Here is a 57,671-nt window from a genome sequence, read left to right as displayed (position 1 = left end):
CCGTGACCAGCGTTGCGACGGCATGATTCATGGGTTCATCAGCATGGCGCCGGTGGTCGAGCGCGCCGCGCAAGTGCTGTCCGAGGCCGCCGCCGATTTGCGTCGGGCGCTCATCTGACACGCTCGATTCAGGTTGCAGTCGACCCGGCCATTTCCGCCGAAATCGCGCCGGGTTACAACATCAGCGAGGCCGGCGGCCCCCGTCCCACCGCGCACTGCTCGGCGACCCGCGCCACGCCCCCCGGCGCGTGTCATTTGCCGCACTCAAACTGGCAAAAAGAAACCCGTGCAGGAGCAAAGCTCGCTCGCTAAAGCGTTCGTTCCGCCAGAAAACATTCCTTTTTCTGTACGACGTGGTTGATCCGAAGCGTTAAAGAACACGTGTCGTTGATCGGTCCTGCGGACACAAAAAACCGCGATCCCCTCACCAGAGAATCGCGGCCTACCAACACCCAACCCCTACTGCTGCAAAACCGTCGCCTGGTTGGCCGAGCCGAACTGCTGAATATTTGCCGTTTGCGTCACGCCACTCTGATCGACGTTGGCAATGTTCCCGGTACCGCCCTGGGTCACGTACGCCACGTTCATGGTGTCGGTCTGTTTGACCGTGATCATGTTGTCGCTGCCATACAACTGTGCGGTATATGCCTGGTTGCCCGAACCGGACTGATCGAACTCTGCGCTGTTGCCCGTGCCGTTCGATGAGCCCTGCACCAGGTTGGTGGTCCCGCGCTGATCGGAGATCAGAATGTTGTCGCTACCATTCTGATCAAAGTACAGCTCGTTATACGACTCAGCCTGGCTGACCGTGGTCTTGTTGCCCGTGCCAGTCTGATGCGTGGTCATCACTTGGCCGACGCCATCCTGAGTGAAGCTGGCGATGTTGCCATTGCCCGCCTGAGTAACCGTCGCACGCTGGCCGCTGCCGAACTGCCCACCCGACTGCGGGCCTTTCCAGTTGCTGGCGTAAACCTTGTTGTCATTGCCTACCGAAGTGGCGTTGAGCACATGGCTGTCGCCGTTCTGGTAGGTGAAGTGCACGTTGCCGTTACCCACCTGGTACAGCGCCAGCGTCGAGTTGACCGACTCGAACTGGTCGGCGTAGATCGCGTTGCTGTTGCCGACCTGGGTGACGGCGGCGCTGTTGTTTTCGCCAAAGCTCTGGTCGACCACGGTTTCGTTGCTGTCACCGTACTGGTTGACGGTGGCCTGGCTTGCCAGTTGCGAGTCTTGCCAGATTTCAGTGCCGTTGAGGTTGCCGAACTGGTTGATGGTGATGTTGCCGCCGGTGCCGTTGCGTTGGTCGCCGTAGGCGTAGTTGCCATCGCCGGCCTGGTTGATGCCGATCTGGCCGCCGTTGTGCAGCACTTGTTCGGCGGTGCCGTAGTTGGCGGTGCCGTACTGGGTGATCACCGCGCTGTTGCCGGTGCCTTCATAGAGTTGCTCGATGTTGGCTTCGTTGCTGTCGCCGAACTGCAAGGTTTTGCCTTCGCTGCCGTTCTGCGAATCCTGATAGATGAACGAGAAGTTGCCGGTGCCTTGCTGCTGTTGCAGCGCGTTGTTCGGTGAGCCGAAGCCCAGTGACTGGCTGGCATGGGCGGTGTTGAAGGCGCCGACTTGTTGCTGGGTGATGGTGGCGTTGTCTTCGTAAAGCTGTTCGGCGTAACCGGCGTTGTAGTCGCCGACGGCGTCCTGGGTGATCACGCTGGTGGCGTGGTCTTGCACGGCGGCGGCGTCGTTGCCCTGGCCCAGTTGGGTCTGGGTGGCGCTGCTGAACGGTGCCTGGGTCTGTTTCACATCCGCGATGTTGGCGGTACCGGCCTGGCTCTGGGTGGACAGGCTGTCGTCGGCCATGGCCTGGGCACTGATCATGACCAGCAGGGCGGCGGTGAGGGGCGTCAGTTTGAACATGATTGAACTCTCCGATGATTTGCAGTGCTTAGCGATATTGCTTGACCGAAACGCTCATGCCGTTGCCCGACTGAGTCACGGCGCTTTGCAGCCCCGCGCCGGCCTGCTCGATGCTGGCGTCGTTGTTGTTGCCGTTTTGCGAAATCTGCGCGCGGTTATGGCTGCCGTTTTGCGTGATCGCGGCGGAGTTGCCGGAACCGTTCTGGTTGATCAGGGCCATCAGGTCGCTGCCCTGTTGCAGGATGTACGCCTCCTGATTGCTGCCCGACTGCACGATCTGCCCGAGCAGCGACTGACCGTTCTGTTGCAGAAGGGCGACGTTGGCCTGGCCAAGCTGGTCGATCAGGGCTTGCTGACCCACCGGTGGGGGCAGTTCGCCGAGGTCGCTGCTGGTCGGGGCCAGATCGTCGTTGTCCATCAGGTCTTCGCCGCGCACACCCGCACTGCCGCACAGCAGAAGCAGGCAAAGCAGGGCGGCGGTCGGCGTGTTCATGGCTCACATCCTGTCAGGCGTTAACCGGTTTCAAATTAGCCCCAGCCACCCGAGAGCGGCTGGGGATCAGGCCTACAGCGTGGTCACCGAGACTGTGCGCACGGTGCCTTGGGACGAACGGATCGTCGCGGTCGGGTTGGCCGATGGCACTACCAGCGTGTTGTTCAGCGTCAGCCGCCAGCGTCCGGTCAACGGCACCGTGGTGGTGCCAAGGGTGACCAGCCCGGTCGGGGTGGTGACCTGCACGGTGATGGTGTTGCCGGTGGTCACCGACGAAGTACCGGTGAAGTCCCAGTTGAAGCGCCCGCCGGAGCGTGCCTGCACCGTGGAAGCGGTGACGGCGAACGTTTCCGCCGCTGGTCTTGGCGACACTTGCACCGTGACCGTGGCCGGCGTCGACAGGGCACCGAAGTTGTCCCGGGCGATGTAGGTGAAGGTCGTGGTGAACGCCGTGGTCACGGTGGCCGGTGGGGTGTAGGTGATCACCGTTCCGTTGCTGCTGACCGTGCCGCGACCAGCGGCGGGTTGGGTCAGGCTGGCGACGGCCAGAGGCACGTTGCCTTCCGGGTCGGTGTCGTTGGCCAACACGTTGATCGGGATCGCCACACCGAGCGTGGCGACGGCGTCAGCGACGGCGGTCGGTGGCTGGTTCGGTGCGACGGTAATCGTCACGGTGGCCGGGTTGGCCGAAGCCAGGCCTTTGGCGTCCTGCGCCTTGTAGGTAAAGGTCGTGGTCAGTGGCGCGTTCACCACCGCTGGCGGGGTGTAGACCACGGCAGCGGTGCCGCTGAGGGCGACGGTGCCTTGGCCGGCTGCCGGTTGGGTCAACGCGGTGATGCCCAGCGGATTATCGCCATCGGGATCGCTGTCGTTGGTCAACAGGCTGAGGGTGATCGGCACGCCGAAGCTGGTGCTGCCGGTGTCCGCGTTGCTGATTGGCGCCTGGTTTTCACCAGTGTCCGGCGCAGTGCCGACCACGACGACAGCCTCGGTGTCACTGCCGCCGGCGGCGGATTTCACCGTCACGGTGGCCGGTGGCTGAGTCAGGTCGGCAACGGTAATGCGCTGCAGGGTGCCGGTCTTCGACAGACGTCCGTAGCCTTGGGCAACCATGTCCGGAATCGCCACTTCATCGCTCGATGTCGCTTCGATCAACAGGCTTTTGTTGGCCCAGCTGTAGCGCGCGGTTTGTACTTTCACCACGTCGGTGAGCTTGGCCGAGACGGCGGTCGGACGCGTGGTACCGGTGGGGTTGGTCGCGGTCACGACGACTACCGGAGGTACCGCGCCAGTGCCCAATCGGTGGCCGAAGAACAGGCCGTTGTTGTCACCCAACAGGCTGGTCTGGCACGGCGTCGGCGGTGGGCCAGGCAGCAGCGCCACGCTTTCGCGAAAGCACAGACTTGAGCTGTTAGCCGCTTTGGCGAACACTTCTGCACGCACGCCGGCAGCGGTGCGGCGATAGGTGGCGCGGTCGATTTCCACTTGGGTTTGCTGGCGGTTGTCGAGCACTTTGCCGGACAGGCTGAACACGTTTGACTGGATGGTTCCGGCAGGCCCGGTGATCCGCAGGAAGTTGGTGTTGAACGGGCTGCCCGTCACCGCTTCGTTGAGGTTCGGGTCGCCGACAAACGTTTCCGTGGCACCGGTGTCCGGGTTCACTTCGGTGTAGGGGCCGTTGACGCTGCGCAGGAACGGGCCGATGGCACCACCGACAGCGCCGGAGAAATTACCCGGCGCGCCAATGCCGATGTCGCGAGTGATGTTGATCGCTCGCCGACCGGGGGCGGTGACGTTGACCGTTTCCACGCCATAGGGGTGAGTGATGGTGTAGGTGCCGGCAACGGGCACGTTCACCCGGATGCGAATCCGCGCGAAGCTTTGCTGATCACCATCCACAGGATTTTCCGAGGCGAACGCTGCTTCTATCCCGGCGACATAAGCATCCACGCCATAGCCGGCAGGATTGTCGGCAATTGCGGTTTCGGCCAGGAACCAGAAGGCTTCCGGCGGCCAGTTGTCAGGGAAAATCATCGGCTGGGCGTCGTCGTAGATCCCCGGCTCGGCGAGCAGGATGCACATGTAGGCCGGCGGCGTGGTAGCCGCCACGCGCGAGCTGGCCGCGCGCGACTGACAGAGCTCCATCGACAGCTGATTTTCGTCCTGATACCACATCGGGAATTTCCCGGTGGCGAAGGTGTAGGGGCCGGGGTCGACGGCGGCGAGTTGCGCATAGGCACTGCCGGTCAGCGAGAGAGCGAGCCCGAGCGCGTTGAGCGCAAAGCGTGGCCACTTGTTCATGATGCCTCCTGATGCGGATCTGGGCATGTGAGCGTTCATTGCACGATGACCACTTCTTCGGTGTCGCTGCCGCCGTTGGACGACGTCACGCGAACCCGGGACGGCGGAATCGGCGAGATCCCGGTGGCCAGCGTTTTCACCGCGCCGTCGCCACCGAGTGCACCGATGGCGGCGCCGCTGCCGGAGGTGGCGGTGAGTAGTGGCGGTGAGGTTTCGTCGCTGGTCGAGGCTACGACGGTGAGTTGTCCGGAGCTCAGGCTGTATTGAGCGCTCTGGATCACCACCAGGTCGGTCAGGGCCATGGGCAGGGTGGTCGGCGTGCTGCTGGCGATGGCCAGGTGGTTGTCGGCGGTCACCTGCAGCGTGGTCGGCAAGGTCGGGTTGGCCGACGATTGCGCGTACCAGCTACCGGTGCTGTTGGCCTCGGTCATGTTCAGCACGGGCGTGCTGCTGGTGATGGCCGCTGTGCCCGGTGCCGGCGGCGCGAGGACAAACACGTCTTGCTGCGCCACCGGTGCGCTGTCGCCGGCCTTGCGTGAGTAGGTGCTGCGCTGCGCGATCATCGGCGTGGGTCGAACCACGGTCGACAACTTGCCGGAGACGGCAAAGGTGGTGGCGCGCAGATCCAGACCGTTCGGGCCTTCGATGCGCACGTAGTTGGTGTTGAACGGGCTGCCAGTGACCGCCTCGCTGAGGTTCGGGTCGCCAACGAATTGTTCGGCGGCACCGGTCAGCGGGTTGGTCTCGGTGTAGGGGCCGTTGACGCTGCGCAGGAACGGGCCGATGTCACCCTTGAGCGCGCCGTCGTAGGTTTTCGGCGTGCCGATGCCGATGTCGCGGGTCATGTTGATTGCACGGCGGCCGGGGGTGTCGATGTTGAACACGTCGACGCCGTACGGGTGGGTGATCACGTAGGTACCGGCGGTCGGCACATCGACGCGAATACGGATCCGCGCGAAGCTGACTTGATCGCCCTCGACCGGTTCCTCGGCAGCGAATGCGGCTTCGATGGCGCTGACGTAGGTCAGGTCGATGCCGCGTGCGGCGTCGACAAGGGTGGTCTCGCCGGTGAACCAGAACGCTTCATCGGGGAAGTTGCTCGGGAACACGATCGGCTGGGCGTCATCGAACACCCCGGGAGTTGGCAGCAGCGAGCACATGTACGACGGCGCGCCGGGAGCGCTGGGCACCCGCGAGCTGAGTGCTTTGGACAGGCACAGATCCAGCGTGCGACCGTGGGTGTCCTGATACCAACTGGCGAAACCACCGGTGGCCGGCGCGTACGGGCCCGGATCAACAGCAAACAAAGCGGCCTGGGCAATGCCCTGGGCCAAGGCGCTCACGACCAGGACGGTCGCGGTTTTGGACAGTAAAGGGTGCATGAGTTAATCCCTCTATCAAAGTACCTGCCCCTTGGGGATGGGTCAGTTGAAGGGGCCTGTACACCTTCCATGCCAAGGTGCGGTGAATGGGCGGGAGAAGGCCGGATTAGAAGGGTTCGCAGGAATGAAGCCGGGGTTTTTGGCCAGCGGGGAAAGGGCGTCATTCCCCAGAATCGGGGACGGTGGGGATGACCATCATTGTCCGCCTTACACAAACCCCCTGTAGGAGTGAGCCTGCTCGCGATAGCGGTCTCCCTGTACCAAAAATCTCAGCTGACCCACCGCGATCGCGAGCAGGCTCACTCCTACAAGGGATTAGCGGTGTCTGTGGGATCAGCGCAACCGGGGCGATATCCCCGCAACCGGGCAAACCCCCACCCGTGGGCTATAACCCTATAGGGACGTATAGAGAAGTCGCCGCCATGAATATGCAGTCGAAATCGCTACCGGTCGAGGAGGGCAATCTGCGCTTGAGCTCGCGCAAGCAGTCGTTCAACCTGCTGCGCTGGTTTTCGCTGATCAGCATGGCGGTGATTGGTACCGTGGCCATCGCGCTTGGCGCGGTGTCGACGCGTTTTGTCATTGATGAAAGCGTGCAGCGTGATGCCTTGCTCACCGCACAGTTCATTCAGGCGATCGCCTCGGCCGAGGTGCGCCATGTGTCGATTCCCAACGTGCGGACCATGGGTGAATTGCTTGACCCACGTCAGGACACGAACTTTCCCGAGGTCAGTCCGCAAGCCCGGGCCGATGCTCGGGGCGAGTTTCTCGATCACATCGAACACTTGCCGGACGTGATTCTCGCCAATATTTATGCGCCCGACCGCCAGGTGATCTGGTCAACCAACCCCGCGCTCATTGGCACCAACATTCATGCCGATGAAGACCTCGATCGCGCCTTTAACGAAAAAATCCCCGTTTCTGCCAGTTACCACGATGTCGACAAGGCCCGCGAAGAACAGAAATTCATCACGCCGCCGGACTACATCTTCATCGAGAACTACATCCCGCTGTTCGACGCCGAGGGCAAGAACGTCACGGCGATGGTCGAGATTTACAAGGAACCCAAGGATCTGATCGCGCGCATGGAGCGCGGGATGGTGCTGATCTGGCTGGCCACCGCGCTCGGCGGCGGGCTGATTTATCTGGGCCTGTACTGGATCGTGCGGCGTGCGGCGATTCTGCTCGCGGCCCAGCAAAAACAACTGATCGCCAATGAAACCTTTGTCGCCCTGGGCGAGATGTCTTCCGCCGTGGCACACAGTTTGCGCAATCCGTTGGCGACCATTCGTTCCAGCGCTGAACTGGCGCTGGAGTTCGATGCCGGCCCGGCCGAGAAGAACATCAACGACATCATCGGTCAGGTCGACCGCATGTCGAAGTGGGTACGCGAACTGCTGCAATCGCTGCGACCACTCAACGATGACCCGGAACCGGTGAACCTGGTGGCGGCGTTGCACGAAAGCCTGGTGGCGTTCGAACAACAGATCGCCAGGGCCGGGGTGAGGGTGGTGTTTCATCCGCAACACACGCCGATGGTGCTCAGCCAACCGGTGCAACTGACGCAGATCCTCAACAGCCTTTTGGCCAATGCACTCGAAGCGATGGACAAGGGCGGCACATTGACCGTCAGCCTTGAACCAAGCGATGACCGGGGTGTGTGCGTGGTGCTCAGCGATACCGGTAAAGGCATGAACGAAGAGCAACGGACCATGGCCTTCCGGCCGTTTTTCACCACCAAAACCGGTGGTCTGGGCGTCGGCCTGGTGCTGGTCAAACGCATCATGGAACGCTTCGGTGGCGGCGTGACCCTCGACAGCCGCGAAGGCGAGGGCACCACCGTGCGCCTGGCCTTCCAACTCGTCCCCTGATTCACATATTCCCTGTAGGAGCCGCCGAAGGCTGCGATCTTTTGATCTTGATCGTTCCCACGCTCTGCGTGGGAATGCCTCAAGGGACGCAGAGCGTTCCAATGGGACGCAGAGCGTCCCGGGCTGCATTCCCACGCAGAGCGGGGGAACGATCACTCTTAAGGATCGCAGCCTGCGTCAGTTGGTACACAAGTTTATAAACGCCGCAAAAACTTATGAACTTCCCCCACCAGTGGGTGTCAAGCCCCGGTCACCGGGAAGTGGGGAAACCCACAGCATCCCCAAGCCCCTGTTACAACTGGAAATAATTTCTTGGCGCACTAGTTGCAAAACACCATCACCCCTTCCTTGATGAGGCGGCTGGTGATGGATAGAACAACGCGTGACCCAAGCAACACCTTCCTGCTGACGCCGTTGAGCGTCTTTCTGATGTTGACCCTTGGCACCATGGCCGGCGTCCGCGCCAGTCCCATTGATGACGAGCGACAGCCAGAAGTCTCCGACCCCTCGGCTTACTACGACGAACCGGCCGACCGCGCTGGCGCGCTAAACGCCATTCTGACCATGCCGGAGGCCAACGAAGACTCCTTCGATCTACCTGACGGGGTCAAAGGCGATCGCGCTGAAACGCGTATCGAAAACGTCCTGCCACCCTCCGTGCAGACCAGTTTCAACTACCCCACCAACGGCAAGCCGAGCCCGCTCTATGGCGCGCAGCCGTTCACCCAGCAGTTGACCCTGTTCGAAGAGTTCGGTCCGGAAAAACTCGACCCGACCACCCCGGCCGCGCCGCTGCCGTTTCCACCAGCGGCGATCGGCCCGGCACCGGCTCAGGACCCGAACAACATCGCCCGCAGCGCGCCACCCGGCACTGCGCTTGATGCGTTCCTGCGGCAACCCGGTCTGACGCCATTCCCCAGCCAGTTCGCCAACGTCGTCGACCGCAATCCGTGGCAGGCGCAGATCGAGGTGTACCTCAACCGCCATATCGGCTCATCCGCCGAAGGCCGGCCACCAGGAAAAGGCTGGGCGCATCAGCGCTGGAACGAGTTCTACCCGCAAGTCGCCTACAAAACCGTGCAGACCGGCGCGCGCCTCAATGGTGGCCTGCGTGACAGCGTGCAAATGCACCATTACGCCGTCGGCGAATTCGGCCCCGGCGGCCTGTATCACAACGTCGCTGGCGTACCGCTGACCGATGGCACCGCCAAAGGTGTCGACCCACGTTTCCACCCGGCCATGCCGGCGCAAAACCACAACTCGGTGTGGACCTTCGACGGCACGTTGCCGCCAAAACTGTTGATGGTGCGCTACGGCCAACCGGTGATGATGCGTCACTACAACGGCTTGCCGATCGACCCGTCGGCCAACCGAGGCTTCGGTCTGCATACGATCAGTACCCACGAGCACAACGGTCACGCGCCGGCGGAAAGCGATGGCTATGCCAACGCGTTCTTCTTCCCGGGGCAGTTCTATGACTATCGCTGGCCGATCCAGCTCGCCGGTTACGACAGCATCAACACCAAGGCTGAAGACCCACGTGCGGCGTTCCCTTGCGCACCGGGTGAAACCTTGTGGGTCAACGACCTGGCCCCCGCGAAGAAAACCTGCGACCACGGCACGATCAAAATCCGTGGCGACTGGCGCGAGACCATGAGCACTCACTGGTTCCACGATCACATGCTCGATTTCACCGCGCAGAACGTCTACAAGGGCAACGCGGCGATGATGAACTATTACAGCGCGCTGGATCGCGGCAATGAATCGGTGGACGACGGCGTCAACCTGCGTCTGCCCAGCGGCAGCGCCTTGCCATGGGGCAACCGTGACTACGACGTCAACCTGGTGTTTGCCGACAAGGCGTGGGATCAGGAAGGGCAGTTGTGGTTCAACCCGTTCAACACCGACGGCTTCCTCGGTGATCAGTTGCTGGTCAACTGGCAGTGGAAACCGACCCTTGATGTGCGTGCGCGCAGTTATCGCTTCCGCATCCTCAACGGCTCGGTGTCGCGCTACTTCAAACTGGCGCTGGTGCGGGAAATCAAAGGCACCAGCGGCGAGTTCCAGGGGCCGAAAAACTCCGGCGTGTCGTACAGTCGCGTGCCGTTTCACATGATTGCCAACGACGGCAACATCATGGAACACAGCGTACCGTTTGACGGCAGCATGGATCTCGATGCCGATGGCGACAAACAGAACCACAACGCGATCCTGCCGACTCAGGGTATCGCCGAGCGCTTCGACATCATCGTCAACTTCTCGAAAAACGGCATCAAACCGGGGGACAAGCTGTTCTTCGTCAACCTGCAGGCTCACGACGACGGTAAGGGACCCAAAGATGTCATCCCGCTGGGCGACATCCTGTCGGAGAGATACCTGGCGGTGATCAAGCAGACCAGCAAGGGCCCGCAGTGGGACAGAGGCGATCCGGTGGTTGGCAAGGTCTTGCAGCTCAACGTCAAGGCCTACACCGGCCAGGATCTGGCGATGAACCCGGCAGCCTACGAACCGGCGAAACCGGGCAAGGCTGAAGGGCTGGTGATGATCCCGCTGAAGCTTCACCGCGACAATGCTGCCGACAAAGCCGTGCTAGCCAAGGCTCGCCACCGCACCTTCACCTTCGGCCGCTCCGACGGCACCGATGAAGCGCCATGGACGGTCAAGACCGATGGCGGCTTCGGCTTCCACATGGACCCGCGTCGCTTGAATGCTTCGACTCAGCTGTCCAGCGGCCCGACCGATGCCGGTATCACCGGGTTCGGCACCCTCGAAGTGTGGAACATCAAGGCCGGCGGCACGGGCTGGAGCCATCCGGTGCATGTGCACTTCGAAGAGGGGATCATCCTCAGTCGCGGCGGCAAGGCCCCGCCAGAGTGGGAAAAATGGGCGCGCAAGGACGTCTATCGCATCGGCTCGGAAAAGGACGGTCTGGACAGCGTCGAAATGGCGATCAACTTCCGCGAGTTTGCCGGGACGTACATGGAGCACTGTCACAACACCCAGCATGAAGACAACTCGATGCTGCTGCGTTGGGACCTTGAGAAGCCCGGGCAACTGCAACTGATGCCAACCCCACTGCCAAGCTGGGACGGTGTGCGCTACGTCAACTCTGCCGCGCTGCCTACCTTCCGCAACGGTGACGGTGTTGGCCCACAAGTGGTGGTCAAACCATGAACCGCCGGCACGCTGACCGCCTACCGCAGCATACCCCGCGCTCCCGAGCGCTGGGCATGCACCTGGTGCTGATGCTGGTGGCCTGTGTGCTCGGCAGCCGTGTGCTGCTGGCACACCAGGCCAGCGTCGGCGAATCGTCAGCGGCCAGTGAATCCGCCACCCCGTGGGGTGGCGACTATTTCCCCAATACCTTGCTGACCGATCAGGACGGTCGGCAGGTGAATTTCTTCGATGACCTGATCAAAGACAAAGTGGTGGTGATCAACTTCATCTTCACCTCGTGCAGCGACTCTTGCCCACTGGAAACTGCACGCTTGCGCCAGGTGCAGAAACTGCTCGGCGATCGGGTCGGCCAGGACATCTTTTTCTACTCGATCAGCATCGATCCGCTCAGTGACACCCCCGAAGTGCTCAAGGCCTATTCGCAACGCTTCAAGGTCGGCCCCGGCTGGAAGTTTCTCACCGGCGAGATCGAAGACGTCACCGACTTGCGCAAGAAACTCGGGCTGTTCATCGAAGGTGTCGACAACGGTCGCAGCAAGGATCACAACCTCAGCCTGATCGTCGGTAACCAGAGCACCGGGCGCTGGATGAAGGCGTCGCCGTTCGAAAATCCGTGGATCCTCGCCGATCAACTGGCCAACACCCTGCAGAACTGGAAGCAGCCGAGCATCGAGGAAAGCTACGCCAATGCCCCGGACATTCGCCCGCCCAGCAACGGCGAAGAACTGTTCCGCACCCGCTGCGCCTCCTGCCACAGCCTTGGCCCTATGGATGGGCAGGGCCTCGGCATGCGCAGCATCGGCCCGGACCTGATCGGCGTGACCCGCAAACGCGACCCGAAATGGCTCAATCGCTGGATTCGCGAGCCGGATCGCCTGCTCGCGGAAAAAGACCCGATCGCGTTGCAACTGTATGAACAATTCGAGCGAATTCCGATGCCCAACCTGCGCCTCGACGAGCCGTCCGCGCAGTCGATCATCGACTTTCTCAGTGAAGAAACCGAGCGCCAGCATCCGCCCACCGCTGCCGTGGCCGACGGGGCGTTGACGCCAGTAAAACCGGGCGATCCAGCCGCAGCGGTGAGTCGTATGCAGTAGCGGCGAAATAGCATCATTGAACCGTGTGTCGCGGTCAGAGCCACCTACACTGATCTCTGTACGCGACTCGATAGAAAAACTCCAGGGCACTCCCATGCAGCGACTGGAAGCACAAAAAACCTCTGCACCGAACCCATCGGTCGCAGGCAAGGGCTGGCGCGAGCAGTTCAATCTGCTGCGCTGGTTCTCGCTCGCGAGTTTTTTCATCATCGCCGCCGTGGCGCTGGGGTTGGGTTATATCTCCACGCGCTTCGTGGTCACCGAAAGCGTCGAGCGCGACGCGCTGCTGACTGCGCAATTCGTCCAGGCCATCGGCGCGGCGGAAATGCGTCACGCGAAAATCAATCCGAACCGGACGATGGGCGAAATGCTCGACCCGCGCCAGGACAACCACTATCCCGATGTTGACCCGGCGTTACAGGCTTCGGCACGCACCGAGTTTCTCGATCACGTCGAACACTTGCCGGACATTTTGCTCGCGACCGTTTATGCGCTGGATCGCACGGTGATCTGGTCGACCAACGCTGAGCTTATCGGCGTGCACATCAAGGATGACGATGAGCTCGACGAATCATTCGAGATGAAAGTGCCGGTGTCTTCCAGCTACCACAAGATCGACGATGAGAAACCCGAGCAGCAAATGCTGCGCGAACCGAAATACCTGTTCATCGAGAACTACATCCCGATGTTCAACGCCGACAAAAGCAAAGTCGTCGCCATGGTTGAGGTCTACAAGGAGCCGGCGGATCTGGTCGATCGCATCGACCGTGGATTTGCCTCGATCTGGGCGGCGACTTGCTTCGGCGGTGCGGCGATTTTTCTAGCCTTGTTCTGGATCGTCCGGCGCGCGGCGAAATTGCTGCAGAGCCAGCAGCAACAACTGATCAGCAACGAAACCTTCGTCGCCCTCGGCGAGATGTCCTCGGCGGTGGCGCACAGCCTGCGCAATCCGCTGGCGACGATTCGTTCCAGCGCCGAACTGGCCCAGGAAATCGCCAGCCCCGGTGCGCAGCGCAACATCGGCGACATCATCAGTCAGGTCGATCGCATGTCACGCTGGGTGCGCGAGTTGCTGGTGTCATTGCGACCGATGAACGACGACGGCGAGGCCGTCGATCTGGTGTTGGCAGTTGAAGACACCTTTGGCGCATTTGATGCATTGATCAAACGCAGTGGCGTCGAAGTGCGATTCAGTCCGCAAAACTGCGCGCCGGTCGTCAGTCAAAAGGTGTTGCTCACGCAAATACTCAATAGCCTGTTCGCCAACGCCCTGGAAGCCATGCCCAAGGGCGGTGTGCTCAGCGTCGAATTCGAATCACCGCAGCCGGACCGCGTGCGCATGACCCTGAGCGACACCGGCAAGGGCATGAGCGCGCAGCAGCAACTGTTGGTGTTCAAACCGTTTTTCACCACTAAACAGGGCGGCCTCGGGGTTGGTCTGGCGTTGGTCAAAAGAATCATGGAGCGTTTTGAAGGTTCGGTCGTGCTGACCAGCCGCGAGCAGGAAGGAACCCGCGTCAGTCTCAACTTCAAAGTGGCATCGGGAGGGGAATATGGAACACAGCATTCTGCTGGTCGAGGATGACGAACTGTTGGCCGAAAATATTCAGACCTACCTGGAGCGCAAAGACTTCGAGGTGACCGTCTGCCATTCGGCCGAGGACGCGCTGGCGCAACTGGAAACCTTCATGCCCGACATTGTGCTGACCGATAACTCGCTGCCGGGCATGAGCGGCCACGACCTGATCCAGAAGCTGCGCATCAGCGCGCCGGATCTGAAAGTGATCATGATGACCGGTTACGGCAACGTCGAAGATGCCGTGGTGGCGATGAAGGAGGGCGCCTTTCATTACGTCACCAAACCGGTGGCGCTGACGGAACTCAAACTGCTGCTCGACAAGGCGCTGGCTACCGAACGGATGGAACGCACGCTGTCGTTCTATCAGGAACGCGAGGCGCAGAAATCCGGGGTGCAGGCGCTGATTGGCGACTCGGCGCCGATGCAGTATCTGAAGAACACTATCGGCCAGTTGCTCGACGCCGAGCGGCGCATGGCCAACACCGATCTTCCTCCGGTTTTAGTCGAAGGCGAGACGGGCACCGGCAAGGAATTGGTGGCCCGCGCGCTGCATTTCGACGGCCCGCGCAGCAAAGGTCCGTTCATTGAATTCAACTGTGCGTCGATCCCGTCGAATCTGGTGGAATCGGAGCTGTTCGGGCACGAGAAGGGGGCGTTCACCGACGCCAAGGATCGCCGCGTCGGGTTAGTGGAAGCGGCGGATGGCGGCACGCTGTTTCTTGATGAAATTGGCGAGATGGACCTGCTGTTGCAGGCGAAAATTTTGAAGTTGCTGGAGGATCGCACCATTCGCCGCGTCGGTTCGGTGAAGGAGCGCAAGGTCAATCTGCGGGTGATCAGTGCGACCAACTGCAACCTGGAGCAAATGGTTCAGCAGGGCAAATTCCGTCGTGATCTGTTTTTCCGCTTGCGGATCATTTCGATCAAGGTGCCGCGTCTGTATGCGCGGGGTGAAGATATTCTGCTGCTGGCGCGGCATTTCCTCGCCAGCCATGGCAAGCGTTACGGCAAACCGAATCTGCATTTCAGCGATCAAGCCGAGGAGTTGCTGCTCAGTTACACCTGGCCGGGCAATGTGCGCGAGCTGCGCAACATGCTTGAGCAAACGGTGTTGCTGGCGCCGAGCGACACGATTGCTGCGCATCAGTTGAACGTGTGCATGAGCCTGTGTGACGAGCCGCCGCTGCATATTCATGAAGCCCCGATGCACTACGAACCGCGCCCGGCGAGCAACACCGAATCGATGAACCTGCCGGAAGTCGAACGCGACATGGTGCGCAAGATGCTCGACAAGACCGACTGGAACGTCACCAAATCCGCGCGCCTGCTGGGCCTGAGCCGCGACATGCTGCGCTACCGCATCGAAAAACTCGGCCTCGCCCGGCCCGATAAACGGCAGTGGTAGCCCCACCGCAAATCCCCTGTAGGAGTGAGCCTGCTCGCGATAGCGGTGTGTCAGTCGACCTTTTTTTTGCTGACACACCGCTATCGCGAGCAGGCTCACTCCTACAAGGGATCGGTGGTGCCGCAGATGTTGTGAGCAACCCGGATCAATGCTGCTGCCGGCTCAAACACTCCAGCAAACACCCCGGATCCAGCACCTCGTCATTCACATAAATCCCGCGCTCGGCATCGTACGTGCGAATAAACACCCGCACCGTCGCATCCGCCACCGTCGGCAGCTGTGAATCGTAGAACTCATGGTCACCCGGAATCACCACAAAATCCTGCGGCGCCGTATCGTCGTAAGGCTCGGGCGGCGTGGAACCCAGTGAATACGGAGCAGGGTGGGCGAAGGGCTGGTTGGGCCCGTAATAATTGAAATTGCTGTCCAGCGCTTGCGCCTGAGTGGCAGCGAGCAGACAGCCGGTCAACAACAGCCGATCGAGCATTAGCATGGCGGCACCTGCGAGTGCGGTTTTCCCCAAGGCTATTAACTATAGCTGCCCGACATTCAAACAACCGGGTGATTGATCGCATGCCCCGGCTGTGCGCAGGCCTTGAGGACATAGCCGATTGCGCGAAGAAACTCTTCGTTATCCCCGTCTGCAAGAACCTGGGACAGGTATTCGCTGATGGCTTCGTCACTGTCCAGCAATGCTGCCACGTCGAAAATCGTTAACGTCTGGCTCATGGTTAAACCTCCTTAGCCATTTTTTGTGCGCGTCGGATGTCTGCGCTTTGTGAGGATATCCATGTGAGCAGAGTTGAATAGTCAGCCGTGTCCTCTATCTGTTTTGATAATTCGCCGACACTTGTAGGCATGAACACTCAGATATGTAGGAGCTGCCGCAGGCTGCGATCTTTTTTGATCTTGACCTTTAAAAAACAAGATCAAAAGATCGCAGCCTGCGGCAGCTCCTACACGAATTGGCTTACAAGTTTGCAACAACCGCAATTGCCGGGCTGATCTAGACTCGGATCCGCTCAATCACGAGCATCGTCCGGAGTGCGCCATGGAAGTGCCCAATAATAAAACCGCCATCGACAGCAATCGACAGGCGTGGAACGATTCCGCTCGCCATCACCAGGATTCGCCTGATTGGCAGGCCTTGCTCGGCGAAGTCGCGCAGGCGGATTTCTCTTGCCTTGATGAGACGTTGAGCGGGTTGCTGGAGGTCGATGGCAAGGATGTGATTCAACTGGGCTGCAACAACGGCCGCGAGAGTCTCTCCCTGTTTGCGCTCGGTGCCAGAAGCGTGGTCGGTGTCGATCAGTCGTCGGCGTTTCTCGAACAGGCGCGTGAGCTGAACAAGCGTTCACCGCATAACGCCGAGTTCATCGAAACCGATATTCATCACCTGCCAGCGTCTTTGCAGAACCGGTTTGACGTGGCACTGATCACCATTGGTGTTTTGAACTGGATGCCGGACATCGGTGAGTTTTTCGGCCATGTTGCTTCAACGCTGAAACCGGGTGGGAAACTGGTTATCTATGAAACCCATCCATTTCTGGAGATGGTCGATCCCGACGCAGAGGATCCGTATCGCCTCGCCAGTTCGTACTTCCGCGCCGAGCCGTTTGTGCAGGAAGAACCGATTGTCTACGTCGGCAAGGTTGAACAGCAGGCGGCGAAGTCGTATTGGTTTGTGCATACGCTGGGGGCGATTTTCAGCGGTGCCATTGCGGCAGGGCTGAACATTGCGCACTTCCGGGAGTACGCGCATTCGAATCGGGAAGAGGTGTATGACCAGTATCTGAATCGGGATGCGCAGATGCCGATGTGCTTTACCCTCGTCGCCACCAAGGCCTGATTGATCGGTGCGGCTGCCGGCCTCTTCGCGAGCAGGCTCGCTCCTACATTTGAAATGCGATCCCGTGTAGGAGTGAGCCTGCTCGCGATGGCGGCATCAAAACCGCCACAAATATCCCGACTGAATCAAGCCTGCGCCGCCACCGTCACTGCCGGTCTTTCCGGCTTGCGCAGCGCCTCCAGCCTTGAATCGCTGTAGTTCGATTCGCGGAAGAAACGCCAGTGCCCGAACAGGTCGTAAACATGCGTGATATGCCCTTGTTCCTGATAGCCCAGGCGAATATGCATCTTCAGGGCCTGTACATTCGCGTTGTCGCAGATATCCACGACTTTTTTAAAGCCTCGGGCAGACATGACTTGCCAAAGTGCGGTCTGTGCATCGACGGTCAAGCTACTGCCGAAATAGTGCCGGGTAATTTCGGCACCGAACTGGAAGTATTCACCGGGCTTGACCGGGAACGTGCAGCGGTAGAAGTGGCGGTCGTAATAGTCGCGAGTGCTGGCCCAGACGAACCCGACGGTGTGATCGTCCTCGTCCAGGTACATGTGCCCCGTATGCCCTTCAGCGGCCAGCTCGGCCATGGTCTCCACGCGGTCACCAAAGTACTTGCCGAATGCCTTGGCGTTGTCCTCGGTGATGTCGACTCTGCGCAAACCTTCACAGGGGCGCAGTTTGTTCGCGGCAATCGGCGTGACCAGGTCGCGCTCCATCCACAGCAATTCACGGTGAGCGAACACGTAACGTTTCCACAGCGCGCCAAGGGTGCGGCGCAGACCTTTTTGTTTGATGCGCAGAAGCAGATTTTCGATGACGCTCATGATGCCCTCCGAGGCGCTAGCCCAGGTGTGTTGGATGGTGTTGCCGGTTGAATTTCGGATGTGTTCGCCGCCGTCGAGTTGTCGGCACGCGGTGCGATCCATTTTTGCAGGGCCGGTTTGACGTGGTGCCAAAGGCGTAGTCCCAGGCCCAACAGCAGACCGCTCGGGCGCCATGAGTAGAAACTCCAGCGCCAGTGTTCCAGTTGCCCGGTCATGCGTTCGTGCAGTTGATGGCTGGAGTTTTCCAGGCTGACCCGCGACGCGTCGATCCAGCGCCAGTGCTCATCCAGCCCCCAACGAATCCATTCCTCCAGCAGCACCCGGCCGCTACCGAGGTCGGCGTACTGCGGCAAAAACGCCAGGTTGTAATCGTAGAGCCGGCCCTGTTCGAGCAGGCCGAGGCGATAGCTGATGCAGCGGCCGTTCAGCTCCAGCGTCACGACCCGAACCAGGCCTTGGGCGGCGAGGGCGGTGAAGGCGCTTTGCATCCACTGACGACTGCGTTCGGTGGCGAAAATCCCGACGCCCTCGTCACCTTTCCAGCTGACCGACTCGACTTCCTGCAGCGCTTCTAAAATCGTAGGCATCGACAGCGCATCGGGGGTGATTCGCCGTACTTGCGCACCGCATGCGGCAATCCGTTTGCGCGCCCGACGCAGCTTGTAGCGCGGGTCGCCGGAGATCTCCTGATGATCGGCATCGCTGATCAGATGCACCGGCACCCGGCAACTCAGGCGCCGTTCAGCCGTGGAACTGCGCGCCATCCATTCGGTGAGCGCACTTTCTTCACCGGCAGGTTCCGACAGTTCATTGAGTTGCAGCAGCGCATGGGGCAGATGCTTACGGATCAGCACCAGCGCCTTGTGCATGTCTTCGCTGCCGAGCAACGACAGCAGGGCCAGGCGATCGGCCATTGGATAACCCAAGTGATGCAAAACGCGAAACGGTACGCCAGCGAAGCGTTCGCGGCTGGCCACCAGTGGCAGGCACAGCAGCAATTGCTCGGCTTGCCAGCCGAGCAGAATGTGCAGGCGCTGATCCTCGCCCATGGCCTGCTCTGCCGCGCACAACCAGCCAAGGTTGTTGAACGGCGTGTGGTCAGCTACGCGCAGGCGTAGTGCTTCGTAGGCTGTTGCCGGGAAGTCGGTAGCGCACAGGGAGGTGCGCCATTCGAATCGCATCACCATGGGTTCAGGCCGCCGTTGCTGTGACAGGTGGACGGGAAGTTTTACCCAGCGCCGCCAGACGCGAGCCGCTGTAGCGGGTTTCGCGATAGAAGCGCCAGCGGCCGAACAGCGTGTAGATATTCATGATCCGCTGTTGTTCGGTATAGCCCATGCGCAGGTGCAGCTTGAGCGCCGGGACGTTGCTCGAGTCACAGACATCGACCACTTTGCGGCAGCCTTTCAAGGCCATGGCTTCCCACAGGCGCAGTTGCAGATCTACCGACAATTCGGTGCCCCAGTAGGCACGGGTCAGTTCGCCGCCGAACTCGAAAAATTCGCCGGGTTTAACCGGGAACCGGCAACGGTAGTAATGCCGATCGAAATAGTCGCGTGGCGTGCCCCAGATAAACGCCACGGCATCGCCGTTGTCGTCGATATGCATATGCCCGGTGTGACCGTCACTGGCCAGCTCGGCCATGACGCCGACGCGGTTGCCGAAGTAGCGAGTAAAGGCGCTGGCGTTGCTTTCGGTGATCTTCAGCATGCGCAGTGGCGGGTAGGGTTTGAGGCTGTGTGGCGGCACGGGGCTGACCAGATCGCGCTCCATCCACAGCAGTTCCTGATGGGCAAAAATGTACATTCTGCGGATCTTCGCCAAGGTCGCTCGCAGGCCTTTACGACGGATATGTCCGCAGAGTCTTCGCAATACATCCATGGTCTCTTCTCCTGTTAAGGGTCCCACGCACAGCAAAAGGCTCGCGGGGCAGAACATCGAAGGGCGGTTCATGAAGCGCTCCAGGTCAGGGCAAACAGGGTTTGCCCTGGTAATTCGAAACGTACCCGCCCGTTTTCGCAGGCAAACGGTATGTCGCGGCTGCGATTGTCAGCGCCGAAGAAACGCAAGGCGCTTTGGTTCAGCGGGCACTTGGCACCGCTCAGATCAATGCGTTGCAGGCGCGTGCCTTTGTTCACCCCGAGCAGTGCGCGCTGCTCGTCGCCGGCCATCGCCAGAACATCCACCTCAAAAGCGTCGTTATCCAGTTGCAGCACTTGCGGCAGCCAATGCCGGGCGATGAATTGCTGGGCAAGGCCCACCGGTTTGAGCTCGAAGCGACCATCGTCGTGTATGCGCACCATGCCCTTGCCGTAGGGCGGTTCGTCGGCCGCCTGAAACCAGTTGAGCATGCTCAGCAGGCCATCCTGAGAAGCATTGATGACCACCGACGCCCACCACAGCGCGGTGTAATGGGTTTCCTGATCGTAGGGGCTCAGGGCCGAGCCACTGGACAGATTGGTCTGATCCAGCAGCAATGCTTTGCGTGGCTGACCTTTAGCGTCCAGCCCCACCAGGTCTGCTGCGCGGCGCACGCTGTCGCGGTAGACCCGGGTGGCCAGCAAGTCGCGAATCATCCATTCATGCCAGGCCAATGCATCGACTTGATCGGCGGATTCACTGAGTAGACGCCGCGCCCAATCGATGCCGCGCTTGTCCGCTGCGTTTTCGGTGAACGGCCCATTGACCAGCCGCGAGCTGGCCGGCATTGCGATGCGCACGCCAGCCTTGGCGTTGGCCGGGTCGCTGCGCACCTGCCGCGCCATGCTGTTGAAGATCGCCCGGTATTGTTCGTAACTTGAATAGTTGAGATTAGGCTCGTCGGCGAAACCGATGTAATGCGTGCCTTTGCCACCGAGGGCGCGGGTGCCGGCGAGCCAGGCGTCGAGGCCGCTGTTGCTTTGTGCATCGGCGCGCAGATCGGCCTGACGTCCGGTGCCGGCGAGCAGGGTGATGTCCTGGCGAATGCCGAAGCGATTTTGATAAAGCTGACGGAACGCGTCTTCGAAATGTGGATTCTTCGCGGTGACGTCAACGAAGCTGTAGTAACTCGCTGCCCCCGGCCTCAGTGCATCAAGTAAGGCATGGCTGGCGGGTGGTGGCACGAGGTACGGCAGAGCAATGCCCAGATCCGGCGTGCGGCCGAGAATTTTATCGTGCAGGGTCAAATGCGTTTGCCCCGGATCTTCGCGCAAGGGCTGCAACTGCTGCGGATTTTGCGCAAACAGATTGGCTGTGCCGTCGAGCCAGAATGCCGCTTTGCCAGTGCCTCGCAGACGCAGGCGCCAGACTTGTTCCTGTTGGCTGACCGGCAGCGCGACTTGATCGAACTGCCAATAGGCACGATAGGGTTTCAGTGCCAGCGTCAGCGTTTGCTCATCGCCCACCCGCTGTGCCTGCAAACCGCTGACGCCGCCATGGAACTTGCCGGCCAGCACCGCGTGTTCACCGGGTGCGACTCTGAAATACAGCTCAGTGGCGTTACGTACTTCCGCGCTGAAATGCACCTTGGCCGGGGCGAACAGCGCCACGGTTTTTTCGTCATGTTCAATCCGGTAACTACGAAAGCTGTAGCCGGGAATTTCCAGTCGACTGCTGGCAGCCCCGGGCAGCAAAGTCCAGCTCTGCGAACCGCGAGTTTCGCTGGCTTTGATCAGCCGTTCGCCCTGCAGCTTGCCCTGACCATCGAGCAGATAAATATGCTCTTCATTAGCCTCGGCCTGCCATGCCGGCACCCATCGCACTGTCACGGTGTCCGGGCGATCCGCTTGCAGATACAAACTGCCGTCACGGATATCGCCCCACTGCATCGGCGCCGCGAAACCGTTCAGCGTCAGGCCGAGTCCGAACAGCAGGGCCAGGCGTTTCATGCTGTCTTCCGACGTTGCAGCATCAACCACATCGGGGTGATGTCGCTGGGCAGGATGATCAAGGTTTGCCAGAACGGCACGTTGCTCAAGCGGCAATAAAGCACCAGCATCGCCACCGTCACCGCCAGATAGGCGATTGATGAAGCCGCCGCTGCTCCGACAATGCCGTAGGCAGGAATCAACAGCAGATTCAGCGCCAGGTTGAACAGCGCGCCGATGCCCATCAGCAACGACACCGTGCCGGGGCGATCCTTGCCAATCAGATCCAGGCGCAGAATGCTCGCATAGCACAGGCCCAGCAGACCGGGCAGCAACGCGAGCAGCGCCGGATACGCCGGTTGGTAAGCGACGCCGAACAGGGTGACGATCAACCATTCGCCGATCACAGCCATGGTCAGGCAGGCGCCGAGCATCACCGTGGCGGTCAGGCGTAGGGCCAGCGGCGTGACCTTGTCCATGCCTTTGTCCTGTTGCAGCAGTCGCTTCATCAGTGGTGTGGTGACCGCCTCCGGAACGATCAGCAACAGTTCGGCGGCGGCACTGGCCATGGAGTAGTGGCCGAGCGCGGTACTGCCCAGCAGGGCGCCGATAAACAAGTAGTCGGAGCGCAGAATGATCTGTTGAAACAGCAGGTCCGGATGGCTGCGCGCACTGAAGCGCAGCAGCTCGTTCTGGCTCGCACGGTCCCATTGCAGTTGCAGCGGCTGTGCGCGTTTGAGCCACATCCAGCCGACCAGCACCACCAGGCTGATGCCGGCCAGCCAACTGATCAGCGCGGCTTCGAGTGCTGCCTCTTTCCACATCCAGAACAGCGCGACAAACAACAGCAGCGGCGCGAGGGATTCGATCAGACGCAGAACATTGAAGGCGACCACGCCGCCCGACGCGTTGTGCAAGGTCAGCAAGCCGCTTTTAAGCACGGTCAACGGCACCGCCAGCAGCAACAGCCACGCCAGCAGACCGAGCTGCATTGTCACATCGAGCTCGCTGCCGAACTCACGGGCCAGCGCGACCACCAGCAAGGTCAGCAGCCCGGCCAGAAGACAGCCGAACACCAACACCTGAGCGAGCAACACGCCCATCGGCCGCTGATTGGCCGCTTGATAACCGACTGCCGAATTCAAACCGCCGCTGGTAGCCGCGCTGATCAGATCCGGCAGAGTGCTGAGCAGGGCGAACAAACCGCGTTCACTCGGGCCGAGAATCCGCGCCAGCAACACATTGCGCAGCAGGCGCAAGGCAATCATTGCCAGTTTGGTGCCCATGCTCAGGGCCAGATGCTTGAGGTAGCTACCGCGACTCATGGCCGTGCCCCGCGATAAATGCGCCACGACAACAACGCCGGATTGCACGCGATGCGCTGACTGACGCCGAAGCGCGGCAGGTTCAGCGGGTCGCCTTCGCCGCGATAAATGCCGGTGCCGGTGCCGAGGGCGAACGGATAATCGTGATTGGCGATCTGCTCGCGCACGCGTTCATCGTTGTCGCCGTTGGGGTAGCAATACACCGGCAGTGGGCGGTTGCAGCCGTTGTACAAGGCATCGCGGCTGCGGCTGATTTCTTCGTTCAGGCGCTGATCATCCAGCCCGGTGAGGATGGCGTGGCTGGCACCGTGCGGGCCAAAGCGCACCAGACCGGAAGCCTCCAGCGCGCGCACTTGATGCCAGTCCAGCGCTTGCGGCTGTGATTCGGCTGGGCACTCATCGGTGAGTTTTTCCAGTTCCTGCGGGTCAAGCGTCTTCAATCCTTGGAGGAAATGCAGCAGCGCCAGGCTGCGGCGGTCGACATCGATGTCATCGAGCAATACCGGCAATGGGTGATGCATGAACTGCAGGCACTCGATCAAGTGCATCCGCGCTTTTTCACCGTGGCTGCCCCACAGGGTTTCGCCAAGGCTTTCCCACCAGAAACGCTGACGGCTGCCGATGAAATCGGTGGAGAGGAAAATGCTCGCCGGTACCTGATGCTTCTGCAACAGCGGGAAGGCGTTGACGGCGTTGTCGCGCCAGCCGTCATCAAAGGTCAGCGCCACCCGTGGGCGCTCGCTGCGCAGCGAATTGGGCTGGAGGATTTCCATCAGCGGCACGCAATCGAAATGCCGCCGCAGCCACAGCAGTAAATGCTCGAAGGCCTTGGGCCCGACGCACAGTTCATTGCGGTGCGGGAGGTTGGCGGCACGGTCGTTGGCCAGTACCCGGTGCAGCATCAGAATGACCCCCGCACCGTGCAACTGGTTGCGCCCCACAGACGAGTTGAGATAGAGCCAGCCGCTGGTGCGTTTTAGCAGTTGTTTGATCGCCATGGCATGAGTCCTCTCAACGATTCTGGTCAGGATTCCATTGTGCGTAGCGTTGCCCGCGCAGGAACTGCCACAGGCCGACGCTCATGCCGGCCAGCGTCACCAGCAGGAACGCCGCGAGGCGGAACGGTTTCGGTAAACGGTGTTGCGAATCCAGCAGGCCGGCGATGGCCACCGCGTAGCCGAGCAATTGCGCAACCAGGCTCAGGCGATAGAAACCGTGCTCGTTCCACAGCCAGAAATTGCTCAGCAGCAGCGGCAGCAAGAGAATCGGCGCGAGGCGGCGGATCAGTTTGTGACTGATCAACGCGATGGAATAAAGGCCGTACTTGAACGGATTCAGCAGTGCGCTGCGTTGTGCCAGGCTTTGCAGGCCACCGACGGTGACCCGCTGGCGGCGGCGCCATTGTTTGCCCGCTTCGTCGACGCCCTGGTCGATCACTTGCGCCTGGGGTACGTAAACGATGCGTTTGCGCGCGACCGGCGCGCAGGTACTGATGAAGAAGTCGTCGTTGACCTCGGCCGGTACGTTCTGGAACAGTTCGCGGCGCAAGGCGAGCAGGGCGCCGTCGGCGGAGACCATGCAGCCGGTGCGATTCTCGACCCGGCGCAACCAGCCTTCATAATGCCGATACAGGCTGTCACCAATACTCAGGCCGCCACCGGTGACCGGGATCACCATGTGCCCGGCGCAGGCACCGACCTGCGGATCGCTCAACGGCGCGAGCAAATGGCCGAGGGTGTCGCGCGACCATTGGTTATCGGCGTCGGTGAACACCAGAATATCGCCGCTGCTCACGGCGACGCCGGCATTCAGTGTGGCGGCTTTGCCCTGGCGCGGCAGGTCGAGGACGGTGATGCGCGGATCGATCACTTGGTGCGCGCAGGCCACGGTGTCATCGCTCGAACCGTCGCTGGCGAGAATGATCTGCAGCGTGGCGGGCTGATAATCCTGGGCCAGCAGGGTGCGCAACTTGTGCTCTATGTGCCGCGCCTCATTGTGCGCGGCGATGACGATGCTGACGTTAAGCGGCGGTGCTGGCACGTGCCGCCAGGCCGGGAACAGCGGCGCCAGCAAGGTCAGCAGCAGCGGATAGCCGATGTAGGCGTACGCCGGCAGCAGCAGGCACAGGCAAAAAATGAATTCAGCCACGGGCGGGCCTCCTGGCGTTCCAATGACACAGACTGAGAACAAGTGCCGCGCTGGGCAGGTGCAGACGTAACCAGTGCAGACCCCACAATTGCAAGGTGAGGCGAGCGTTGTGGTGCTTGATACTCTGCCGCACGCTGAGCATCAGACTCGGCAGCAGGGTCAGCACCAGCAGGATCACCGCGAGCTGCGCGAAGCCGGCGAGCAAGGCAACGATCAGTAGAAAATCCGTCATCCAGACCAGCAACGACAGCAGCGGAAAACGCAGCAGGCGCAGGCTCATGCCATGGGTGCGCAGCAACTGCAGGTGGCTGCCCTGGCGCCACAGCTCCTTGCCCATCCACTCGCGCCAGTTCATTTCGTAGCCCCAATGCAGGGCGATGCTGTTACGGGTCGACAGCAGCCGTGCGCCTTGTGTGTTCAGACGCAAGGTGTATTCCTTGTCTTCGCCGGTGCGCAGGGTTTCGTTGAATCCGCCGACGACGTCAAACCAGCGTTTGCGCATCAACAGGTTGGCGCTGGGCAGCCAGTCCACGGTGCGACTGGCGTGCGCTGATGGACGCAACATGCGCCGTTGCCAGGCGGTCGCGTACCACGGCGCGGCGGCGGGGGTATGCAGGTCCAAGCCAAAAATGTCGCCCTGATTCTGCGCTTCGAGAGCGAACAATTCGTTCAGCCAGTCTTCGGGCATTTCGATATCGGCATCAATGAACGCCAGCCATTCACCGCTGGCAACCGTTGCGCCACGATTGCGCAAAGCGCCGATCAGCAGGCCGGGCAGCACCAGCACCTGTGCGCCGAATGCGCGGGCGATCTGTGGTCCGTCATCAGTGGAACCGTTGTCGACGACGATCAGTTCACAGTCGATGTCGGCGGCGTTCGCGGCTTTGCGAGCGGCCAGGAGGGTGCGGCCGATGTGCCGTGCCTCGTTGTACATCGGAATGACGATGCTGATCCGGCTCATGCCTTGGTCCCCGTCAGCGGTGCTTGCTCGGCTTTCAGGCGCAGCACCCAGGTCAGCGCAAGCATGATCCACAGGTATTTCAGGTTCGGCGCGCTGAGAAACATCAGAAACAACGTCAACGACAGAAAACTCATTCCCAGATGGGTCATCAGGTCTGCTTGCTGCCATTCGCGGCGTTGCAGCCATTCGCGTCGTGCGCGGATCAGGTTGTAGAAACCCTGCACGAGCATGCCGACAAACAGCAGGCCGGCGGGAATCCCCAATTCGCTGAAAATCTCCAGATAAGTGTTATGCGCCCGACGATACAGATCGCCGATCTTGCGGTTGGCCGAGAACGCCTTGGCATAACCGGTGGTTGCATAGTGCAGCGGGAAGGTCCCGGGGCCCGAGCCGAGCAGCGGATGCTCGCGGATGATCTGGCTGCCGACGACAATGTACGAGGCGCGACGGCCGAGGGATTCATCCTGAGCCTTGGCCCCGGCGCTCAAGATACTCAGCGACTGGATGCGCGCCAGGTAACCGGCAGGCATCGCATAAATCGCCAATGGCAGCACGATGGCGGCACCGAGCATGGCGAATCCGAAATGCCGGGGACGGATGCGGGTAAGGTGCTGGCGGTAATGCCAGACACCGATCGCCAGACTCAATGCCAATACCACCAGCCCTGAGCGCGACTCCGTTTTGGTCATGCCGCCGAGCAGCAAAAGGCAGCAGCCGGCCCAGAACAAACGGTGCAGCAGGTTCGGGCTGCGAATCACCAGCAACAGGCCCAGCGGCACGGCGAAGGCGATCAGCAGAGCAAAGGCATTCGGGTCTTCGAGCAGGCCGGCAGCGCGGCCCTTGTCCTGGAATCGGCTGGAAAACATCGCCATCGCGCAGGTCGCGCTGACGCTGAGCGTGACCAGCCGGGCGAACATATCGAGGTTCAGCTCGCGGCCGATCAACAAAGTGATCACGAACAGAATCAGGCCCACGCTCAGCTCACGCAGATGACTCTGTGACATGCCCATATTGTCGGTGGCGAGCAGGCTCAGCAGGTACAGCGCCATGAAACCGATCAGGTAGCGCCACAGATTGCTGCGCAGGCGCTGCGATGGAATCTGATGCAATGCCAGTTGCAACGCCAGGATCAGCGCCAGCGAAGCACCGATCAGTTTGCTCCCGGATAACACGCTGTCCTTGAAGAATCCTTCAAACGGCACCAGCGCGGCAATGCCCAGCAGGCCCCAGGCCGGTTTGCGGTACAGCACCGTGAAACCCAACAGCCCCAACACCGCCCCCGGCGCCAGATACGGATAAGGACTGACCAGCAAAGCCATGCAGGCCAGTGCCAGCAGGCTGACGATCGAGAGCGGGAAAATCATGCGCGTGCCTCCCGTGCCGTGTGGATGTACAGCTGCGACCAGCGTTCAGCCAAAGCCTTGAGGTCGTAGCGTTCCTGTTGTGTGCGTCTGGCGTTGTCGCGTAGTTGTGCGGCCAGCTTCGGTTCGGCCAGCAACGTGTCGAGCTGACGGGCGAGGGCGGCGGTATCGATCGGGGCGGCGAGCAGGCCGTTGTGGCGGTCCTGCAAGACATCGGGAATACCGCCGACCGCGAATGCCACCACCGGCACACCGGCCTGCATCGCTTCAAGCAGAATCATCGGCGTACCCTCGGTGCGCGAGCTGATTACCAGCGCATCGAGTTGCTGCCACCAGCCTTGCATCGCCGTCTGATAGCCCGGCAAGCGAATCCGCTGTTGTAAACCGACCGCGTCGACACGCGCCTGCAAGGCCTCACGTTCCGGACCGTCGCCGAGCATCACGGCGTCCAGTTGCGGATGCTGGTGACACAACGCAATCAGCGCATCGAGAAACAGATCCGGGCCTTTCTCACTGCTCAATCGACCAACGTAACCGACCAGCCAGCGTTGTCGTTCCAGCGCCGGCGGCAGCACTGGCGCCGCTGGCAAACCGTTGGGAATCACCTGCAACTTCTCCGCACGGACGCCAGCCTGACGGTGCAGCACAGCGATGCTTTGCGCGACGCAGACCACCCGCTTCACCGAGGCCGTGCGGCACAGTTGCAGGCTTAGCCAGGTGTAGAACTTCTGCTTGCGACTGCGCGGGGTGAAACCGTGTTGAGTGATCACCAGCGGCAGGCGCAACACAGTGGCGCCGACCCAGCCGAACAGCAGCCCTTTGAAGTTGTGCGTGTTGAGCAACGGCTTGTCACCACGGCGTTGACGCAAGTGCCACAGCAGTCCACCGAGCCCGGCACAGCCGCGAGCGTCCACCCCGGCCTGGCGAAAGCGCTCGATCAGCTCTGGTGGCGCGTCGAGGAACAGCACCTGATGCTGCCCCGGCGTCGCCAGGCAATGATCCAGCAACATCCGTTCGGCGCCGTAGAAGCCGCCGCTGCTGAGCAAATGAATGATCGGCAGGGCGACGCACGGGGTGGACGCCGCGTTCAATTGCGCACCCAGTGAACCAGGCTCGGCACGGTCCAGTTCTTGTGCGGATTGCCCGGCTGCGACGTTTCTTCGTTGAGCACCAACAGCACCGGCAGGCCCAGTTCATGGCTGATTTGCGCCGGATGCTTGAAGCGGTGATCGAAGAACTCACGTACATAGACGAAGGCAATGGCCAGCAGCAGTCCGGTGAGCAGGCCGAACGGAATGATCAACATCGGCTTGGGAAACGCCGCCTCGGTCGGTTCATACGGCGGACTCAGGACACGAGCGTTGGACAAATCGTTATCCAGCGCGCGTGTCGTGCTGCTTTCGGCAAAGCGTTGCGCATAAGTTGAAAACGCTGCGTGCAATGCGCCGATCTCGGTGTCCATCTGGCGCAGCTTGCTTTGGGTTTGCTGCAATTGATGGATGCGATTCTTGAACTCGGCAATGCGCGCGGTTTTCTGCTCGATGACCTGGCTGACCACCGACAGGTCGATCGTGCGTTCCTGGATGCGGTTGTTGACCACTTTGAGGAACTGCTGGCGTGTGCGGGCAATTTGCTCGCGGGCCAGCAACATCGGTTCGCTGCTGGGCTGAAATATCGCCAGGTCGTTCATATAGCGGCTGACCTGAGTGGTCAGCGCCTCGCCCATCTGCCGGATCTCACGGTCTTCGAACGCGATGTTGTCTACCGTCGTGGTGAAGGTGAACGGAAAGGTGTAGTCGTTAAGCTTGTTGGTGTTGGCAGCGGCCAGGCTGGTTTTCAGGTAATCGAGCCAGCGCTGGCTTTGCAGCAAGCGATCGCGATACAGGTTGAGTGCCTGCTCTTCGGTGTTGATCGCGTTGAGGCGAAAGGTGATTTCCTCTTTCGGATCGGACGAACCGACGCTTTCCAGCAGGCTCAGCCGCGCGCCTTCCAGGCCATCGAGGCGGACCTGATATTGATGCTTCTTGGTCTCGTAGAACGAGTGCGGCAGTTCGATCGATTGCAACGCCTGACGATCGACCAGATAGTTGCGCAGCAGCGTGGCAACGAACGTCGTGCCTTGGGCGGGATCCGGGAAGCTGTAGACGATCGAGATGACATTGGAACCCGGCAGGGTTTCGATCTTCAGATTGTCGATGGCCTCCTGGGTCAAGCCATCCAGTGCCGTGTCGCGCACCGGATCGGTTTCCATGCCCAGTGCATCACGCAGCGGATTGATCACGTATTCGCGCAGCGGCGTGCTGACATAACGCTTGAACGGTTCAGCCAGTTTGCTGAGCATCCCCGGCGGCGGGTTGTACTGACCCTGATCGCGCAGTTCGCTGATGGTCTGACGAATCAGCGCCGGCGAACGGAGGATATTGCTTTCGGTCTCCATGTCCGCCAGCGATGGCGGAATGAAGGTGGCGTTGTCCTGGGTCAGCGAGGTCGTCGCATCGCCCTGGGAGAGTTTTTTCGACTGCACGATCACCTGCGCGGTGATATCGAAGCTCTGTTTGAGCAACAGCGGCAGCAACAGCGCGATCACTGCAAAGATCAGGAAGATGCGCTTCACCAGTTGCTTGTTGGCGAAGAAAATCCTGAAGAACTCGTGCAGGTAATTTTCTTTTGGGTTCATGTCGTTCACCTGAGAGTCAGTTGTCACTGCCTTTGTTGTCGACGCGGTAGCCGAAGCTGAACCCCACGCCCTGGAACAGCACCACATCGGCCAGTTGGCGGGCGAGTTCGCCGGCGCTGGCCAGTTTGGTTTTCGGTACGTAGAGCATGTCGTCCGGTTGCAGGTAGGCGATCTGTGGCGCATCGCCCGACAGTGCTTTCTCGACGTCGTAGTTCATGGCCTGCACCTGATTGCCGTTGCGCCGCATGATCACTACCGAATCGAGACGTGCCTTGACGTTGGTGCCGCGCGCCAGGGTCAGAGCCTCAAGCACCGACACCGGCCGGCGGATCGGGTACGAACCCGGTTGAGCGACTTCGCCGAGCACGTAGATCTCGTTGCCGGCGGTGGATTTCAGCAGCACATCCACAGTCATCCGTCCCGGCAGTTGTGCGTACTTGCTGTTGAGGAAGGTTTCCAGTTGATTGACGGTCATGCCTTGCAGCGGCACAGCGCCGATTTCCGGAAAACTCGCATAGCCATCGGTGCCGACGGTGATTTCGCGGCTCATGCCGGTGGCCGGGTGGTTCAGCGCACTTTTGAGGTTTTGCTCGTTACTCAGCGGGCTGAGAATCTGCACCGAGAGCTGATTGCGGTTGGGCTGGAACAGTTGCTTGCGTTGATAGGCGCGCTGGATTTCCTGCCGCGCCTCGTCGCTGGTCAGCCCGGCAATTTTCACCGAGGTGTTGGCGCCCGGCAGTTCGATGGTGCCGTCAGGCAGCACCAGTTGCGTGCCGTTGAGCTGACTGGCAGCGGTGAAGTTCAGGCCGATCTGGTCACCCGACTGCACGCGGTAAGCGTCCGAGCCGCTGGTGCTGATGTGGAAAATCACATCCAGCACATCTTTCGGGCGCAGGGTCTGCTCGACCCTCGGCATGTCGGTGGCTTGCGCATTGGCCGGGGCGGCGGTGAGGATATTCACCGGCATGTTGCGGGTGTCGGTATTGCTGGAGCAGCCTGCAAGCGGCAGCAACAGCAGGACAAGCATTTTGGCGTTCATGGCGTCATCCTTTGCGTTCGCTTACAGGTTTTTGTAAAGCCATTTGGGCATGTAGTACTTGCGCCGGTTGAACACGCTGCCGACCACTTTTGCCCCGGCCTGAGTCAGGCGTTGCACGGCGGCCTGGGCGACTTCCCAGCGGGTGTCTTCGGCGCGTACGACAAGCACCACGCCATCGACTTGCGTGCTGATGACCAGCGTGTCGGCGTCGGAGTACACCGCGTCGCCATCGATCACCACAAAGCGGTACTGGCTGCCCAATTGATCAAGCAACGGGCTCAGCCGCTCGGCGGTCAGGTGCTCCAGGGTGCGGATCGGCCGGCCGTTGGGCAGCACGTGGAACGGCAGGCTCGAGACCTGCACCACGCAGTCCTGCAACAGCGGCGGTTTGTCGGGGTTGAACAGCAAGTCGCGCAGGCCGCGTTCCTTGCTCAGGTTCAACTGCTGGGTGAGATTGCTCGCCGACTGACTGGCATCGACCAGCAGCACTTGGCCGCTGCTCATTTGTGCCAGTTGGCCGGCCAGCGCCAGCGCACTGGTGGTGGTGCCTGAGCCGGGGTTGGCGGCGGTCAGGAACAGGATCCGCAGATCAAGATCCAGCACGGTCGAGGTCAGGTTCGATTCGCTGGGGTTGGCAATGCTCAGGCTTTTGTTGGTTGAACCGTCCATTAGCTTGCTCCGTGGCCGCTGAATACTTTGAAGGGGGTTTTCAACAGAATCTTCAGATCAAGCAAAAGGCTCTGCTCGGCGATGTAGCTGAGGTCCAACTCAACGCGCTGGTCGAAGTCGATGTTGCTGCGCCCGGAGATCTGCCACAGGCCGGTCATGCCGGGGTAGATCGCCAGACGCGCGAGGTGATTGTCCTTGTAGCGGTAGGCGTTGAACGAGGTCGGACGCGGGCCGACCAGGCGCATGTCGCCGGTCACTACATTGATCAGGTTGGGCAGTTCATCGAGGCTGGTGCGCCGCAGAAAACCGCCGATGCGGGTGATGCGCGGGTCGTGGTCGATCTTGAAATCGATCGCGTCGGCACCGTGCTTGTTGAGGTGACGCAGTGACTCTTTCAACTCTTCGGCGTTGGCCACCATGGTGCGGAATTTGTACATGCCGAATTTGCGCCCGCGATAACCGGTGCGTTTCTGCACGAACATCACCGGGCCTTCGCTGGTGAATTTGATGGTCAGCGCCAGACCGATCAACAACGGCGAAATCAGCAGCAGAATCAGCAAGGCGCCGAGGCAGGCGACCACGCGATTGGTGCGTGACAGTTGCCATGGCCGACCGCCGTCGCGGCCCGTGAACCAGCCGCGACCCTGGCGGTGAATCGCCGCGTCGAGACGCATTCGGTGCTCGGGATCCACGCGCTTGTCGCGGCGCATTTCTAGGATCGGTACACCTTTCTCATGTCCAGTCATGGAGTCCTCCACATGAATTCAGCCGCGAACGGCGCGTGGGCGATAGGCAGTGGGGTAGTAGTCGCGGAACCAGGCGATAAAGCGCCCGAGTCCCTCATCCAGCTCTATCCGGGGCTGAAATCCGGTGGCCTGGGCCAGATCGCTGGCCTCGGCGCAAGTGTTGAGCACGTCGCCCGGTTGCAGCGGCAGCAACTCGACAATGGCGGTCTGACCGAGGTGTTTTTCCAGCAGCGCCAGATAGGTTTTCAGCTCGACCGGGTGCTGCCCACCGATATTGAACAGGCGCCACGGCGCCATGCTGCTGGCCGGGTCGGGCTGCTCGCGATCCCACTGCGGATTGACCTGCGGTGGCTGCTCGATGAGGCGGGCGATGCTTTCGATGATGTCGTCGATGTAGGTGAAGTCGCGCTGGTGCTCGCCATAATTGAACAGCTTCAGCGGCGTGCCTTCGCTGATCGCCCGGGCGAACTGGATCGGCGACATGTCTGGCCGGCCCCACGGCCCGTACACGGTGAAAAAGCGCAGGCCGGTGCAGGGAATGCCGAACAGATGGCTGTAACTGTGCGCCATCAGCTCGTTGGCTTTTTTAGTGGCGGCGTACAGCGACAGCGGATGATTGACGCCGTCCTTCACCGAATACGGCGTGTGCTGGTTGGCGCCGTAGACCGAACTCGACGAGGCGTAGATCAGGTGTTCGACCGGGTAATGCCGGCAGCTCTCGAGAATGTTGAGGAAACCGTTGAGGTTGCTGTCCAGATAGGCCCGTGGGTTGTCCAGCGAGTAACGCACCCCGGCTTGCGCGGCGAGGTGGATCACCACTTGTGGGCGTTCGCGGACAAACAGCGCTTCGATGGCCGGGGCATCGGCCAGGTCAACCGTCGCGAGCTGGAAATCGCCGGCCTGCTCACGCACCCACTGCACGCGGTCGTGCTTGAGTTGCGGGTCGTAGTAGCCGTTGAAGTTGTCCAGACCGACTACCGAGTGGCCGTCGCGCAGCAACCGCAACACGCAATGGGCACCAATGAAACCGGCCGCACCGGTGACCAGCACCTTCATGGCCGCAGCCCTTCTGGGGCAATGTGGCGCAGACCGATGCCGCTGTAATGCAGGCCGGCGGCCGCCACTTGTTCCGGGTTGTAGAGGTTGCGACCGTCGATGATGACCTTCGAGCGCAGCTTTTCGGCGAGCAACTCGAAATCGACCACGCGGAAGTTTTTCCACTCGGTGCAGATCACCAGCGCATCGGCGTCTTCCAGGGTGTCGTCGCGGGTGGCGCACAGGTGCAGGTCGTTGCGATAACCATAGATGCGCCGGCATTCGGACATGGCTTCCGGGTCGTAGGCCTGCACGCTGGCGCCTTCGGCCCACAGCGCATCCATCAGATAACGGCTAGGCGCTTCGCGCATGTCATCGGTATTCGGTTTGAACGCCAGGCCCCAAATCGCGATGGACTTGCCAGCCAGGCCTTGCGGGAACTGTGCTTTGAGTTTGCTGAACAGGATGTGCCGCTGCAGGTCGTTGACGTCGGTGACACTGCGCAGCAGTTTCAGCGGCATACCGTTGTGTTCGGCGGTGTGCAGCAGGGCACGCAGGTCCTTGGGAAAGCACGATCCACCAAAGCCGCAGCCCGGATAGATAAAGTGGTAACCGATGCGCGGATCAGAACCGATGCCTTTGCGCACCGCTTCGATGTCGGCACCCAGCAGTTCGGTGAGATTGGCCAACTCGTTCATGAAACTGATGCGGGTGGCGAGCATCGCGTTGGCGGCGTACTTGGTCAGCTCGGCGCTGCGGTTGTCCATGAACATGATTTTTTCGTGGTTGCGGCAGAACGGCGCGTACAACTCGCTCATCTGTTCGCGGGCTGCGTCATCGTGAGTGCCGACGATGATCCGGTCAGGGCGCATGCAGTCGGCGAGGGCGCTGCCTTCCTTGAGGAATTCCGGGTTGGACACTACCCGCACTTGCAGATCAGTCTTGCCGCGACGCAGCAATTCGCTGTTGGCGGTGGCCAACACCTGATCGGCCGTGCCCACTGGCACCGTGGATTTGATGATCAGGGTGCGGTCAGCTTCCATGTACGAAGCAATTTGCCGGGCGACGTTGAGCACGTGGCTGAGGTCGGCGGAGCCATCCTCATCGGCCGGGGTGCCGACGGCGATGAAAATCAGCTCGGCATGCTCGACGGCGTCGCTGGCCTGGGTGCTGAACAGCAGACGGCCGGCCTTGATGTTTTCCTCAAGCGTGCTGGATAAACCTGGCTCGCTAATTGGCGGCACTGCTTGTTGCAGTTGTTTAATTTTGTTGGGGTCAATGTCCACGCATAAAACGCGATGACCGACATCTGCAAGTGCGGCGGCTTGTATAAGTCCGACATAGCCAGTGCCAAATACGCTCACGTCCATCTGCGCACCTCAGTAACACCAAAAGTTAACTACGGAATGAGATAGTTAAAGGGGTATAGCGCAGCGTTTGAAAAGCGTGTCAGCAAAATGACATGTTGCATCTGTATAACACTTGAGCATTTTTTGGCGATTGGCCATCAAGTCATTGCTGCGATTGAATTTGTTGCTTTCGTGCAGATTTGTTCAGATTTCAAATATGCGATAAACGGTCGTAAGCCGCTAATTTAAAGGCTTGTAGCGTCTTGGCTGTGTCAGATTTGAGTCACCGTTTTTTTGACGCTTTCTATAAAAAACAGTCAATTCTTGCGCTTTGATGGCCGGATGCTAGTGTCAGGTTCTGACTGACAAACCTTTGACTCCCTGCCGTTTTGCCCGATCGGTATCGCCATGTTCAGATATGCCAAAGAATTGTTCTTAATTGTTTATTTGTTGATTTATTCCGAATATTACATTGATCGGTTAAATGCTATCGGCTTCGGTTTTGCTGTACTTCTTTTTGGCGCGATGTTTTTGGCGCTTACTTTTGCGTTATATCTAATGGCGTATATAAGGCAAACTCTCATTCGCCACGTGTTCGCATTGGCAATGTTTGTCTCGGCAGTGTTTTTCGATGTTTATACCCGGGTCACGGCGGACTACCTGACCTACAGCGGTTTCGTGTCATTGGTTTACTCCGGCGGTTTCATCCAGGAAGCGGCGTACCAGTACCGGGACGCGCTCTTGCGTGGCGTGCTCAGCGGTTTGCTGTTGCTGTTCGGCATCGGCCTGAAACCCCGCCACGGGCTGGCGATTCCCAACGCTTTGCGTGTGGCGGCGCCACTGTGTGGTGTGCTGCTGCTCAGTGCCGTGCTGTTTTTGCGTGCGGGTGAGGGTGCGCGGGGCCTGCCGATCATGTACACGCCGCTGGCCTATCTGAACCTGTTTGCCTATGAAGCGCTGCACAACACCGTCGGCCCGCGCGAACCAGTGACGCTGACGCGTAACACTCAAGCCGTCGATCACGACATCGTGCTGATCATCGACGAGAGCATCTCCGGCAATTATCTGGACATCAACGCGCCGTTCGGTGTGCACAGCAACCTCAAACAGGCGCGTCCCGGCGTCGATATCTTCAATTACGGCTACGCGGCGTCCATCGCCAATTGCAGCGCAGACACCAACGTAACCCTGCGCTACGGCGGCACCCGCGCTGATTACATGCGCATCAACAGCACGTTGCCGTCGATCTGGCAGTACGCAAAAAAGGCCGGTCTGCACACGGTGTACATCGACGCCCAGCGCACCGCCGGCAATCTGCAGAACCTGATGACCGAAACCGAGAAAAAGGACATCGACCAGTTCGTGCAATTCGACCAGACCAGCGTGCGCGATCGCGACATGGCGGCAGCGGCGAAGCTCATCGAATTGCTCAACGATGACAAACCAGAGCTGGTGGTGATCAACAAGGTCGGCGCGCACTTCCCGGTGCATGACAAATACCCGGATGCGTTCATGGCCTACCGCCCGACCTTGCCGCGCGGGCAGTTCACCGAGGTGGCCGATACCGGCGAACGCAACGGTTTCAATGGTCAGCCAGATGATTGGGTGCTGTATCGCAACGCCTACAAGAACACGGTGTTATGGAATGTCGGCGAGTTTTTCTCGCGGGTTTTCGCTCAGGGCAATCTGAATAACGCGTCGCTGATCTACACCTCCGATCACGGTCAGGATCTGCATGAGCGCGGCAATCCTGGATTGAATACCCATTGCGGCGGCGACCCGGTCGAGGAGGAAGGGCTGGTTCCGCTAGTGGTGATCCAGGGCAGCCAGTTGAAGACGCTGGACTGGTCGGCGCAACTGGCGGCGAACAAGGATCGCTCCAGCCACTACAACATCTTTCCGACGCTGTTGCAGTTGATGGGCTATGACCTGGCGGGGATCGAGGCTGTTTATGGCAAGCCACTGAGCGTGGCGACAGGCGATGAATTCACGTTTAACTACCGGTTTAATGCGCGGTTGGGGGCGAAGCCGGAGTGGAAGCATATTGATCTGGGCAGCATTGTCACGCCGACGCAAGCGCCGGCGAGTGTGGCGGCGGGGCAATGAGTTTTGGAGGGAATCCGCAGACCTCATCGCGAGCAGGCTCACTCCTACAGGGGAATGGATTCCAAAGGTAGGAGTGAGCCTGCTCGCGATGGCGGTGTGAGGTTCATTGAATTTTTGCGTTTGCTTCCGATCCCGCCAAGCTTTCGGACGCATGCCCTACCTGCAACAAACTCAACGTTCAATTCACCGCAAGATTCCGAGCGGTCACCGCCATCCGCTATCCTTGCCCCACACTGACCGATCAGGTGGCGGCATGCTTCGTGTTGAAAATGTCTTCAAAAGCTATCTCACCCCGCAAGGCCCATTGCCGGTGCTGCAAGGCATCGACCTGACGCTCGAGTCCGGCAGCAGTCTGGCGCTGATGGGCGAATCCGGCAGTGGCAAAAGCACGTTGCTGCACCTGGTGGCCGGTCTCGACAAAGTCGACAGCGGCAGCATCCGCAGTGGCGAGCATCGGCTGGAGGCGATGAACGAGGCGCAACTGGCGAATTGGCGGCGCACAGAAATCGGTCTGGTGTTCCAGCAGTTCAACCTGATCGGCAGTCTGCGCGTGGAGGACAACCTGGCGTTTCAGGCGCGTCTGGCCGGGCGGCATGAGCCGCGTTGGCAGGCGCACCTGGTGCAGCGCCTGGGGCTCGGCGATTTGCTCAAGCGCTATCCCGAGCAACTTTCCGGTGGTCAGCAGCAGCGGGTCGCATTGGGCCGGGCATTGGCGTCGCAGCCGAAATTGCTGTTGGCCGATGAGCCCACCGGTAGCCTCGATGAGGCGACCAGTGATGAAGTGCTGCGCTTGTTGCTGGAATTGCTCGACGACACGCCCACCACGTTGTTGATGGTTACTCACAGTCAGCGGGTCGCGGCGCAATTGGCTCAGCGTGTGGTGCTATCCAAAGGACGGCTGACGTGATGGTTTTTCGTCAGACATTGCGCGCGCTGCTCAGCCATTGGCGACGCCATCCGGTGCAGTTTTTCAGTGTGCTGACCGGGTTGTGGCTGGCGACCAGTTTGCTCACCGGCGTCGAAGCGCTGAACAGTCAGGCCCGTGACAGCTACGCCCGCGCCAGCCAGATGATCGGCGGCGAACCGCAGGCCAGTCTGAGCACGCCAAGCGGCGCGACGTTCACCCAGCAATGGTTTGTCGATTTGCGCCGTCAAGGCTGGCCGGTGTCGCCGCTGTTGCAGGGGCGCCTGCTGCTCAAGGATCACGAAAACCAGCGGCTGCAATTGATGGGCATTGAGCCCGTGTCGCTACCAGCCGATTCGGCGGTGGCCGGGCAGGCCTTGCCGATCGAGCGCATCGTCGAATTCTTCACGCCGCCGGGCAGCACGTGGATTTCTCCGGACACCTTGCAGGCACTCAACCTGCACGAAGGCGACACGCCGCAGACCGTGAATGGGCTGTCGTTGCCACCGTTGCTGGTGCAAAAGGACATGGCGCCGGGCGTTTTGCTGGTGGACATCGGCGTTGCGCAAACACTGCTCGAACAACCTGGGCAACTGTCGCGGCTATTGTTACCCAAGGGTTTCCAAGGTGAACTGCCGGATTCCTTCAAAGGCCAGTTGCAACTCAAAAGCAGCGGCGAAGAAAACAATCTGGCACGCCTGACCGAGAGCTTTCACCTCAATCTGGATGCCTTGGGCTTTCTCTCGTTTCTGGTCGGATTGTTCATCGTCCACGCCGCCATCGGCCTCGCGCTGGAACAGCGTCGCGGCTTGCTGCGCACGCTGCGCGCCTGCGGGGTCAGCGCGCAAATGTTGATTGTTTGCCTGATCGTTGAGCTGGGTGTGCTGGCACTGGTCGGCGGACTATTCGGCGTGATCAGCGGCTATTGGTTGGCCAGTGTGCTGCTGCCGGACGTCGCCGCCAGCCTGCGCGGTTTGTACGGCGCGGAAGTGGCGGGGCAGTTGCGTCTGAGCCCTTGGTGGTGGTTCAGCGGCATCGGCTTGAGTCTGCTCGGCGCCTTGCTCGCTGGGGCCAACAGTCTATTGCGTGCTGCGCGTTTGCCGTTGTTGGCCGTGGCCGATCCGCAAGCCTGGCATCAGCAATATGCGCGTTGGTTGCGGCGCCAGGGTTGGCTGGCAGCGGGGTTGGGATTGATTGCGTTGGCGGCCTTGATCTGGGGCGACAGTCTGGCCAGCGGCTTCGTGTTGATGGCCGGGCTGCTACTCGGCGCGGCGTTGGCGCTGCCGGTGTTGCTCAGTGCGATATTGAGTCAGTTGCTCGGGCGCAGTCGCTCAGTGCTCGGCCAGTGGTTTCTCGCCGATTGCCGTCAGCAATTGCCCGCGTTGAGTCTGGCGCTGATGGCGTTGCTGCTGGCCCTCGCTGCCAATATCGGCGCCGGCAGCATGACGGCCGGTTTTCGTCAGACCTTCGATGACTGGCTCGAACAGCGTCTGAGCGCCGAGCTGTACATCAACCCGACCAACCCGGCGCAGTCCCGGGAAATGTACAGCTGGCTCAAGCAGCAGTCGAACATCGCGGCAGTGCTGCCCAACTGGCAGGTGTCGGTGACGTTGCAGGGCTGGCCGACGGAGGTGTTCGGCGTGATCGATCATGCGCATTATCGCCAGCACTGGCCGTTGCTCGATTCCAGCGGCGGTGATCCGTGGGGGCATCTGGCGACGGATGATGCGGTGATGCTCAGCGAGCAACTCGCCCGACGCCTGAAACTACATGCTGGCGAACACCTGACGATTCCCACGCCGAACGGCTCGTGGTCGCCACGCATCGTCGGCATCTACGCCGATTACGGCAACCCGAAGGGACACGTGATCGCCAACGTCAATCACCTGCTGCGCGGCTGGCCGCAACTGACGCCGAATCGCTTCAACCTGCGCATCGACCCGCAACATATTCCGCCATTGCTGAGCGCATTGCAGGCACGGTTTCAGTTGGAGGACAGCCGCATCGTCGATCAGGCACGGCTCAAAGGCTGGTCGGTTCAGGTGTTCGAACGCACTTTTGCCGCGACGGCAGCGTTGAACAGTCTGACCCTCGCGGTGGCGGGCGTGGCGCTGTTTATCAGCCTGCTGACCCAGAGTCAGAGTCGCCTCGGCCAACTCGCACCGTTGTGGGCGCTGGGCGTGACGCGACGGCAGTTGATGCTGCTCAACCTGGGACAGACGTGGCTGCTGGCAGTGCTGACGCTGGTGTTGGCGTTGCCGCTGGGCATCGCGCTGGCGTGGTGCCTGGATGCGGTGATCAATGTGCAGGCGTTTGGCTGGCGGCTGCCATTGCGGGTGTTCCCGTGGCAATTGCTGCAACTGATGGGGCTGGCGTTGTTGGCGACGTTACTGGCTTCGGCATGGCCGCTGTATTCGCTGTGTCGCACGCAACCGGCTGATCTGCTGAGGACGTTTGCCCATGAGGATTAAGCTCGTTGTGCTGATGGTTTTGTTGCTGCTCGGTGGTTGCGATCAATCGGTGCCGGAGCAGAAAGGCTTCGCCGGGATGGGCGATCAGGCGTTGGCGTTTACGCCGGTGGTGCCGGGGCGAGTGTTCAGTTTTCCGGCGGATCACGGCGCGCACGATGGCTTTCGCATCGAGTGGTGGTACATCACCGCCAATCTCAAGGATCAGCAGGGCAATGAATTCGGCGTGCAGTGGACGCTGTTTCGCAGTGCGCTGAAACCGCTGGCGGAGCAGGCCGGCTGGGCCAATCAGACGATCTGGCTGGGGCATGCGGCGGTGACGTCCAGCACGGTGCATCACGCTGCCGAACGTTATGCGCGAGGCGGGGTAGGGCAAGCGGGTGTGCAACTGGCACCGTTCGAGGCGTGGATCGACGATTGGCGGTTTGCCAGTCAGGCGCAGGACCCTCTGAGCGATTTGCAGCTCAGCGCGCGCGACAAGGATTTCGCCTATCAACTGCACCTCACTTCCAGCCGCCCATTGGTGTTGCAGGGGGACAAGGGTTTCAGCCAGAAATCCGAAGAAGGTCAGGCTTCGTATTACTACAGTCAGCCGTTTTTCCAGGCCAGCGGAACATTGCAGATCGACGGCCAGAGCTACACCGTCAGCGGCCCCGCGTGGCTCGATCGCGAATGGAGCAGCCAGCCGCTGACCGCCAATCAAACCGGTTGGGACTGGTTTTCCCTGCACCTGGACAGCGGCGAACACGTGATGCTCTATCGCATGCGTCAGAAGGACGGCGTGCCGTATCTCACCGGCACGTGGATAGCCGCCGATGGCCAGACGCAAACCCTGCGCAGTTCGCAGATCCGGCTCTCCCCGCAAGACACCGCCAACGTCGCCGGCCGGGCGATGCCGGTGAAATGGTCGATCAGCATTCCCGACAAACACCTCGACATCAGCCTCGACGCGCTCAACCCCAATGCCTGGATGAACCTGCGCATCCCGTATTGGGAGGGCCCGGTGCACATCAGCGGCAGCCATCCCGGCCAGGGCTATCTGGAAATGACCGGGTACTGAAAGGTACCCACGAATCCCCGTAGGAGCTGCCGAAGGCTGCGATCTTTTGATCTTGTTTTTTAAAAGCAAAATCAAAAGATCGCAGCCTTCGGCAGCTCCTACAATGGATCGGTTTGAACTTGGGTTGGTGTGTTGTCCTCTACAGAAAAATCTGCCGAGGATTAGCCATGAGCGACGACCTGAAACCCCCAGACCTGAATTCCTGGCAGCGCCTGTTCGACGACCAGACCTACTGGCAGCAATCCCCCGACGCACATTACTTCGATCTGCAACGCATCGCCGACGACCTGCTCGGCCAAGGCGCCATCGACCTTGAGCAATGGCAGATCCTGCGCGCCAAGGCCGACGACCTGCACAAGGATTCCCCCGCCATCAACGTCGCCCGTGAACTCGACGACCCCGAAGCCTGAGGACAACCCGATGAAACCGATCACCCAAGGCGAACACCCCGACGAACCCCGCCCACCGGGCGAAACCGAACGCGACAACGACGCCCTGCGGCCCACCGACCCGAAACAGCGTGAAAACAGCGGCAAAGGCACGCCCAGCGGCGAATCCACCGCGCAGGACACCGCAAAACAACAGACCTCCTCGACACAAACCAAAGCCAAGCCCTGAACAGCGTCTATGCTCAGTGGCACGTTCGTCGCCGAAGCCAATTCGGCGCCGGGCGCTGCCATTCATCACAGGGAAAGTATTGCTTATGAAGCTCAACGCACTGGCCAAGGCCATCACCCTCGCAACCGTACTGTCCGCCACCAGCTTCGGCGCCCTGGCTGCCGATATTCCGCTGTCTGCCACTGTTGAAGCAGATCAGGTCACCACCAAAGTGATCTCCGTCGATGCCGCTAACCATCAGGTTGTGCTCGAAGGCGCCGAAGGCAAGCCGGTTCATGTTCAGCTCAGCGACAAGGCGAAAAACCTCGCCAATCTCAAGGCCGGCGATCAGGTCAACATCGAAGTGCAGCGTTCCGTCGCCGCCTACCTCGACACCGATGTGGATAAAGGTCTGCCTGGCACCACCGAACGTACCGGTGAGCTGCGTAAGGCCCCGGGCAGTGATAACCCCGGTGGTGAAGCGTACCGTCAGGTTCAGGTGCAATTGAAAATCACCAAAATTGATTTGAAGACAAATCAGGTGACCCTGCAAAACCCGGCGGGCGTATCGAAAGTCCTCGACGTGAAAAAGCCTGAAATTCAAGCCAAACTGAAAGATTTGAAAGAAGGGCAGAGCGTCATCGTCACTTACACCGATATCTTAAAAGTGACCAGTCAACACGAAAGTTGAGCATTAACTCTACAGAGTGATTGTTCTTGTACAGGTTTAGGTATGAGAACAATCATATAAAAGTGTGTTGTCGGAAGTTTCTCGGTAAATATCGGCGATACACACTTTTTAACTTTCTAGTACATAAATTTCATCTTTATCAATGACGACATAAGCGCCAACTTCTATTAAAATCCCCTCCGTTCGCCCAGTGTCAGGGCTCTTTACCGGTGCATGGATTGCCAGGCCATTACACTGGGCGAACACCTTCAGAAAGTGGTTGTATACAAATTCTGCAAACAAAAAGGGCGACTCTAGAGTCGCCCTTTTTGTTTGTGCCGATTTTAAGCATCCCGGCCTACGCTCGCTGTCCCTGAAAGCGCTTAAGCGACGCCTGATACATCTTCGTGCGGCGGTGATCCTTGCCGTAAGTGCCTGCTGCCGCAACGGTTCCGGACTGGATGTGATCCAGATAATGGAAAATCTTCCGAGGTGACAGGAATTTGATGCCGTAGCCCAGAGCCGACATCCGATCCTGCAGCGTATAACCCGGTACCCGATCATCCATGCAGAAGTGCAGCCCCTGGGACTTCATCAACCGTGCATTCCACAGAGTGCAGAAACTCTTCAGGTGAGTCTCTCTATACGGTTTTGGCTCTTTGGTTTTCAGCCCCAATTGCGTTTTCGCCCGTCGAACATAGTGTTTGCAGAAACGCGAAGTTAGACGCCAGGTATCGCGCAACATCCCGCGATTGATTTGCTCGACACAACCGACGGCGGCGATATCCGGCGTTTTTGTACACTCGCGCATCATCATCGAAAACACTTCCTTGTCGTAAACGAAAGTGTCGGTGTGCAGCAGAAACAGGTAATCAGTGGCAACTTTGTCCAGCACCAGATCCAGTGCTTTGCCATGGGCAATATGTCCGGCCTCTTTACCCGGCGAAGGCCGCTCGATCAAGTTGATCCAGTCCAGAGAACGCAAGTAATCGAGACTGGCATCCGCCGAATCGTTGTCCACTACCCACACGGGAATCTGCTGTTCCGTGACGTGCTCGCGCAAAAGCTCCAGGCACATGCGGGTCAAGTCCAGGGTTTTGTAGTTGACCAGGACCAGACTGAAATTGGCCTGCGGTGGGGTGGGCAAATTAAAGGCATTCATGACAGAAGGGCTCATCTGCGATTCAAGGGCGACAGGGTTTCGTGGCCGCGATCTTAGCGAGACAACCTTAGGCGAACCTTAATTTGCGGATTGGGTAACCGGCAGAGTGTGTCGAATTGAGACCGCTGGTGTATGAAATGCATGCGGTGCTGCCAACCATTAACGGATAAAATGCGTGCCCTATCACGGTTCAAGGAAGAAACGGCAATCGCCGTTGTGTCACGGATGAAACCACTCTCCCTCTACCACCCGGCCTTGTATTGGCTGCGCGTGTGGCAAAAAAGACTGTTCCGCCAGATTGCCTGGCGCTGCTCCGGCAAACGCTACGCTCGCCCCGTCGCCACGGTCGAGCGCCTGCCATATCGCTACCTCAAACACACCTCGAAACTCATCCGCAAACTCGGCGACTCCGACCTCGCCCTGCAACACAATAAAGTCATCAACCTGAAACTCGCCGTCGCCGCGATCGACGGCGTCATCATCGCCCCCGGCGAACACTTCTCCTTCTGCCGCCTCGTCGGCCGCCCGACTTTGAAGCGCGGCTACGTTGAAGGCATGGAACTGTCTTTCGGCGAGGCACGACGCGGTGTCGGCGGCGGCATCTGCCAACTGAGCAACCTGATTCACTGGATGGCCATTCATTCACCGCTGGTGGTGGTCGAGCGTTCCAACCACAGCTTCGACCCGTTTCCGGATGAAGGGCGGGTGCTGCCGTTCGGGTCCGGGGCGGCGATTTTCTACAACTACGTTGATCTGGTGCTGCATAACCCGACGGATCGGAGCTTTCAGCTGAAGTTGAACGTCGGCGAGACACAACTCGAAGGGGAGTTGTTGTGTGATCGGGTAAGGGAGTATCGCTATCACGTGTTTCAAGAGGCGCATCGGTTTGTGCGGGAAGGCAGCAGGGTGTTTCGCGAGAACGAGATTTGGCGAGAGGTCAGGGAAAAAGGGCAGGTTGGGGAATTGGTGGAGAGGGTGAGGTTGTATCGGAATCGGGTGGTGGTCAAATATGAGGTGATGGAAGAGTTGATCGGGTAGCGGGCTTTTGCTTAAACATACCCAGCCAGGCAAGTTTAAATTACACAAACCGTTACGCCACAAAGGCTACAACGCCTTGCGCCGTTGCCTACGCCTACTCCAGAATCCGCCGGCATACGCGCCTATAGGGCGGGCTATATCGTTTCCCTGTCACTGCAAAACAGTGAACGGGTTTGGTAGCCCGCTTCGGTACGGCCGTATGGCGCCACCTTATTCAGCCACTTTTTTTGCGGCTGCGTTTTATGGTGGACATGCGTGGGGCTCATTCGTGAGCGCCGGGTTCCGTATCGACCGGTCTACCAACCCGCGCATGGCCGCCACCCATCGTTTGGTAGCGAGGGTGATGGCTCCTATTTTCTTGATACGGAGCTTCATCAATGTTCAAACCAACGCCAAACCCACCGGACGCCGATCCGATCCCGTTCGACCCATCGCTTGAACCTCAAAAGATAAAAGAGGCGACAGACCGCGCCATCAACTTCTATCTCAACCCCGGCTCACTGAAGCTCTCAATCCCGATCCGCAAAACCAGCAAGATCTTCCTCGTCGACCCCGCCGTGGACGAAGAAACCTTGCTCGTCGAAGCCTGCGAGTCGTTAGCCGCTGCCAGCGACATGGCGCGTGATATCGGCGACGCCATCGATAACTCACAACGCCGGGCCATGCTGATGCTGCATCAGGTGATCATGCTGAGTGAGCTGATGGTCAATCGAGTCCTGGATGGACGCCGCTTGCCGCACTAGTTGCGGCTTGATGCACGGTTGCACCGCGAACAACGTGTAGGAGCTGCCGTAGGCTGCGATCTTTTGATTCTGTTTTTGATTGTTGAAGAGCAGATCAAAGGATCGCAGCCTGCGGCATCTCCTACACGGGAATTCATTTGCGGTGGTCATTTCTTTTGGAGTGCCTTGATGGGCGCTTGCTGGAGTTTCAGTTGATGTCCGAAACCACGAACAATCCGCCGGTGCCAGACCCGACGTCGCCCTATGAATCATTCGATTCGAGGAAGCTTCACGCGGCGGCGGAGCGGGCGCTTGATCATTATCTTGCGCCTGAGAAGATCATGGCTACGCCCTACAGCCCCAGCACTTTGTTCATGGTCAATCCGCAATCCGACACTGAAACCTTATTGGTCAATGCCTGTGAGTCTTTGGCCTCGGCGACGGTGATGCTGGGTGATTTTGCCGGGATGCTGGAAGGGCCGAACCGCAATACGTTGTTGGGGATTGCGCAGGTGGTGATGTTGGGGGAGTTGGCGGTGAACAAGGCGCTGGATAACGTCGAATTGAAGCAACCGGCACCGGGGCTTGTGTCGGGCTGAAATAGGATGGTTGAAAAGCAAGGTGTGGCGAGGGAGCTTGCGCTTGCTTTGGCGCGAAGTTGCTCTTGACCACTCAAAGAAAAAAACAGAGAAAAGAAGAAAAGAAGAAAAGAAGAAAAGAAGAAAAGAAGAAAAAGTGAACAGATTTATTTTCTAGATGAAAATAAATCTATCCCTTTTTCTTTTTTCTTTTTTCTTTTTTCTTTTTTCTTTAGAAGGAATGTGAGTGTGTCTATGTACCATTGCTGTTCGCTCATGATACGGCTTCTGAATTCAGGTTCGATGTGAGTGTCAAATAATGTAATTAGATCATCTTCATTTTTTGCAGAAAAGGGGACAGATTTACAGTGGGTTCCGTCTAAAGAGTTAGAGGCTCTCTATATTGGTTGGGCCGCCGTCATCAATGAGTTTTCTAATGCGGCGATTATAGAGTTCAAGGTCTTGAATATCATTGTTGGCTTCGATTGTTTTTCTCAGAAATCATGATATGTAAAATCTTCTGTTTCTCACTATCAGCAGTATCGCGTACAAGATCAAATCCATCTTTTGACAAGAAAGGATGTTTATTTCTTAGGTGATAATAGCAGCCAATGTTTTCAAGCAGGTCGCTGGCGTCATTTTTTGTAAACTCAACCGAGTTTACGTATACGCTAAATGCATTCCTCAATATTTCGATCGAGCTTTCTAGCGATTTTTAAATAGCCGCATAGTCCTTGCCAATTTATAATATGCAACTGGGTTCCCCAGTCGGGGTCTCTTGTGAAATATTGGCTATTACCTCTGAAGTAGTCAGGGAGTTCATTATTTTTCAAGGCTATTTCAAAGTTAGTTGTCATTGAGGTTTTTCGCAGTCGTAAAATTGGCTTAGGGGTTTGTTCATGTCGGCGCCGTGGTCGATTTTTTCAGAACCAATAAGAGCGGCCTCTTTAGTGCCGCTCTTCGTTTCACCTCCGGGAACCCATTCTTTAGAATAAGCGCCTGCTTCATTTCCATTTGGTATTTCGTATTTGGACCAGAAAAGAGGACAGATTTATTTTCAGTTAGTAGAAAATAAATCTGTTCTCTTTTTGTCTTCTGCCTGCTGGTGTAATACCGAACTCGAGTTGGTCAAAATAATATTATATCTACGTTGCCAATGTGTGCTGTTAGTTTTTCACGGAAATCCGTTTCGCTGGTGAAGTTAGTGTTGTCAATCATGTTGAGGAACCAAGTCGCGTCTAAAGCTGTAAATATTTCAAGCCATTCTGGTCTTTTAGCCTTCGATTCAAGCATGTCGTTCGCGGCAAAGCCGTGGCCTTTGCCTTCGGATAAGTAAAAATAGTTATCTGCGAAGGAGTAGCCTATAAGCTTTGGCCAGTTTGAGCTATGCGGGAGGTTTGGCTCCATATCCTTACTAGCAATCACATAAAAAGTTCTCATTTTTTTTCCGGAAGTACGTCGAGTTTGTCGAAGTTTACTTTTTGCCCATCTAGATGGAGTTGTTGTGCTCCGCCATCGCCATATTTTCCAGATTACCTTCAGAAAAAGAAAACGTGGTTTGTCCCTCGTTACGGTGCAATTACCCATATAGGAAGGGTGTCGTCGGGTGCTTGTCTTTGACATCGACGAGGCTAGTCGCGAGCATTTAAGGTTGAAGGGTAAATGTCATCTGATGGGCACTTAGGAAAGTAAAAATTTCAATCTTTATCGGTTGCGTCTCATGTGTCCTAATCTTGATATTTAAACTGACCTCGATATGTAAATTCGATGCCTCGTAATATGGAAGCTGTGGTTTTTCCTTTATAAGCACAATTATAAATTGTAATAACAGTGTTTATTTTTTCAGGTGAAGTAGAGAGGTTTTTCTTTTTTATTTCAGCGATGATATCGGAGTCATAAGAAAAATCCTCGATTGCTTTTTCCAAATTTTTAGTTGGCTCTACGATATTAGCTTCAATAAAGTCGTCGTCAATAAAGCCCAGAGAAAATGCATTGCTGAACTCCGATCCTAGAGATTCTCCATCGTCAGAATAGGCAGGCGTCACTATTTCCCGAAGAGTGGATTGCTGCCAGTCGGCGTTTGCAGTCCAAATTGATACTGTTTTTTTATTACTCATCTTTTTCTCCTCAATTTTTAAGGCCGGATGGGAGAGAGTCAACTCCACCTTCTAACCTCCGACCCGCCCACTCATTGAGGCCCTGTCGGAACTCGCCGTAATCTTTCGAATTGTCAATTATTTTAAGTATTTCATTATGTGCTTTTGTGGACCCTTTGCCCCCATGATGACCAGTAGGGTTCACAATTTCACTTCAGCAATCGCGGTTCGTAGCTCATAGATCTGCTCAGCAGAAAAGGGGACAGATTTATTTTCAGTTTGTAGAAAATAAATCTGTCCCCTTTTTTATATAGATTCAAAAAACTGTGGTCTGCTCCGTTTTAAAAAAAGGAATCGTGGTCTGTCCCCGTTTTACCTTACGATAAGCGGCAAATAGGCCTAAAGTTTTCGGGAGTGGTGTTTTTTACGAAAGGTCTATTTTACGCCTGCGTAAAGATTAAGGTTTTTTTATTTTATTCAGAGTGTGATCTAACGCTCTTTCAAGTTCAGTCCAAGTTTTCGCGCTTTCGCTGTGCGTGGGCGACTCCCAGTTTTGATCTGAAATTAGCGAGATTCTAAAGGAGCCATTTTCGCTGAATTCTGGGTACCATCCAATATCAATTATTTGTTCGAGTGGCAGTGATGCCTGTAATAGATCTTCTTTTAAATCGTCGGTAATAAGTTTGATGTCGCTTCCAACTAATGTGGAGAGATCATCGAAAATAATTGTTCCGCCGAGCGTTATTATTTTATCAGTGTTCATCGATTATTTTTTCTTCTTGGTTAGTTTTTTGAAGGCTTCTTCAGATATGGGAAAAAAGGGGACAGATTTATTTTCATTTTTTAGAAAATAAATCTGTCCCCTTTTTTGGTCCTTTTTTGGTCTTTTTGTCTTTAGTCCAATTTTTGTATTCCCTTTCTTTCACGGTTGAAAGTTAAGTTCTGAGTTCGACGTATTCCTCAAAGAATGAATAGAAGTTCTCCGCTATTTTCTTAGACGGTTTGCGCTTAAATAGATCGTAGCTAATGACCTGTCCATTTCCCGTGGGGCCGCAATCAATTGCCCAGCAAACTTCGTCGTCTTTTAAATAAATGACGGCAAAATGACTAGGTGGTTCGAACTCTGAACGGCAGTACATGGTGCTGTAATTTAAAGTTCCGCCGTTATCTAGAGTTGCATCATTATTCTCAATTCCGCATATTTCTGAGTCTGCTGCACCACCACCGCATACACTCAAGAAGTCAACGAAATCTTCAGGCGGCTTTATGCCTAGAATGTTCTCGAGTTTTTTAATTTGCTCGGCATTGGCGGGTCCGAGCCAAAATGTTTCTTCGTCGGAGTTATCGAGTTTCGTTATCAAGTCTTGGTATTTATGCATGGTTCTGCTTACTCAAGGAGAAAAGGGGATAGATTCATTTTCAGTTTTTAGAAAATAAATCTGTCCCTTTTCTGATTCTAACCAAGCTGTCCTCACCAAGTGGATTGATTTTCGGTAGCCGCTTTGGCTAAATCAGATTTCCATTTTTTTTCAGCCGAGTTCAAAATTGCTTCAAAAAAACTGCGAGGCGTGTTGATTTCATCAGCGGACCATGGAGAAGATGAGGCTTCGTCACTCTCGTAATCATATTCAAATGGATGTGTGAAATCGTAATCTTGTTTGCTTAGCGCTTTTTCCAACTCTTTGACTAGCAGGTATTTGTGTCGGTATGTCAGGTATTCTTGATCTTTAATTATGTAATTTTCTATTATTTTTATCCTGTCATCAGGATCATTTGGGTCTAATGCTAACAGCGACTGTTTGAAATTTTCATCTTTATATTCTGTGTCCAGCCCTGCGAGGAACGAGTCAATAGTTGGCTTGAAGGGGAGTTCTGTGTTGGGCGCTTTTAACATTTTGTATTGTCCGTATTGATGAATTATTCAGTCAATGGGGAAAGCTGTAAAGGGCCTGTCCGTATCGACTTTGTCAAACTTGATTTCAGCGCCATTCATGCTCTCATTAAGAATAGGGTTTTGACTATCTCTTCTGTTTGGCTTGTAACCTCGGCCAGCACCAGGTTGTTCTATTCTAACGATCGGATTCTGATTTCTGTCAAAACCAGTATGGGCAGGCAATCCACGAGTCTTTCTGGTTAAAGCTTCATTGAGGGCATGCAATTGCATTTTCCAACTCTTAAATTGGGAGCTTTTGTTGACCCTACCTGTAGCACCAGTAATTGGATCTGTGCCATCTATTGCCCGCTGCTTCATCACTGCGTCCGGGATCTCCGGTCCATGCTTGCCAATGGTGTGCATATTATATTTCTGTTCGATTGCTTGAACCTGACGCTTCGCGTTTGCTTCGGACAGTTGTTCAATTCTGGCTCGACGTTGTTCAGGTGACATCTGCGGTTCAGGTGGAGGTGGAGCGCCATCTTTGACCACAGCCTTACTCGCAGGATTTTCAGATCTTAATCCTGCATTGCCACTTGCACCTGGGCATCCATTTAACCCCAACGGATCTACCCACCCCGTAGGATTAGGCACGTACTGGTAGTTGTTCAACCCACCCGCAAGCTTGATCGGATCCGGCGTCAAAAACCGTCCAGTCCCCGGATTGTAGTAGCGGTGGCGGTTGTAATGTAACCCCGTCTCGGCGTCGAAATACTGGCCTTGAAAACGCAACGGGTTATCGATTTCGCTGACGTCAAGTGCCGCCAGGTTGCCATAAGCTCGGTATCTGGCCGACCACATAATCTCGCCGCTGTAATCGGTGAGTTCCTGCGGTGTGCCGAGGTGGTCGAGTTGGTAGTAAAACGGGGTGACCTTACGCGGACCTTCGCCGTCGAGCATGGCCAACGGACGGAAGCTGCCCGGTTCATAGATGTAACTGCGGTAGCGGTTCTCGGCGCTTTCAGCGATCAAGCGCTCGCCTTGCCACAGGAATTCAGTGGTGTGGCCGTCGACGGTTTTTTCTATGCGACGGCCGAAGGCGTCGTATTTGTAAGTTGCAGTGCTGCCGCCCGGCAGGCTGACGCCGATCAGACGATGCTGGCAGTCGTAGCGATATTCGGTGACGAGTTTCTGACCGGCGCCACGACGTTCACGGCTCAAATTACCGTAAGCGTCGTAGTCGTAATGGCGGTCGCCCTGCATCAGCAGGCGGTTGCCTTTGACGTTAGCCAAATTGGTTACGGGCAGGTCATTCTGACCGAGGAGGTTGCCTGCTGGATCGTGGGCGAAGCTTTCCGGTGTCGCACCACGCACACTGGTCAGTCGATCCAACGGGTCGTAGTGATAGCTGCGATTACCTTTGCGGGTGTCATCTACGCCGGCTAGGTTGCCATTCGCGTCGTAGTTGTAGCGTCGCTGGAATAGATTTTTGTCGCGTTGGCTAACGCTATGCGCTTGCAGGCGACCTTGTTCGTCGTACTGGTATTGGCTTAGGAGCAAACCCTGTTGTCGCTGTTGCTCGCGACCGGCACTGAACTGGTGAGAGGTCAGGCGTGAGCCGTTCAGGTCGATGTTGCTCAGGCGTCCGCCGGGTAGATGACGGTAATCGAGCGTGCTCCCATCTGGAAGGCGACAGTGGCTTAGCTGGCCAACGCTGTCGTACTCATAACGCGTGGTGCCCCAACCCTGATGCTCGGTGACAAGCCGATCTTGCACGTCGTATTCATAGGCGAGCGGCCAATGGCTGTCGTCGACGTTTACGAGGCGGCCCAAGGCGTCATAACTGTAGTGAATTTCTTCGCCGTCGGGCAAAGTCTTGACCAGCAGACGACCTGCAGCATCACGCTGATATTCGCTGACCAGTTCACTGCCGTCATCGCCGAACTCGGTTTTCTTCAGCAACTGGCCGTTGAGGTCGTACTCGTAGGCAGTGCGGCGACCGTCAAAACCAGTTTCCTGCTGGATCAGGCCATTCGAGTAGTAGTCGAGTTGGTAGCGTTCGCCGCGCTCGTTCTCGATCTCGGTGAGGTTGAGTTGCGAGTTGTCGTAGCGATAACGCAGTTGGCTGCCGTCAGGATTAATGCGGCGGCTGATCAGGTGCAGGTTGTCGGCGTACTCGTAACGAGTGATACGCCCAAGCTCGTCGCGTTCGGCGGTGACGCGGCCATACGCGTTGTAAGCATACGCACGGCTCGCGCCACCCGGTAGGGTGACCTGCGTTAGACGGTTGGCGACGTCCCACTGGTATTGAGTGATGGCGCCGAATTCGTCCTGTCGGGTGATCTGCCGACCCAGCGCATCATAGCGGTACTTGCGCTGGCCACCGTCGGGCAAGCGCTCTTCCAGCAATTGACCGAGGTTGTTCCAGTCCAGTTGATGACGGCTGCCGTCGGGGTGACGAATTTCCAGCAGGCGGCCATGCCGGTCGTAGCTGTAGTGGGTTTCGTTACCCTCAGGGTCGATTTGCTGGGTGATGTCGCCTTGACGGTTACGGATGTACTGCCAACGTGCCTTGCCACATTGAACATCAACAAGCTGGCCGTTGAAGTAGTTGTACCGTGTAGGCTCGTCTTCCTGGGGAATTACCGCAATTAGGCGGCCAGCTTTACTGTATTGGTACTCGACGACAGCGCCCAACGGGTCCTTGACCGCAACCAGTCGCCCTTCATCGTCATAGGCCTTCTGTGTTTCACCACCGTCTGCTGCGGTTTCGCTGACCAGGCGTGCATTTTCGTCATGCACATAGATTTGCTCGCTGCCATCGGGGTTGTATACGGTGACCGACCCGTTATCGTCCCACTCGTATCGTGTTTCGAGTGACGAGTAGTTCGTCCAATGACGGATACAACGGGAGTGCTTACCTTCGTATTCCCATTCCCAAAAGAAACTGGCGCCACCCGCTAGTTGACGCTCAAGGATGACGTGCTGGTCGTTGTAACGATAGTGCTCGCTTTCGCCGGCAGCATTGGTCGAGGAGACCAATTGTTTCTGCGTGTTGTAGCGGTAGCTGACGAGTGTCTGAAGGGTCACCCAGGGATCCTGGCGTTCACCACGCTCGTTGTATTCTGAACGCTGTTGCTGGTAATCGACTGCGACGATATGCCTGTCGTCGTAACGTAAAAGCAGCGAGCGACCAGCCCTGTTATCGATGCGTTGAATACGATCAACCAGGTCGTAGCTGATGTGCAACCGGTTGTCGTAGGCGTCGCTGATAGCTGTCAGGCGCCCGGCACGGAAGTGGTAGAAGCGTTCTGTTGATCCGGCTTGACTGAGGATTAGCTCTCCAGGCGCATCGCCCAGGAAAATTGCCGCCTTAGCCAGACTGTTGGTAATGGCCGGACGTTGTTCAGTCGGTATTGGAAAGCGAGTCTGGCGGTTTTCATTGTCAGTCCACAGCACGCCCTCATTATCGAGTTGCAAGCTGTGGGAAAGCGAATGACTCCACCCATGACCCAGACGACTGTCTATTTCAACTGCACTGCTGCGATAAAGACGCGTCCATTCGAAGGGCAGCAGTCCAGCCAGCGTACCATCGGTAAGCGTCAGCAACTCTTCTCCGGTTACCATAGAAACCGGATCACCGTTCTTGCACGTTGCTGTTACACAGTCGCTGGGTTTGTCTGCTGGGTTCTTCGGTTGTTCCGGAACGTTCTGAACCGGCTCTATTTGCTGCAGCTGGGTTTCGTTCTGAGTTTTGCTCCTCGCGTGAACCTGAGAGTCTGGTTCAACCTTGGCACCGGCCGCCGGTGTGGGATGTTTTGGAGGAACGACCGATTGTGCCGGCGTATGAGGGAAGATCTCCGCCGCTGCTTTTTTGCTTGCGTTGGTTACCCCTACACCAGAAAGCCTTACCGGGGCGGCTGCTTCAGCGTGTGCTTTGAAGCGAATTCGACTGATCTCAATCAGCTTGGCCGTGACCTTCTCTACCAATTCGAAAGCTCTTTGAGCCTGCAACGTTGACTTGACCGCTTTTGCACTAGCACGTAATGCAATGCCAAGACCAGCGGTGAAGATAATTCCGAGGATGATGTAAACGATTTCAGTCTTGAGTCTTGCGACAACCTCAGCGCGCGTTTGCGGCGGCAGCATAGTGACCCAAGACCAAACTGCATAAACATAAACCCATAGAAGTGGTTCATCGCATGCAATCAAGAATGCGGTTCGAAGTGACTCTTTCGATGAGTTATAGATTTTTTTGATTTGCTCTTCGGTGAAATATTCTTTGAGTTTTTTATAATTATCTAGAGGGTGCGCAACCAATTTGTAGAGCGATTTTATATCGCCCCATATACTCATCACGAAGCTCCAGAATCCATCCCAGTCAGCTTGTAATTTTTGAAAAAACTTCTCAGACAGGGATGCTTCGTTGTGTTTTTGCCAGAGCGGCAGGCACGTTATCTTCCATTCGTTCTCCAACCATGTCGCCAAATCACCAATGACGCCATCGTAGGAGTCGAACAAACGTTTGAGGTCTGCAGATGTAGGATTGGGAAAGAAGGTCACCATATATCGCTGATGAGGCGTCAGACCAGGAATGACCTCGATCCCGGTAGGGCCGATTTGCTTTTTTATGGCAGCCCCCATCGGCTTGCCTGTCGTATCGACGGGGACTAGTACGACTGGAGTGTTTCCAATTGGTACGAATCGTGCGGATTCGAAACTATGAATAAGTGTAAGCTTTCCATTTTCAGGGCATGTAGCATAGTCTACGGCTTTTTTTTTGCTGTCCTTAGGCGCTGCCTTTGCCACTTCGTCGCCGACCTTGAACTGTTGTTCCACATCAAGGCCATCCAAATATGTGGCGTAAGAGCGATATTCCGAGAGGCAGCTCTTAAAATCGGAGATTATCTCTTTTTCGTCCGGCTGTTTCTCGGTGAGATAAATAAAAGTTTCGCCCAAGCTCATACATCTACCTCCCTTTCCAGATGGGCCTTCAGCAGGCCGGTAAAATTTTCTTCCGTGAGCGGCGTGCGTTTTACAAATCGCGCCACTTTTTGTTTCAAGTTCGACTCAGGGAACGAGAAGTACAGATCGGCATGCTCATCCAGCAGCCACTGCATCATGTTGCCGATAACAGTCGACGGGTTCTCGGCCATCAACCCATCCAGTAAATCCTTCGGCACCTCCCACCACGGCCAATCCTTCACTCTTGGCAGCGCCCTCGGTCCAACCTCCAGCGACTGCCCATTAATCAGATACCGCTCAAACATCGGCAGTACTTCCCCGGCCTTCTCCCCAAGCCCATGCAGAATCGGGTAGATATGCCGCCCATCCCAAAACCGGAAAAACACCTCGGTCCCATCCGGCATCTTCACCTGAGTCAGGCTGCGCAGATGCTCGAACACTTCGTTCGGCTCCGAACGCGATACCGCCAGCCAACCCCAGTCGAGGGCGTCGGTTTCAGCGATCCACGGCAGGAACGCGGAATTGGCTTTGAGCTCGGTGACGTAGGGCATCACTGGTTGCCAGGTGGAGTAGGGCGTGCCGCCCCAGATCGGCAGGAGTTGGGCGGAGGGTTCGGTGAGGTAGAGGTTTTTCAGCGCGTCGGAATCGCTTGCTGCGCTAATGACCAGATACAAACGCTCGCCAGTCTGCAACGGCTGTTGCGCCAGCCAGTCCTTGGGCGTAATTCGATCAGATGGCACAGGCACCTGCCTTGCATTTTTCGCATTCTTCGCAAAACGGCGCGTTACGTTTGAGGGTGTTGATCTGGGCCGGGGTCAGGACCTGGCCGGCCTTGTCGGCGTCGGCCTGTTTCAGGATTCCGGGCATCAGCGGCGCGGCACCGGTGCCGCTGCCTGGACTTCCGCCGGAATTCATATTGATCACCGGGCCGCTCATGGTCACACCACCAGCATCAATCTTGATAAAGCTGCCACCACCGATCAGGGTCAGCTCCGCACCGGCCTCCATCACCACTTTCATGCCGCTGCTGAGGTGGATTTCTTGCCCGGCGTCGATGAACTGACCGGTGCCGATCTTGATGTGTTGGTTCACGCCCACGGTCAGGTGGTCGTTGGCGCGCGCTTCGACTTTGCGATCGGCATAAACCGTGTGGTGTTCTTCGGCTTTGAATTCCGTGTAGCTGTTCTTTTCAACGGTGTCGTGGCGTTCGTTGCCGACGCGGATTTTCTGGTCGTGCTCGATGTTTTCGTCCCAGTCGCGCTGGGCGTGCAGGTAGATCTGTTCCTGACCTTTTTTGTCTTCGATGCGCAGTTCGTTGTAGCCGCCTCCGCCCATCGAGCTGAGGGTCTTGAAGGTGCTGCGGGTCTTGTTTGCCGGCAGCGCATACGGGACGGTGTTTTCCTTGTGGTACAGGCAGCCGCTGATCAGCGGTTGATCGGGGTCGCCTTCAAGGAAGGTGACGAGCACTTCCATGCCGATACGCGGGATGGCGATGCCGCCGTATTGGGCGCCGGCCCAGGCGCTGGAGACGCGCAGCCAGCAGCTGGTTTTGTCGTCGGCCTGGCCTTCGCGGTCCCAGTGGAACTGGACTTTGACGCGGCCGTATTCGTCGCAGTGGATCTCTTCGCCTTTCGGGCCGGTGACCACGGCGCTCTGGCTGCCGAGGATGCGTGGTTTCGGGTGGCGCAGGGGCGGGCGGTTGGGCACGTCCCATGGGGTGGCCTGAAAGCGGTTGCGGTAGCCCTGGTGGAAATCGTCTTTAAGTGCGGTGGTGTCGCTGGTTACCGACTCTTCCAGCACTTGCGGCTGTTTGCCTTCGTGGAGGACTTCGGTGAGCAGCCAGAGGTCATTCCATTTGGCTTTCGGGTGCGCGGTGAGGGCGAGGAAGTGGCCGCTGACCAGCAACGGCTGATCGCTTTTGCCTTCGGCCAACTGGAAGTCGCTGCGATGGCGTTCGAGGGCGCGTTTGGCCAGGTGCTTGCCGCGCTCGCGGTCGATGAAACGACCCGGATAATCGTAGTCCTCGAGATCGGGCAGGGCGTCGCCACGGTTTTCGCTTTCGAGGGTGATGCGCGGTTTTTCGAAGTCGTAATCGCGCCGCGTGGTGCGGCTGGTACGGGTTTCCAAGCGTAGGTCGAAACGCTTGATCACCGGGTCGCTGGCGACCATGCCGGAGTCTTGCTGATAGGCCACAGGCTTGAGTTTCGGGAACACCGTCTGGTCATCGCCGAACACCAGTTTGTGCGCCGTCGCCGTGTGCTCGAAGTGGTAATGGATACCTTCTTCCTCGCACAGGCGCTGGATGAAATGCAGGTCCGATTCATCGTATTGCACGCAGTAGATGCGTTCGGGATAAATCGAACCGGTCTTGAATTCGTAGGCGTTGCTTTG

General features: G+C 58.1%; 48 protein-coding genes (1 of these 48 running past the window's edge). 17 read left to right on the top strand and 31 right to left on the bottom strand.

What is annotated here, in order from left to right; all coding sequences use genetic code 11:
- Positions 1 to 118 carry the 3' end of an alpha/beta hydrolase gene (locus ACIPIZ_RS21920; RefSeq protein WP_105708840.1) on the top strand. Its footprint begins 809 nt before the window's first position, so 118 of the gene's 927 nt are visible here — the last part of the coding sequence; its start codon lies off the left edge, out of view; its stop codon occupies positions 116 to 118.
- Positions 119 to 459: 341 nt separating this feature from the next.
- On the opposite strand, the gene ACIPIZ_RS21915 is transcribed toward ACIPIZ_RS21920, so the two are convergent.
- From ACIPIZ_RS21915 to ACIPIZ_RS21900, 4 genes are all read right to left on the bottom strand, one after another.
- Complete coding sequence (locus ACIPIZ_RS21915; protein ID WP_401167387.1) at positions 460 to 1,911, bottom strand: curlin; 1,452 nt, start codon at positions 1,909 to 1,911, stop codon at positions 460 to 462.
- A 28-nt stretch (positions 1,912 to 1,939) separates the two neighbouring features.
- Positions 1,940 to 2,404 carry a curlin gene (locus ACIPIZ_RS21910; RefSeq protein WP_064389168.1) on the bottom strand — a complete coding sequence of 155 codons (465 nt, stop codon included), beginning with the start codon at positions 2,402 to 2,404 and terminating at the stop codon, positions 1,940 to 1,942.
- Positions 2,405 to 2,476: 72 nt separating this feature from the next.
- Entirely contained in the window at positions 2,477 to 4,705 is a 2,229-nt protein-coding gene (locus ACIPIZ_RS21905) for an Ig-like domain-containing protein (RefSeq protein ID WP_401167385.1), read from the bottom strand.
- Positions 4,706 to 4,740: 35 nt separating this feature from the next.
- Positions 4,741 to 6,087 carry a hypothetical protein gene (locus ACIPIZ_RS21900; protein ID WP_150648603.1) on the bottom strand — a complete coding sequence of 449 codons (1,347 nt, stop codon included), beginning with the start codon at positions 6,085 to 6,087 and terminating at the stop codon, positions 4,741 to 4,743.
- A 422-nt stretch (positions 6,088 to 6,509) separates the two neighbouring features.
- Here ACIPIZ_RS21900 and ACIPIZ_RS21895 point away from each other — a divergent pair, with 422 nt between their 5' ends.
- The 5 genes from ACIPIZ_RS21895 to ACIPIZ_RS21875 all read left to right on the top strand — a co-directional run bounded on the left by ACIPIZ_RS21895 (position 6,510) and on the right by ACIPIZ_RS21875 (position 15,216).
- Complete coding sequence (locus tag ACIPIZ_RS21895; protein WP_064389171.1) at positions 6,510 to 7,958, top strand: sensor histidine kinase; 1,449 nt, start codon at positions 6,510 to 6,512, stop codon at positions 7,956 to 7,958.
- 366 nt (positions 7,959 to 8,324) lie between these two features.
- Positions 8,325 to 11,132 carry a multicopper oxidase domain-containing protein gene (locus ACIPIZ_RS21890; RefSeq protein WP_401167382.1) on the top strand — a complete coding sequence of 936 codons (2,808 nt, stop codon included), beginning with the start codon at positions 8,325 to 8,327 and terminating at the stop codon, positions 11,130 to 11,132.
- Complete coding sequence (locus ACIPIZ_RS21885) at positions 11,129 to 12,232, top strand: SCO family protein (RefSeq protein ID WP_401167380.1); 1,104 nt, start codon at positions 11,129 to 11,131, stop codon at positions 12,230 to 12,232. Before ACIPIZ_RS21890 ends, ACIPIZ_RS21885 begins: the two co-directional genes overlap by 4 nt.
- Positions 12,233 to 12,326: 94 nt before the next feature.
- Positions 12,327 to 13,817 (top strand): HAMP domain-containing sensor histidine kinase, encoded by a 1,491-nt coding sequence (locus ACIPIZ_RS21880; protein WP_150648606.1) that lies wholly within the window; start codon positions 12,327 to 12,329, stop codon positions 13,815 to 13,817.
- Complete coding sequence (locus ACIPIZ_RS21875; RefSeq protein ID WP_401167376.1) at positions 13,786 to 15,216, top strand: sigma-54-dependent transcriptional regulator; 1,431 nt, start codon at positions 13,786 to 13,788, stop codon at positions 15,214 to 15,216. The genes ACIPIZ_RS21880 and ACIPIZ_RS21875 overlap by 32 nt, the downstream gene beginning before the upstream one ends.
- A 145-nt stretch (positions 15,217 to 15,361) precedes the next feature.
- On the opposite strand, the gene ACIPIZ_RS21870 is transcribed toward ACIPIZ_RS21875, so the two are convergent.
- Both ACIPIZ_RS21870 and ACIPIZ_RS21865 read right to left on the bottom strand, forming a co-directional pair.
- On the bottom strand, positions 15,362 to 15,709 hold the full coding sequence (locus tag ACIPIZ_RS21870) for a hypothetical protein (RefSeq protein WP_401167373.1): 348 nt from the start codon (positions 15,707 to 15,709) through the stop codon (positions 15,362 to 15,364).
- A 56-nt stretch (positions 15,710 to 15,765) separates the two neighbouring features.
- The gene (locus ACIPIZ_RS21865) at positions 15,766 to 15,945 is read right to left on the bottom strand and encodes a DNA-binding protein (protein ID WP_401167370.1); all 180 of its coding nucleotides are present in this window, start codon (positions 15,943 to 15,945) and stop codon (positions 15,766 to 15,768) included.
- Positions 15,946 to 16,267: 322 nt separating this feature from the next.
- Here ACIPIZ_RS21865 and ACIPIZ_RS21860 point away from each other — a divergent pair, with 322 nt between their 5' ends.
- Complete coding sequence (locus ACIPIZ_RS21860) at positions 16,268 to 17,065, top strand: class I SAM-dependent methyltransferase (protein WP_401167368.1); 798 nt, start codon at positions 16,268 to 16,270, stop codon at positions 17,063 to 17,065.
- A gap of 125 nt (positions 17,066 to 17,190) precedes the next feature.
- Here ACIPIZ_RS21860 and ACIPIZ_RS21855 read toward each other — a convergent pair whose 3' ends face one another.
- The 16 genes from ACIPIZ_RS21855 to ACIPIZ_RS21780 all read right to left on the bottom strand — a co-directional run bounded on the left by ACIPIZ_RS21855 (position 17,191) and on the right by ACIPIZ_RS21780 (position 35,062).
- Positions 17,191 to 17,883: an N-acetyltransferase gene (locus ACIPIZ_RS21855; RefSeq protein WP_122660410.1), complete on the bottom strand. Its 693-nt coding sequence runs from the start codon at positions 17,881 to 17,883 to the stop codon at positions 17,191 to 17,193.
- Positions 17,880 to 19,070: a GNAT family N-acetyltransferase gene (locus ACIPIZ_RS21850; protein ID WP_105708827.1), complete on the bottom strand. Its 1,191-nt coding sequence runs from the start codon at positions 19,068 to 19,070 to the stop codon at positions 17,880 to 17,882. Before ACIPIZ_RS21850 ends, ACIPIZ_RS21855 begins: the two co-directional genes overlap by 4 nt.
- A gap of 4 nt (positions 19,071 to 19,074) precedes the next feature.
- The gene (locus ACIPIZ_RS21845) at positions 19,075 to 19,764 is read right to left on the bottom strand and encodes a GNAT family N-acetyltransferase (RefSeq protein ID WP_105708826.1); all 690 of its coding nucleotides are present in this window, start codon (positions 19,762 to 19,764) and stop codon (positions 19,075 to 19,077) included.
- 68 nt (positions 19,765 to 19,832) lie between these two features.
- Entirely contained in the window at positions 19,833 to 21,752 is a 1,920-nt protein-coding gene (locus tag ACIPIZ_RS21840) for a hypothetical protein (RefSeq protein ID WP_401167364.1), read from the bottom strand.
- Complete coding sequence (locus tag ACIPIZ_RS21835; RefSeq protein WP_401167361.1) at positions 21,749 to 23,056, bottom strand: oligosaccharide flippase family protein; 1,308 nt, start codon at positions 23,054 to 23,056, stop codon at positions 21,749 to 21,751. The genes ACIPIZ_RS21840 and ACIPIZ_RS21835 overlap by 4 nt, the downstream gene beginning before the upstream one ends.
- The gene (locus ACIPIZ_RS21830; RefSeq protein ID WP_038369605.1) at positions 23,053 to 24,054 is read right to left on the bottom strand and encodes a polysaccharide deacetylase family protein; all 1,002 of its coding nucleotides are present in this window, start codon (positions 24,052 to 24,054) and stop codon (positions 23,053 to 23,055) included. The genes ACIPIZ_RS21835 and ACIPIZ_RS21830 overlap by 4 nt, the downstream gene beginning before the upstream one ends.
- 13 nt (positions 24,055 to 24,067) lie before the next feature.
- The gene (locus ACIPIZ_RS21825; protein ID WP_401167358.1) at positions 24,068 to 25,204 is read right to left on the bottom strand and encodes a glycosyltransferase; all 1,137 of its coding nucleotides are present in this window, start codon (positions 25,202 to 25,204) and stop codon (positions 24,068 to 24,070) included.
- Positions 25,197 to 26,165, bottom strand: a complete 969-nt coding sequence (locus tag ACIPIZ_RS21820; protein WP_401167356.1) for a glycosyltransferase — start codon at positions 26,163 to 26,165, stop codon at positions 25,197 to 25,199. The genes ACIPIZ_RS21825 and ACIPIZ_RS21820 overlap by 8 nt, the downstream gene beginning before the upstream one ends.
- Positions 26,162 to 27,529, bottom strand: coding sequence for an O-antigen ligase family protein (locus ACIPIZ_RS21815; RefSeq protein WP_401167353.1), 1,368 nt, complete (start codon positions 27,527 to 27,529; stop codon positions 26,162 to 26,164). Before ACIPIZ_RS21815 ends, ACIPIZ_RS21820 begins: the two co-directional genes overlap by 4 nt.
- Positions 27,526 to 28,617 (bottom strand): glycosyltransferase family 4 protein, encoded by a 1,092-nt coding sequence (locus tag ACIPIZ_RS21810; RefSeq protein ID WP_401167350.1) that lies wholly within the window; start codon positions 28,615 to 28,617, stop codon positions 27,526 to 27,528. The genes ACIPIZ_RS21815 and ACIPIZ_RS21810 overlap by 4 nt, the downstream gene beginning before the upstream one ends.
- A complete protein-coding gene (locus ACIPIZ_RS21805) occupies positions 28,614 to 30,203 on the bottom strand; it encodes a Wzz/FepE/Etk N-terminal domain-containing protein (RefSeq protein ID WP_064392922.1) in 1,590 nt (529 codons plus the stop codon). The genes ACIPIZ_RS21810 and ACIPIZ_RS21805 overlap by 4 nt, the downstream gene beginning before the upstream one ends.
- Before the next feature lie 16 nt (positions 30,204 to 30,219).
- Complete coding sequence (locus ACIPIZ_RS21800; RefSeq protein WP_122660402.1) at positions 30,220 to 31,242, bottom strand: polysaccharide biosynthesis/export family protein; 1,023 nt, start codon at positions 31,240 to 31,242, stop codon at positions 30,220 to 30,222.
- 21 nt (positions 31,243 to 31,263) lie between these two features.
- Entirely contained in the window at positions 31,264 to 31,911 is a 648-nt protein-coding gene (locus tag ACIPIZ_RS21795; RefSeq protein WP_105708818.1) for a CpsD/CapB family tyrosine-protein kinase, read from the bottom strand.
- Complete coding sequence (locus ACIPIZ_RS21790) at positions 31,911 to 32,657, bottom strand: sugar transferase (protein WP_064392919.1); 747 nt, start codon at positions 32,655 to 32,657, stop codon at positions 31,911 to 31,913. Before ACIPIZ_RS21790 ends, ACIPIZ_RS21795 begins: the two co-directional genes overlap by 1 nt.
- 18 nt (positions 32,658 to 32,675) lie before the next feature.
- A complete protein-coding gene (locus ACIPIZ_RS21785; RefSeq protein ID WP_401167345.1) occupies positions 32,676 to 33,713 on the bottom strand; it encodes an NAD-dependent epimerase in 1,038 nt (345 codons plus the stop codon).
- Positions 33,710 to 35,062: a UDP-glucose/GDP-mannose dehydrogenase family protein gene (locus ACIPIZ_RS21780; protein WP_064392917.1), complete on the bottom strand. Its 1,353-nt coding sequence runs from the start codon at positions 35,060 to 35,062 to the stop codon at positions 33,710 to 33,712. Before ACIPIZ_RS21780 ends, ACIPIZ_RS21785 begins: the two co-directional genes overlap by 4 nt.
- A 387-nt stretch (positions 35,063 to 35,449) precedes the next feature.
- Here ACIPIZ_RS21780 and ACIPIZ_RS21775 point away from each other — a divergent pair, with 387 nt between their 5' ends.
- From ACIPIZ_RS21775 to ACIPIZ_RS21745, 7 genes are all read left to right on the top strand, one after another.
- Positions 35,450 to 37,147, top strand: a complete 1,698-nt coding sequence (locus tag ACIPIZ_RS21775; RefSeq protein ID WP_401167341.1) for a sulfatase-like hydrolase/transferase — start codon at positions 35,450 to 35,452, stop codon at positions 37,145 to 37,147.
- A 253-nt stretch (positions 37,148 to 37,400) separates the two neighbouring features.
- Entirely contained in the window at positions 37,401 to 38,054 is a 654-nt protein-coding gene (locus ACIPIZ_RS21770) for an ABC transporter ATP-binding protein (protein ID WP_064392915.1), read from the top strand.
- Complete coding sequence (locus ACIPIZ_RS21765) at positions 38,051 to 40,522, top strand: FtsX-like permease family protein (RefSeq protein ID WP_401167337.1); 2,472 nt, start codon at positions 38,051 to 38,053, stop codon at positions 40,520 to 40,522. Before ACIPIZ_RS21770 ends, ACIPIZ_RS21765 begins: the two co-directional genes overlap by 4 nt.
- Entirely contained in the window at positions 40,512 to 41,579 is a 1,068-nt protein-coding gene (locus ACIPIZ_RS21760) for a lipocalin-like domain-containing protein (protein ID WP_401167334.1), read from the top strand. Before ACIPIZ_RS21765 ends, ACIPIZ_RS21760 begins: the two co-directional genes overlap by 11 nt.
- Before the next feature lie 167 nt (positions 41,580 to 41,746).
- A complete protein-coding gene (locus ACIPIZ_RS21755; RefSeq protein WP_064392912.1) occupies positions 41,747 to 41,989 on the top strand; it encodes a hypothetical protein in 243 nt (80 codons plus the stop codon).
- A gap of 10 nt (positions 41,990 to 41,999) precedes the next feature.
- Positions 42,000 to 42,197, top strand: a complete 198-nt coding sequence (locus ACIPIZ_RS21750; RefSeq protein ID WP_064392911.1) for a hypothetical protein — start codon at positions 42,000 to 42,002, stop codon at positions 42,195 to 42,197.
- Between the two features lie 85 nt (positions 42,198 to 42,282).
- Positions 42,283 to 42,867: a hypothetical protein gene (locus tag ACIPIZ_RS21745; RefSeq protein ID WP_064392910.1), complete on the top strand. Its 585-nt coding sequence runs from the start codon at positions 42,283 to 42,285 to the stop codon at positions 42,865 to 42,867.
- 337 nt (positions 42,868 to 43,204) lie between these two features.
- Here the strand turns inward: ACIPIZ_RS21745 and ACIPIZ_RS21740 are convergent, their stop codons facing one another.
- Positions 43,205 to 44,008, bottom strand: a complete 804-nt coding sequence (locus ACIPIZ_RS21740) for a glycosyltransferase (protein ID WP_064392909.1) — start codon at positions 44,006 to 44,008, stop codon at positions 43,205 to 43,207.
- Between the two features lie 225 nt (positions 44,009 to 44,233).
- Between ACIPIZ_RS21740 and ACIPIZ_RS21735 the strand changes: the two genes are divergently transcribed.
- The 3 genes from ACIPIZ_RS21735 to ACIPIZ_RS21725 all read left to right on the top strand — a co-directional run bounded on the left by ACIPIZ_RS21735 (position 44,234) and on the right by ACIPIZ_RS21725 (position 46,367).
- Entirely contained in the window at positions 44,234 to 45,046 is an 813-nt protein-coding gene (locus ACIPIZ_RS21735) for a VanW family protein (RefSeq protein WP_401167401.1), read from the top strand.
- A gap of 377 nt (positions 45,047 to 45,423) precedes the next feature.
- Positions 45,424 to 45,789, top strand: a complete 366-nt coding sequence (locus ACIPIZ_RS21730; protein ID WP_122660394.1) for a DUF6124 family protein — start codon at positions 45,424 to 45,426, stop codon at positions 45,787 to 45,789.
- A gap of 194 nt (positions 45,790 to 45,983) precedes the next feature.
- On the top strand, positions 45,984 to 46,367 hold the full coding sequence (locus tag ACIPIZ_RS21725; RefSeq protein ID WP_122660393.1) for a DUF6124 family protein: 384 nt from the start codon (positions 45,984 to 45,986) through the stop codon (positions 46,365 to 46,367).
- Positions 46,368 to 47,474: 1,107 nt separating this feature from the next.
- Here ACIPIZ_RS21725 and ACIPIZ_RS21720 read toward each other — a convergent pair.
- From ACIPIZ_RS21720 to tssI, 8 genes are all read right to left on the bottom strand, one after another.
- Entirely contained in the window at positions 47,475 to 47,786 is a 312-nt protein-coding gene (locus tag ACIPIZ_RS21720) for a hypothetical protein (RefSeq protein ID WP_122660392.1), read from the bottom strand.
- A 287-nt stretch (positions 47,787 to 48,073) separates the two neighbouring features.
- Positions 48,074 to 48,463 carry an immunity 22 family protein gene (locus ACIPIZ_RS21715; protein WP_301303415.1) on the bottom strand — a complete coding sequence of 130 codons (390 nt, stop codon included), beginning with the start codon at positions 48,461 to 48,463 and terminating at the stop codon, positions 48,074 to 48,076.
- A gap of 436 nt (positions 48,464 to 48,899) precedes the next feature.
- Positions 48,900 to 49,205, bottom strand: a complete 306-nt coding sequence (locus ACIPIZ_RS21710; RefSeq protein ID WP_122661350.1) for a hypothetical protein — start codon at positions 49,203 to 49,205, stop codon at positions 48,900 to 48,902.
- A 172-nt stretch (positions 49,206 to 49,377) separates the two neighbouring features.
- Positions 49,378 to 49,821, bottom strand: a complete 444-nt coding sequence (locus tag ACIPIZ_RS21705; RefSeq protein WP_253482696.1) for an SMI1/KNR4 family protein — start codon at positions 49,819 to 49,821, stop codon at positions 49,378 to 49,380.
- Between the two features lie 92 nt (positions 49,822 to 49,913).
- Positions 49,914 to 50,336, bottom strand: a complete 423-nt coding sequence (locus ACIPIZ_RS21700) for a hypothetical protein (protein ID WP_122661348.1) — start codon at positions 50,334 to 50,336, stop codon at positions 49,914 to 49,916.
- 27 nt (positions 50,337 to 50,363) lie between these two features.
- A complete protein-coding gene (locus ACIPIZ_RS21695) occupies positions 50,364 to 55,280 on the bottom strand; it encodes an RHS repeat-associated core domain-containing protein (protein ID WP_401167326.1) in 4,917 nt (1,638 codons plus the stop codon).
- Complete coding sequence (locus tag ACIPIZ_RS21690) at positions 55,277 to 56,020, bottom strand: DUF4123 domain-containing protein (RefSeq protein WP_401167323.1); 744 nt, start codon at positions 56,018 to 56,020, stop codon at positions 55,277 to 55,279. The genes ACIPIZ_RS21695 and ACIPIZ_RS21690 overlap by 4 nt, the downstream gene beginning before the upstream one ends.
- Positions 56,010 to 57,671, bottom strand: a 1,662-nt coding sequence (tssI, locus tag ACIPIZ_RS21685) for a type VI secretion system tip protein TssI/VgrG (RefSeq protein ID WP_401167320.1), incomplete at its 5' end; no start/stop codon positions are given. The genes tssI and ACIPIZ_RS21690, both read right to left, overlap by 11 nt.

Source organism: Pseudomonas sp. NPDC087690 (genome assembly GCF_044743175.1).
Classification (GTDB): domain Bacteria; phylum Pseudomonadota; class Gammaproteobacteria; order Pseudomonadales; family Pseudomonadaceae; genus Aquipseudomonas.
This window is presented reverse-complemented; position numbering and strand designations above follow the sequence as displayed.

What these genes read in the sequence shown, in the direction of transcription:
- ACIPIZ_RS21915 (WP_401167387.1), bottom strand. Translation starts at nt 1,911, where the DNA reads ATGTTCAAACTGACGCCCCTCACCGCCGCCCTGCTGGTCATGATCAGT.
- ACIPIZ_RS21910 (WP_064389168.1), bottom strand. Translation starts at nt 2,404, where the DNA reads ATGAACACGCCGACCGCCGCCCTGCTTTGCCTGCTTCTGCTGTGCGGC.
- ACIPIZ_RS21905 (WP_401167385.1), bottom strand. Translation starts at nt 4,705, where the DNA reads ATGAACAAGTGGCCACGCTTTGCGCTCAACGCGCTCGGGCTCGCTCTC.
- ACIPIZ_RS21900 (WP_150648603.1), bottom strand. Translation starts at nt 6,087, where the DNA reads ATGCACCCTTTACTGTCCAAAACCGCGACCGTCCTGGTCGTGAGCGCC.
- ACIPIZ_RS21895 (WP_064389171.1), top strand. Translation starts at nt 6,510, where the DNA reads ATGAATATGCAGTCGAAATCGCTACCGGTCGAGGAGGGCAATCTGCGC.
- ACIPIZ_RS21890 (WP_401167382.1), top strand. Translation starts at nt 8,325, where the DNA reads ATGGATAGAACAACGCGTGACCCAAGCAACACCTTCCTGCTGACGCCG.
- ACIPIZ_RS21885 (WP_401167380.1), top strand. Translation starts at nt 11,129, where the DNA reads ATGAACCGCCGGCACGCTGACCGCCTACCGCAGCATACCCCGCGCTCC.
- ACIPIZ_RS21880 (WP_150648606.1), top strand. Translation starts at nt 12,327, where the DNA reads ATGCAGCGACTGGAAGCACAAAAAACCTCTGCACCGAACCCATCGGTC.
- ACIPIZ_RS21875 (WP_401167376.1), top strand. Translation starts at nt 13,786, where the DNA reads ATGGAACACAGCATTCTGCTGGTCGAGGATGACGAACTGTTGGCCGAA.
- ACIPIZ_RS21870 (WP_401167373.1), bottom strand. Translation starts at nt 15,709, where the DNA reads ATGCTAATGCTCGATCGGCTGTTGTTGACCGGCTGTCTGCTCGCTGCC.
- ACIPIZ_RS21865 (WP_401167370.1), bottom strand. Translation starts at nt 15,945, where the DNA reads ATGAGCCAGACGTTAACGATTTTCGACGTGGCAGCATTGCTGGACAGT.
- ACIPIZ_RS21860 (WP_401167368.1), top strand. Translation starts at nt 16,268, where the DNA reads ATGGAAGTGCCCAATAATAAAACCGCCATCGACAGCAATCGACAGGCG.
- ACIPIZ_RS21855 (WP_122660410.1), bottom strand. Translation starts at nt 17,883, where the DNA reads ATGAGCGTCATCGAAAATCTGCTTCTGCGCATCAAACAAAAAGGTCTG.
- ACIPIZ_RS21850 (WP_105708827.1), bottom strand. Translation starts at nt 19,070, where the DNA reads ATGGTGATGCGATTCGAATGGCGCACCTCCCTGTGCGCTACCGACTTC.
- ACIPIZ_RS21845 (WP_105708826.1), bottom strand. Translation starts at nt 19,764, where the DNA reads ATGGATGTATTGCGAAGACTCTGCGGACATATCCGTCGTAAAGGCCTG.
- ACIPIZ_RS21840 (WP_401167364.1), bottom strand. Translation starts at nt 21,752, where the DNA reads ATGAAACGCCTGGCCCTGCTGTTCGGACTCGGCCTGACGCTGAACGGT.
- ACIPIZ_RS21835 (WP_401167361.1), bottom strand. Translation starts at nt 23,056, where the DNA reads ATGAGTCGCGGTAGCTACCTCAAGCATCTGGCCCTGAGCATGGGCACC.
- ACIPIZ_RS21830 (WP_038369605.1), bottom strand. Translation starts at nt 24,054, where the DNA reads ATGGCGATCAAACAACTGCTAAAACGCACCAGCGGCTGGCTCTATCTC.
- ACIPIZ_RS21820 (WP_401167356.1), bottom strand. Translation starts at nt 26,165, where the DNA reads ATGAGCCGGATCAGCATCGTCATTCCGATGTACAACGAGGCACGGCAC.
- ACIPIZ_RS21815 (WP_401167353.1), bottom strand. Translation starts at nt 27,529, where the DNA reads ATGATTTTCCCGCTCTCGATCGTCAGCCTGCTGGCACTGGCCTGCATG.
- ACIPIZ_RS21805 (WP_064392922.1), bottom strand. Translation starts at nt 30,203, where the DNA reads ATGAACCCAAAAGAAAATTACCTGCACGAGTTCTTCAGGATTTTCTTC.
- ACIPIZ_RS21800 (WP_122660402.1), bottom strand. Translation starts at nt 31,242, where the DNA reads ATGAACGCCAAAATGCTTGTCCTGCTGTTGCTGCCGCTTGCAGGCTGC.
- ACIPIZ_RS21795 (WP_105708818.1), bottom strand. Translation starts at nt 31,911, where the DNA reads ATGGACGGTTCAACCAACAAAAGCCTGAGCATTGCCAACCCCAGCGAA.
- ACIPIZ_RS21790 (WP_064392919.1), bottom strand. Translation starts at nt 32,657, where the DNA reads ATGACTGGACATGAGAAAGGTGTACCGATCCTAGAAATGCGCCGCGAC.
- ACIPIZ_RS21785 (WP_401167345.1), bottom strand. Translation starts at nt 33,713, where the DNA reads ATGAAGGTGCTGGTCACCGGTGCGGCCGGTTTCATTGGTGCCCATTGC.
- ACIPIZ_RS21780 (WP_064392917.1), bottom strand. Translation starts at nt 35,062, where the DNA reads ATGGACGTGAGCGTATTTGGCACTGGCTATGTCGGACTTATACAAGCC.
- ACIPIZ_RS21775 (WP_401167341.1), top strand. Translation starts at nt 35,450, where the DNA reads ATGTTCAGATATGCCAAAGAATTGTTCTTAATTGTTTATTTGTTGATT.
- ACIPIZ_RS21770 (WP_064392915.1), top strand. Translation starts at nt 37,401, where the DNA reads ATGCTTCGTGTTGAAAATGTCTTCAAAAGCTATCTCACCCCGCAAGGC.
- ACIPIZ_RS21760 (WP_401167334.1), top strand. Translation starts at nt 40,512, where the DNA reads ATGAGGATTAAGCTCGTTGTGCTGATGGTTTTGTTGCTGCTCGGTGGT.
- ACIPIZ_RS21755 (WP_064392912.1), top strand. Translation starts at nt 41,747, where the DNA reads ATGAGCGACGACCTGAAACCCCCAGACCTGAATTCCTGGCAGCGCCTG.
- ACIPIZ_RS21750 (WP_064392911.1), top strand. Translation starts at nt 42,000, where the DNA reads ATGAAACCGATCACCCAAGGCGAACACCCCGACGAACCCCGCCCACCG.
- ACIPIZ_RS21745 (WP_064392910.1), top strand. Translation starts at nt 42,283, where the DNA reads ATGAAGCTCAACGCACTGGCCAAGGCCATCACCCTCGCAACCGTACTG.
- ACIPIZ_RS21740 (WP_064392909.1), bottom strand. Translation starts at nt 44,008, where the DNA reads ATGAATGCCTTTAATTTGCCCACCCCACCGCAGGCCAATTTCAGTCTG.
- ACIPIZ_RS21735 (WP_401167401.1), top strand. Translation starts at nt 44,234, where the DNA reads ATGAAACCACTCTCCCTCTACCACCCGGCCTTGTATTGGCTGCGCGTG.
- ACIPIZ_RS21730 (WP_122660394.1), top strand. Translation starts at nt 45,424, where the DNA reads ATGTTCAAACCAACGCCAAACCCACCGGACGCCGATCCGATCCCGTTC.
- ACIPIZ_RS21725 (WP_122660393.1), top strand. Translation starts at nt 45,984, where the DNA reads ATGTCCGAAACCACGAACAATCCGCCGGTGCCAGACCCGACGTCGCCC.
- ACIPIZ_RS21720 (WP_122660392.1), bottom strand. Translation starts at nt 47,786, where the DNA reads ATGAGAACTTTTTATGTGATTGCTAGTAAGGATATGGAGCCAAACCTC.
- ACIPIZ_RS21715 (WP_301303415.1), bottom strand. Translation starts at nt 48,463, where the DNA reads ATGAGTAATAAAAAAACAGTATCAATTTGGACTGCAAACGCCGACTGG.
- ACIPIZ_RS21710 (WP_122661350.1), bottom strand. Translation starts at nt 49,205, where the DNA reads ATGAACACTGATAAAATAATAACGCTCGGCGGAACAATTATTTTCGAT.
- ACIPIZ_RS21705 (WP_253482696.1), bottom strand. Translation starts at nt 49,821, where the DNA reads ATGCATAAATACCAAGACTTGATAACGAAACTCGATAACTCCGACGAA.
- ACIPIZ_RS21700 (WP_122661348.1), bottom strand. Translation starts at nt 50,336, where the DNA reads ATGTTAAAAGCGCCCAACACAGAACTCCCCTTCAAGCCAACTATTGAC.
- ACIPIZ_RS21695 (WP_401167326.1), bottom strand. Translation starts at nt 55,280, where the DNA reads ATGAGCTTGGGCGAAACTTTTATTTATCTCACCGAGAAACAGCCGGAC.